General features: G+C 65.9%; 47 protein-coding genes and 1 tRNA gene (1 of these 48 running past the window's edge). 16 read left to right on the forward strand and 32 right to left on the reverse strand.

Going from position 1 to position 57,671, the window contains the following annotated elements:
• The 8 genes from KDJ86_RS06800 to KDJ86_RS06835 form a co-directional block, all read right to left on the reverse strand.
• Positions 1–789 (reverse strand): multicopper oxidase family protein (locus KDJ86_RS06800; protein WP_291744249.1); only part of this gene is annotated, 789 nt, incomplete at its 3' end.
• 84 nt (positions 790–873) lie between these two features.
• The gene (locus tag KDJ86_RS06805; RefSeq protein WP_521085263.1) at positions 874–1,980 is read right to left on the reverse strand and encodes an ABC transporter permease; all 1,107 of its coding nucleotides are present in this window, start codon (positions 1,978–1,980) and stop codon (positions 874–876) included.
• Positions 1,981–2,245: 265 nt separating this feature from the next.
• A complete protein-coding gene (locus tag KDJ86_RS06810; RefSeq protein ID WP_291744254.1) occupies positions 2,246–3,199 on the reverse strand; it encodes an ABC transporter ATP-binding protein in 954 nt (317 codons plus the stop codon).
• Positions 3,196–4,149 carry an HlyD family secretion protein gene (locus KDJ86_RS06815; RefSeq protein ID WP_291744256.1) on the reverse strand — a complete coding sequence of 318 codons (954 nt, stop codon included), beginning with the start codon at positions 4,147–4,149 and terminating at the stop codon, positions 3,196–3,198. The genes KDJ86_RS06810 and KDJ86_RS06815 overlap by 4 nt, the downstream gene beginning before the upstream one ends.
• Positions 4,146–4,892 carry a CerR family C-terminal domain-containing protein gene (locus KDJ86_RS06820; RefSeq protein WP_291744258.1) on the reverse strand — a complete coding sequence of 249 codons (747 nt, stop codon included), beginning with the start codon at positions 4,890–4,892 and terminating at the stop codon, positions 4,146–4,148. Before KDJ86_RS06820 ends, KDJ86_RS06815 begins: the two co-directional genes overlap by 4 nt.
• A gap of 174 nt (positions 4,893–5,066) precedes the next feature.
• Entirely contained in the window at positions 5,067–6,344 is a 1,278-nt protein-coding gene (locus KDJ86_RS06825) for an NAD(P)/FAD-dependent oxidoreductase (RefSeq protein ID WP_291744260.1), read from the reverse strand.
• Between the two features lie 27 nt (positions 6,345–6,371).
• A complete protein-coding gene (locus tag KDJ86_RS06830) occupies positions 6,372–6,845 on the reverse strand; it encodes a cupin domain-containing protein (protein WP_291744262.1) in 474 nt (157 codons plus the stop codon).
• A gap of 41 nt (positions 6,846–6,886) precedes the next feature.
• On the reverse strand, positions 6,887–8,284 hold the full coding sequence (locus tag KDJ86_RS06835) for a glutamine synthetase family protein (RefSeq protein ID WP_291744263.1): 1,398 nt from the start codon (positions 8,282–8,284) through the stop codon (positions 6,887–6,889).
• 209 nt (positions 8,285–8,493) lie between these two features.
• Between KDJ86_RS06835 and KDJ86_RS06840 the strand changes: the two genes are divergently transcribed.
• The 4 genes from KDJ86_RS06840 to KDJ86_RS06855 are packed head-to-tail and all read left to right on the forward strand — an operon-like array spanning position 8,494 to position 12,645.
• Complete coding sequence (locus tag KDJ86_RS06840; protein WP_291744265.1) at positions 8,494–9,591, forward strand: polyamine ABC transporter substrate-binding protein; 1,098 nt, start codon at positions 8,494–8,496, stop codon at positions 9,589–9,591.
• 55 nt (positions 9,592–9,646) lie between these two features.
• Positions 9,647–10,798: an ABC transporter ATP-binding protein gene (locus tag KDJ86_RS06845; RefSeq protein ID WP_291744267.1), complete on the forward strand. Its 1,152-nt coding sequence runs from the start codon at positions 9,647–9,649 to the stop codon at positions 10,796–10,798.
• A gap of 7 nt (positions 10,799–10,805) precedes the next feature.
• Positions 10,806–11,759, forward strand: a complete 954-nt coding sequence (locus KDJ86_RS06850; RefSeq protein WP_521085262.1) for an ABC transporter permease subunit — start codon at positions 10,806–10,808, stop codon at positions 11,757–11,759.
• Between the two features lie 52 nt (positions 11,760–11,811).
• The gene (locus KDJ86_RS06855; RefSeq protein ID WP_291744271.1) at positions 11,812–12,645 is read left to right on the forward strand and encodes an ABC transporter permease; all 834 of its coding nucleotides are present in this window, start codon (positions 11,812–11,814) and stop codon (positions 12,643–12,645) included.
• 7 nt (positions 12,646–12,652) lie between these two features.
• Here KDJ86_RS06855 and KDJ86_RS06860 read toward each other — a convergent pair whose 3' ends face one another.
• Entirely contained in the window at positions 12,653–14,536 is a 1,884-nt protein-coding gene (locus tag KDJ86_RS06860; RefSeq protein WP_291744273.1) for an AsmA family protein, read from the reverse strand.
• 144 nt (positions 14,537–14,680) lie between these two features.
• Here KDJ86_RS06860 and KDJ86_RS06865 point away from each other — a divergent pair, with 144 nt between their 5' ends.
• Together KDJ86_RS06865 and KDJ86_RS06870 are read left to right on the forward strand one after the other, a co-directional pair.
• Positions 14,681–16,639, forward strand: a complete 1,959-nt coding sequence (locus tag KDJ86_RS06865) for an acetoacetate--CoA ligase (protein WP_291744275.1) — start codon at positions 14,681–14,683, stop codon at positions 16,637–16,639.
• A gap of 198 nt (positions 16,640–16,837) precedes the next feature.
• Complete coding sequence (locus tag KDJ86_RS06870) at positions 16,838–18,448, forward strand: TadE/TadG family type IV pilus assembly protein (RefSeq protein ID WP_291744277.1); 1,611 nt, start codon at positions 16,838–16,840, stop codon at positions 18,446–18,448.
• Between the two features lie 182 nt (positions 18,449–18,630).
• Here KDJ86_RS06870 and KDJ86_RS06875 read toward each other — a convergent pair whose 3' ends face one another.
• Both KDJ86_RS06875 and KDJ86_RS06880 read right to left on the reverse strand, forming a co-directional pair.
• Positions 18,631–19,128 (reverse strand): hypothetical protein, encoded by a 498-nt coding sequence (locus tag KDJ86_RS06875; RefSeq protein ID WP_291744278.1) that lies wholly within the window; start codon positions 19,126–19,128, stop codon positions 18,631–18,633.
• 2 nt (positions 19,129–19,130) lie between these two features.
• A complete protein-coding gene (locus KDJ86_RS06880) occupies positions 19,131–22,331 on the reverse strand; it encodes a sensor histidine kinase (RefSeq protein WP_291744280.1) in 3,201 nt (1,066 codons plus the stop codon).
• A gap of 221 nt (positions 22,332–22,552) precedes the next feature.
• On the opposite strand from KDJ86_RS06880, the gene KDJ86_RS06885 reads away from it, so the two are divergent.
• The 5 genes from KDJ86_RS06885 (at position 22,553) to KDJ86_RS06905 (ending at position 27,398) form a co-directional block, all read left to right on the forward strand.
• On the forward strand, positions 22,553–22,930 hold the full coding sequence (locus KDJ86_RS06885; protein WP_291744282.1) for a phasin family protein: 378 nt from the start codon (positions 22,553–22,555) through the stop codon (positions 22,928–22,930).
• A 203-nt stretch (positions 22,931–23,133) separates the two neighbouring features.
• Positions 23,134–23,574, forward strand: coding sequence for a phasin (locus KDJ86_RS06890; protein WP_291744284.1), 441 nt, complete (start codon positions 23,134–23,136; stop codon positions 23,572–23,574).
• Positions 23,575–23,776: 202 nt separating this feature from the next.
• Positions 23,777–25,273 carry an acid phosphatase gene (gene acpA, locus KDJ86_RS06895; RefSeq protein WP_291744286.1) on the forward strand — a complete coding sequence of 499 codons (1,497 nt, stop codon included), beginning with the start codon at positions 23,777–23,779 and terminating at the stop codon, positions 25,271–25,273.
• A gap of 88 nt (positions 25,274–25,361) precedes the next feature.
• Positions 25,362–25,437, forward strand: a tRNA-His gene (locus KDJ86_RS06900).
• Positions 25,438–25,670: 233 nt separating this feature from the next.
• Positions 25,671–27,398, forward strand: a complete 1,728-nt coding sequence (locus KDJ86_RS06905; RefSeq protein ID WP_291744287.1) for an amidohydrolase — start codon at positions 25,671–25,673, stop codon at positions 27,396–27,398.
• A gap of 5 nt (positions 27,399–27,403) precedes the next feature.
• Here KDJ86_RS06905 and KDJ86_RS06910 read toward each other — a convergent pair whose 3' ends face one another.
• The 3 genes from KDJ86_RS06910 to KDJ86_RS06920 form a co-directional block, all read right to left on the reverse strand.
• Positions 27,404–30,523: an efflux RND transporter permease subunit gene (locus tag KDJ86_RS06910; protein WP_291744289.1), complete on the reverse strand. Its 3,120-nt coding sequence runs from the start codon at positions 30,521–30,523 to the stop codon at positions 27,404–27,406.
• Between the two features lie 24 nt (positions 30,524–30,547).
• Positions 30,548–31,621, reverse strand: a complete 1,074-nt coding sequence (locus tag KDJ86_RS06915) for an efflux RND transporter periplasmic adaptor subunit (RefSeq protein WP_291744291.1) — start codon at positions 31,619–31,621, stop codon at positions 30,548–30,550.
• 99 nt (positions 31,622–31,720) lie between these two features.
• Positions 31,721–32,329 (reverse strand): TetR/AcrR family transcriptional regulator, encoded by a 609-nt coding sequence (locus KDJ86_RS06920; protein ID WP_291744293.1) that lies wholly within the window; start codon positions 32,327–32,329, stop codon positions 31,721–31,723.
• A 171-nt stretch (positions 32,330–32,500) separates the two neighbouring features.
• On the opposite strand from KDJ86_RS06920, the gene KDJ86_RS06925 reads away from it, so the two are divergent.
• Entirely contained in the window at positions 32,501–33,601 is a 1,101-nt protein-coding gene (locus tag KDJ86_RS06925) for a DUF4432 family protein (RefSeq protein WP_291744295.1), read from the forward strand.
• A gap of 31 nt (positions 33,602–33,632) precedes the next feature.
• Here the strand turns inward: KDJ86_RS06925 and KDJ86_RS06930 are convergent, their stop codons facing one another.
• From KDJ86_RS06930 to nanR, 11 genes are all read right to left on the reverse strand, one after another.
• Positions 33,633–34,733, reverse strand: a complete 1,101-nt coding sequence (locus tag KDJ86_RS06930; protein WP_291744297.1) for an ABC transporter ATP-binding protein — start codon at positions 34,731–34,733, stop codon at positions 33,633–33,635.
• A 12-nt stretch (positions 34,734–34,745) separates the two neighbouring features.
• Complete coding sequence (locus KDJ86_RS06935) at positions 34,746–35,579, reverse strand: carbohydrate ABC transporter permease (RefSeq protein WP_291744299.1); 834 nt, start codon at positions 35,577–35,579, stop codon at positions 34,746–34,748.
• 2 nt (positions 35,580–35,581) lie between these two features.
• The gene (locus KDJ86_RS06940; protein WP_291744300.1) at positions 35,582–36,517 is read right to left on the reverse strand and encodes a carbohydrate ABC transporter permease; all 936 of its coding nucleotides are present in this window, start codon (positions 36,515–36,517) and stop codon (positions 35,582–35,584) included.
• Between the two features lie 115 nt (positions 36,518–36,632).
• Positions 36,633–38,291 (reverse strand): extracellular solute-binding protein, encoded by a 1,659-nt coding sequence (locus tag KDJ86_RS06945; protein WP_291744303.1) that lies wholly within the window; start codon positions 38,289–38,291, stop codon positions 36,633–36,635.
• Positions 38,292–38,521: 230 nt separating this feature from the next.
• A complete protein-coding gene (locus tag KDJ86_RS06950; protein WP_291744305.1) occupies positions 38,522–39,571 on the reverse strand; it encodes an NAD(P)-dependent oxidoreductase in 1,050 nt (349 codons plus the stop codon).
• Complete coding sequence (locus KDJ86_RS06955; protein WP_291744307.1) at positions 39,568–40,350, reverse strand: HpcH/HpaI aldolase family protein; 783 nt, start codon at positions 40,348–40,350, stop codon at positions 39,568–39,570. The genes KDJ86_RS06950 and KDJ86_RS06955 overlap by 4 nt, the downstream gene beginning before the upstream one ends.
• Positions 40,347–41,198 (reverse strand): phosphogluconate dehydrogenase C-terminal domain-containing protein, encoded by an 852-nt coding sequence (locus KDJ86_RS06960; RefSeq protein ID WP_291744309.1) that lies wholly within the window; start codon positions 41,196–41,198, stop codon positions 40,347–40,349. The genes KDJ86_RS06955 and KDJ86_RS06960 overlap by 4 nt, the downstream gene beginning before the upstream one ends.
• Entirely contained in the window at positions 41,195–42,571 is a 1,377-nt protein-coding gene (locus KDJ86_RS06965; RefSeq protein ID WP_291744310.1) for a four-carbon acid sugar kinase family protein, read from the reverse strand. The genes KDJ86_RS06960 and KDJ86_RS06965 overlap by 4 nt, the downstream gene beginning before the upstream one ends.
• On the reverse strand, positions 42,568–43,815 hold the full coding sequence (locus KDJ86_RS06970; RefSeq protein ID WP_291744312.1) for a ribulose-bisphosphate carboxylase large subunit family protein: 1,248 nt from the start codon (positions 43,813–43,815) through the stop codon (positions 42,568–42,570). The genes KDJ86_RS06965 and KDJ86_RS06970 overlap by 4 nt, the downstream gene beginning before the upstream one ends.
• 152 nt (positions 43,816–43,967) lie before the next feature.
• Entirely contained in the window at positions 43,968–44,270 is a 303-nt protein-coding gene (locus KDJ86_RS06975) for a putative quinol monooxygenase (RefSeq protein WP_291744314.1), read from the reverse strand.
• Positions 44,270–44,977, reverse strand: coding sequence for a transcriptional regulator NanR (gene nanR, locus KDJ86_RS06980; RefSeq protein WP_291744316.1), 708 nt, complete (start codon positions 44,975–44,977; stop codon positions 44,270–44,272). Before nanR ends, KDJ86_RS06975 begins: the two co-directional genes overlap by 1 nt.
• A 108-nt stretch (positions 44,978–45,085) precedes the next feature.
• Here nanR and KDJ86_RS06985 point away from each other — a divergent pair, with 108 nt between their 5' ends.
• The 4 genes from KDJ86_RS06985 to KDJ86_RS07000 are packed head-to-tail and all read left to right on the forward strand — an operon-like array spanning position 45,086 to position 50,794.
• Positions 45,086–45,550, forward strand: a complete 465-nt coding sequence (locus KDJ86_RS06985; protein ID WP_291744318.1) for a (2Fe-2S)-binding protein — start codon at positions 45,086–45,088, stop codon at positions 45,548–45,550.
• A 46-nt stretch (positions 45,551–45,596) separates the two neighbouring features.
• A complete protein-coding gene (locus tag KDJ86_RS06990) occupies positions 45,597–47,993 on the forward strand; it encodes a xanthine dehydrogenase family protein molybdopterin-binding subunit (RefSeq protein ID WP_291744320.1) in 2,397 nt (798 codons plus the stop codon).
• A 16-nt stretch (positions 47,994–48,009) separates the two neighbouring features.
• Entirely contained in the window at positions 48,010–48,810 is an 801-nt protein-coding gene (locus KDJ86_RS06995) for an FAD binding domain-containing protein (RefSeq protein ID WP_291744321.1), read from the forward strand.
• 25 nt (positions 48,811–48,835) lie between these two features.
• Positions 48,836–50,794: a D-apionate lactonase family protein gene (locus KDJ86_RS07000; protein ID WP_291744323.1), complete on the forward strand. Its 1,959-nt coding sequence runs from the start codon at positions 48,836–48,838 to the stop codon at positions 50,792–50,794.
• Between the two features lie 53 nt (positions 50,795–50,847).
• Here KDJ86_RS07000 and KDJ86_RS07005 read toward each other — a convergent pair whose 3' ends face one another.
• The 7 genes from KDJ86_RS07005 to KDJ86_RS07035 all read right to left on the reverse strand — a co-directional run.
• Positions 50,848–51,639 carry an ABC transporter permease gene (locus tag KDJ86_RS07005; RefSeq protein WP_291744326.1) on the reverse strand — a complete coding sequence of 264 codons (792 nt, stop codon included), beginning with the start codon at positions 51,637–51,639 and terminating at the stop codon, positions 50,848–50,850.
• Positions 51,636–52,520, reverse strand: coding sequence for an ABC transporter permease (locus tag KDJ86_RS07010; protein WP_291744328.1), 885 nt, complete (start codon positions 52,518–52,520; stop codon positions 51,636–51,638). The genes KDJ86_RS07005 and KDJ86_RS07010 overlap by 4 nt, the downstream gene beginning before the upstream one ends.
• Positions 52,517–53,602 (reverse strand): ABC transporter ATP-binding protein, encoded by a 1,086-nt coding sequence (locus KDJ86_RS07015; protein ID WP_291744330.1) that lies wholly within the window; start codon positions 53,600–53,602, stop codon positions 52,517–52,519. The genes KDJ86_RS07010 and KDJ86_RS07015 overlap by 4 nt, the downstream gene beginning before the upstream one ends.
• Positions 53,603–53,714: 112 nt before the next feature.
• Positions 53,715–54,743, reverse strand: coding sequence for an ABC transporter substrate-binding protein (locus KDJ86_RS07020; RefSeq protein WP_291744332.1), 1,029 nt, complete (start codon positions 54,741–54,743; stop codon positions 53,715–53,717).
• Positions 54,744–54,854: 111 nt separating this feature from the next.
• Entirely contained in the window at positions 54,855–55,625 is a 771-nt protein-coding gene (locus KDJ86_RS07025; protein WP_291744334.1) for an SDR family NAD(P)-dependent oxidoreductase, read from the reverse strand.
• Between the two features lie 14 nt (positions 55,626–55,639).
• Entirely contained in the window at positions 55,640–57,364 is a 1,725-nt protein-coding gene (locus KDJ86_RS07030) for an IlvD/Edd family dehydratase (protein ID WP_291744336.1), read from the reverse strand.
• Positions 57,361–57,671, reverse strand: partial view of a FadR/GntR family transcriptional regulator gene (locus tag KDJ86_RS07035; protein ID WP_291744338.1) — the final stretch only. The gene runs 508 nt beyond the window's last position; only the last 311 of its 819 coding nucleotides appear in the window; its start codon lies off the right edge, out of view; it ends in the stop codon at positions 57,361–57,363. Before KDJ86_RS07035 ends, KDJ86_RS07030 begins: the two co-directional genes overlap by 4 nt.

Genomic DNA, 57,671 nt, shown 5'->3' on the forward strand with positions numbered 1-57,671 from the left:
CCCGATACCGTCGATCGCGACGACCGCGGCGTCGGTTCCGTCGACCGCTATCTCGATGATACGGGTGCGATCGGTGTTGACGAGGCGCAGCCGGCAATCCGACGCGGCGGGCAGGCCGATCTCCGCCTCCGCCGCACCATTGGCGCTGCGGATGTCGCCATAGGTGCCGGCCTTGCTGGCGCCTCGCCTGGTATAGAAGCCGCGGAACGTCCCCTTCTCGAGATCGATCGGCCAATCGCGGAGCTGCACCACCACATCCGCCGCATAGGGCTCGGTGGTGTCGCCATCGACAATCAGGATGCCGACCAGACCGCGCCCGAGTTGCTCGGCCGTGTCGCAGTGGGTGTGAAACCAGAATGTCCCGGTGTCGGGGGGTGCGAAGCGGTAGCGGTAGCGCCCGCCCGGCTCGATCGGCGGCTGGACGAGATAGGGAACGCCATCCTGGTCATTCGGCAAACGGATGCCGTGCCAGTGGATCGATGTTTGCTCGTCGTCGCGCGGCAGGTCGTTCTCGACGACGACATCCAGCCGGTCGCCGAGCCTGATCCGGAGCACCGGCGGCCACTCGCCGTCCGAGAACGTCCACATCGGCATTGCGCGGCCATCGAAGCAGGGGAGATCCACCTGGCGTTCTGCAGCCACGAAGCGAGCCGATACCGTGCTGCCGGCGCCCGGCGGGAGCGGGGGCGGCAACGTCCGCGCCAATGCCGCGACGCGCGTCGCGCCGGCAACACCGGCACCCGCCACCAGGCAGGCCGTCCCGGCAATGAAGTGGCGACGCGTGAGCATGATCGAGGCGGGCTTCCGGACTCGAGAGCCCGGATACTGCTGCCCCCCTCCGCCAAAGACAATCTCCTCAAACGCGCATAGGGCTCAGTCCAGCGTCCGCCGGTAGCGGACCAGCGCAATCCCGGCGACGGCCGCCCAGAAGACCAGAAGCGGCCAAACGTTGTTGGCGACTTCCGGAACCCCGCCGCCTTTCAGCATGACGCCGCGCACGACCCGCAGGTAATGCGTCAGTGGAATAACCTGGCCGATCACCTGCGCCCAGTCCGGCATGCCACGGAAGGGAAACATGAAACCGGACAGAAGGATCGACGGCAGGAAGAAGAAGAAGGTCATCTGCATCGCCTGCATCTGGTTCCGGGCGATGGTCGAGAAGGTGTAGCCGAGCGTGACGTTGGCCGCGATGAAGAGCAGCGTAACCGTCAGCAGCAGCCACATCGGTCCCTTCATCGGCACCGCGAAGAGCACCGCGGCGGCGACCAGGATCACCGCCACCTGAACGAAGCCGAAGCCGATATAGGGGACGATCTTGCCGATCATGATCTCGTAGGGCCTCGCCGGCATCGCCATGAGATTCTCGATCGTGCCGCGCTCGACCTCGCGGGTGAGGGCGAGCGCCGTCATCAGGATCGTCGTCATGGTGAGGATGGTGCCGAGCAGGCCGGGGACGATGTTATAGGCGGTGATCCCTTCGGGATTGTAGAGACGGTGGACGATGACATCGACCGGCAAGCCGCCGGGGGAAAGCGACGCGAGCGGTCCGGTCGTCTCGTGCGAAATGGCGCTGCGAACGATCTCGTTCAGCGATCCGAGGGCATTGGCGGTTGCCGCCGGGTCCGTCGCATCCGCCTCGACGAGAAGCTGCGGGCGTTCGTGACGGACGAGCTTGCGTTCGAAGCCGACGGGAATCGTCACGATGTAGTTGAGATCGCCGCGCGCCAGCATCTGCCGGGCCGCCGCCTCGCCCATCGGTTCCGGCGCGACCGCGAAATAGTCGGAAACCTGCATGCCGGTGACGATGGCGCGGCCGACCGGCCCGTTGTCGGCGATGATGACGGCGGTGGGCAGGCGCTTCGGGTCGGTGTTGATGGCGAATCCGAACAGCACGAGCTGAAGGATCGGCACGCCGATGATCATCGCGAAGGTGAGCCGGTCGCGGCGCATCTGGATGGTCTCCTTGACCATCACCGCCATCACCCGCGACCAGGAGAAGGAACGCAGGCGAACCCTCCGCCGGCCGGCCAGGGGCGTCGCGGCGTTCGGTATCGCGTTCATCGCGGTGCCTCCTTCGAGGCTCGGGCTCCGCCCTCGCACCTCGGGATGGCCGGGCCGGCAGCGGTTCGAACATCGGGACGCCCTGGATGACCAAGCACCCATCGCCGTCCCGAGGTGTTCCGCGAAGCGGAGCCTCGAAGGACGCGAGACCTCTGACCGGCCGTCCGGAAACACCGCACCCCGGTCATGGCCGCGCCTCCGTGCCGCCGTTGCCATCGAAGTTGTCGGCCGTCTGGCCCATCAGCCGGATGAAGACATCCTCGAGGCTGGTCTCGTCCGGTTCGGCGCGGGCGCCGGTTCCGGCGATGACTTCCCTGACCGCCTGTTCCAGAAGCCGTTCGTCGGTGCCGACGACATGAAGGTCGTTGCCGAAGGAGGCGACCTGATCGACCCCCGGCCGTTCCCTCAGCCGGCGGGCGAGCGCCGCGCCGCTTTGTCCCTTGACGACGAAGGTATGGAGGCCCGAATCGGCGATGACCTCCGGCACGGTTCCCCGCGCAACCACCTGACCATAGGCGATGTAGACGATGCGGTGGCAGCGCTCGGCCTCGTCCATGTAGTGGGTGGAGACCAGGACGGTCAGGCCATTGCCGGCGAGCTCGTGAATCTCGTCCCAGAATTCGCGCCGCGCCTTGGGGTCGACGCCGGCGGTCGGCTCGTCGAGGAGAAGAAGCTGCGGCTTGTGCATGACGCAGGCGGCGAGTGCCAGGCGCTGCTTCCAGCCGCCGGAGAGCGTGCCGGCAAGCTGGTTGCGGCGGTTGGTGAGACCGAGCTGCCCGAGGGTGCTGTCGACATAGTCCCCGCGCGGGGTCAGGCCGTAGAGGCGGGCGACGAAATCCAGATTCTCGCGGATCGTCAGATCCTCGTAGAAAGAGAAGCGCTGGGTCATGTAGCCGACTTCCAGCTTGATGCGGTCGGCCTCGGTCCTGATGTCGTAGCCGAGGCAGGTGCCGTCGCCGGAATCCGGCTTCAGCAATCCGCAGATCATCCGGATGGTGGTGGTCTTTCCCGACCCGTTGGGACCGAGGAAGCCGACGATCTCGCCGCGGGAGACGGTCATGTCGACGTGGTCGACCACGGTCTTGCCGCTGAAGGCCTTGGTCAGCCCGCTGATCTCGATGATCGGCTCGCCATTCATGATCCGGCCCCGCCAAGAATCCGGACGTCGATCGGCTGGCCGACCTTGAGAGACCCGGCCGCGCCGAGGGGGCGGGCCTCGACGCGGAAGACAAGCTTCTCGCGGTTGTCCTTCGAATAGATGACCGGCGGGGTGAACTCGGATTCGGTGGCGATGAAGTCGATCTCCGCCACCATGTCCGGGTCGCAGTTGTCGCAGGAGATAGAGACCCTGTCGCCGAGAGCGATCTCCGCGAGCATCGGTTCCGGAAGGAAGAAGCGGACCTTCTTGTTGGCGCCCGGCAGGAGCGAGACGACCGGCTCGCCGGCCGCGACCCGCTCGCCGGGCTCGAAGAAGGTCTCCTCGATGAAGCCCGCCGAGGGCGCCTTCAGCGTCCGTCGCTCGAGGGCGATCCTGGTCCGGGCGAGGGCCGAGGCCTGCGCCGCGACGTAGCGCTCGGCCGCGTCGATCTCCTCCTCGCGGGCGGGAAGCTTCGCGACCTCGAGCTGGCGCTCGATCGCCTCCACCTTGGCCTTGGCGGCGTCGCGCTTGGCCTTGGCATTGTCGACGGCGGTCGCGGCGACGACGCCTTTCTCCCTGAGCTGGAGCTGGCGGGTATAGTCCTCGTCGGCGATCTTGAAGGTAGCGCGGGCCTCGCTGAGCTCGGCAACGATGACGCCGATCTCCTCCGGGCGCTTGCCGGAGAGCAGATTGGCGAGCTGGGCCCTGGCCTGGGCCAGCAGGGCCTCCGCCCTGGTGACCGCTTCCTTCTCGTCCGCGTCATCGAGGCGAACGACGACATCCCCTTCCCCGACCATCGCGCCGGCATCCACCGGCCGCGCGACGACCCGTCCGGCGGTCTCGGCCGAGACATAGACGTAGGTGCCCTCGATATAGCCCTGCAGCGCCGTGTCCGAGGTGCCGAAGCACCCGGCGAGAAGCAGCGCCGATGCGATCACCAGCGCTTTCATGGCCCTGCCTCCGCCTCCAGGATCGCCTCGACATGCAGCAGGATGACGCGCCGGATCGCGGCGCGCTCGTCCTCTCCGATCGACGGCCATTCCATGCGCCTGAGGACGAGGGCATGCGCGACCCTGAAGACCATGATCTGGCCGATCATCGCGAAGACCCGGATCCTGACCTCCTCGTCTTCCTCGCTTCGCCCGAGAATCCGCGCGACCAGCTTCGCTCCGAGCGCATGGGTGCCGCCCATGAAGCGATAGATGATGTCGAAGGCGCTGGTCGGCTGGAGCTGCTCGCGAATGATGAAACGGGCCCAGCGTTCGGCCTCGTCGGTACCGAGAATGACGTCGACATAGGTCTCGATCATCCGGAACAGCGTGGCGCGCGCCGCCTCGACGGATTCCGTCGCTTGCGGCGCGCTGGCCAGTGCGACGGCCGGACCGACCAGACCCGAGGTCCGCTCGACGATATATTCGGCGACGGCGCGATACAGCTCCTCCTTGCCGCCGAAGTGATAGACGATCGCAGCGAGGTTCGCGCCGGCCTCCCTCGCGATCTCGCGGGTGGTCGCGCCTTCGAATCCCTCCCGGCCGAAGACATCCAGCGCCGCCGCGATCAGCCGCGCGCGCGTGTCGGCGCCGCGGTCCCGCCGGGCGCGACGGTAGTGGCGGGAAACCGGCAATTCGCCATCGGCCCGTGCCGCGGCCGCATCCCCCGGGCCTGTCTTCCTCGACGTGGTGGCTCCTGCCATGCGGTATCTCCCGTATCCGAAATCTAAATCACACGTTTGAACGACATAGTCAATCGTTTGATTTATTTATGGAAGAAGCGACCGGGAGAAAGTGCGTGTGTCGCGAATAACACTGTTATTACAATGGCTTATTGTCGGATGCGGAGCCGAGGAAACCGCTCGCTTGCCGGCCGGCTAGAGCCGATCGCGCAGCGCGTACCAGGACATCCCGGCGACAAGCGCCGGATAGCGCAGCCACCGGCCGCCGGGGAAAGGCGGACAGGGAAGGCCCGCAAACACGTCGAACCGGGTGGTGTCGCCGCCGATCGCGTCGGCGATCAGCTTGCCGGCAAAGGGCGCCAGCGCCACACCCTGACCGGAATAGCCGGCGGCCGTGTAGACCCCCGGCCGCAGGCGGCGAATATAGGGCAGCCGCTGCATGGTGATCGCCAGCCGGCCGCCCCAGGCATAGTCCACCTTCGTGCCCTTCAGACGGGGATAGACATTGAGCAGGTGGCGGGTGACGAATTCGGCGACATCCGTACGCTCGGTCGGGGCGTAGGACTCGCCACCACCGAAGAGCAGCCGTCCGTCGGCGGTCGGGCGGAAATAGTAGACCACGAAGCGCGTGTCGGAGACCGCGGCTCCACTCGGGATGAGGCCACCCGGCCGGCCGGCGCCGATCGGCGCCGTCGCCAGGATGTAGTTGTCGATCGGCATGACATGGGCTTCGGTGTCGTCGTCGATGCCGTCGAGATAGCCGTTGCCGGCAAGCAGGACGATGTCGGCGGCGACGCTGCCCTTCCCGGTCGTCACGGTCCAGCGGCCGGATTTCGCCACGCGGGTCGCGCGCGAGCCTTCAAAAATCCTGGCGCCGGCACCGGCGGCGGCACGGGCAAGACCGCGGGCGAATTTCAGCGGGTCGAGATGGCCGGCGCCATTGTCGAGGCGCCCGCCGTGATAACAGTCGGTGCCGATCGCCGCCGCGACCGCCTCGCGGTCGAGCCACTCGACCGCCCCGTAGCCGTAGTCGTCGCGCAGCGTGTCGACATAGGCCCGCTCTTCGGCAACCAGGCGCGGCTTGTGGACCGCCTCGATCAGCCCGAGCCGCCAGTCGCAATCGATGCGATGCCGGGCGATCAGGCCGAGGGTCAGCGCCTTGGCTTCCTCGCCGAGACGCCAGAGGCGCAGCGCGTCGTCGCGACCGAAGCGGCTTTCGAGCCAGCCCTGGTCGCGGCGCTGGCCGGAATGGAGCTGCCCGCCGTTGCGGCCCGACGCCCCCCAGCCGACGCTGTTGGCCTCGACGACAACCGCGTCGACGCCCCGCTCGGCGAGATGCAAGGCCGCCGAAAGCCCCGTGAAGCCGCCGCCGATGATCGCGACATCGGCGGTGACCGGCTCGGTCAGCGTCGGATAGACGGGAACCGGGTCGGCCGATGCGGCATAGAGCGATGGAGCGTCAGCGAGCCGCATCGGTATTGCCCCTGCCCGAACGCCCGGTCACGTCTTCCGGCTCTCCGTGGGATAACGGGTGCCGTCGGTGTGCGCGTAGCCATCATCGTCGGCGACGAGATCGATACCGGGGTACCAGGCCTTGCCGCCTTCCGGCATCCGCGTCCCGACCTCGAGCAGGACGACGTCGGCGTTCGACCGGTTCTGGAAATGATGGCCATCCGGGTCGCCAGCCCTGAACCCGGCGCAGTCCCCGGCCCTGAGACTCTCCTCGCCGCTGTCGGTAACGAGCGTCGCCTCCCCTTCCAGAACATAGACGAACTCGTCCTCGTCGGTGTGCCAGTGGCGCTGGCTGGACCACGCGCCGGGCGGCAGGCGGCAGATATTGACCCCGAACTGGGTGAGGCCGGCCGCATCGCCGAGCTTCACCTTCCTGCGCTTGCGGCAGGGTCCGTCAAAAGGCGCCGGATAGACCGTGCCGTCGGAGCGCGGCGCCAGATCCCGATCAATCTTCTTCGACATGCCACACTCCTCGCTCCCCGCCGGGAGCCATTCCGAAACGCTCAGACATTCAACAGGAGATATTCGCGCTCCCACGGACTGATCACCTGCATGAAGGTCTCGTATTCGGCCTGCTTGATCGCCCGATAGGTCGCGACGAAGGCCCGGCCGAAGATATCGGCCAGTTCCTCGCAATCCTCGAACAGGGCCAGCGCCTCCAGCAGGCCGCGTGGAAGATCGATCTCGTCGACATTGGCGCCACCGCTGACCGGCTCCGAACACGGCACACCGCCGACGATACCGAGATAGCCGCATGCGAGCGAGGCGGCGATGGCGAGGTAGGGGTTGGCGTCCGAGGAGGGAATCCGGTTCTCGACGCGACGCGCCGCGGGCGACGAATTCGGCACCCGCAGACCGACGGTGCGGTTGTCGTAGCCCCATTCGGTGTTGACCGGCGCCGAGGCCGCCCGCTGCAGGCGGCGATAGGAATTGACATAGGGCGCCATGATCGAGGTCACGGAAGGCAGGAATTTCTGCGAGCCGCCAATGAAATTGAAGAAGGCCTGCGTCGGCTCGCCGGCCTCGTCGGAAAAGATGTTCTGGCCGGTTGCCGTATCCTCGATCGACTGATGGATATGCATGGCGGAACCCGGCTCGCCCGACATCGGCTTGGCCATGAAGGTCGCATACATGTCGTGGCGGAGCGCGGCCTCGCGGATCGTCCGCTTGAACTGGAAGACCTGGTCGGCAAGGCCGAGGGGGTTGCCGTGACGGAGGTTGATCTCCATCTGGGCCGCGCCTTCCTCGTGGATCAGCGTGTCGATCTCGAGGCCCTGCTGCTCCGAGAAATCGTAGATGTCGTCGAAGAGATCGTCGAATTCGTTGATCGCGGCAATCGAATAGGACTGACGCGCGGTCTCCGGCCGGCCCGAGCGGCCGGTCGGCGGCGCCAGCGGGTAGTCGGGATCCTTGTTGGGGCGGACGAGATAGAATTCGATCTCCGGCGCGACCACCGGCCGCCATCCGCGCTTGTCGTAGAGCTCGATGACCCGGCGCAGCACCTGGCGCGGCGCGATGTCCACGGCGCGCCCGTCCGCGTAGCGGGCATCGTGGATGAGCTGCGCGGTCGGGTCCTCCTCCCATGGGACGACGGCCAGGGTGCTGAGGTCCGGCTCAAGCAGGACGTCGCGGTCCGCCTCGTCGTTCTGGAACGTGTCGTCGTCGGCCGGCCAGTCCCCGGAAATCGTCTGGGTGAAGATCGACACCGGCATCGACATCACCGGCCCGGCGAGAAACTTGCTGACCGGCATCATCTTGCCACGGGCGACGCCGGCCTGATCGGGGACGATGCACTCGATATCCTCGATACGTCGGGCGGCCAGCCAGTCTCGCGCTTCCTCGAGGGAGGCGACGCCACTGGCGCGCCCGTCGATCGTGTTTGGGTCCTTCGCTTTTCGCAAAAATCACCTGTCTGGCCGGCGCTTCCCGCCCCGGCAGAGAAGCTTCATTGCCCGGGGCATGGGATCATGGGAACGATCGATTGATTTTGCTCGGAAAACCGGCGCCGGGCAACCGAGGCATCCCCGGCCCGAGTTGGTTGAGGCCAATCATATTTGAATCTAACGTGAGCCGGGGAGCCACGCGCCAACACTCGAGCATGGAGTTCAGGATGCCAGTCGCCATCAGCCGCTACCCGCTCGCTGCATCACTTCTCGTCGCCCTGACCGCAATCGCGCCGGCCGAGGACAAGGTCGTCAACGTCTATAACTGGTCGGACTATATCGACGAACAGGTCCTCGAGGACTTCACCAAGGAAACCGGCATCAAGGTCGTCTACGACGTCTACGACAACAACGAGATCGTCGAGACGAAGCTGCTTGCCGGCGGATCCGGCTACGATATCGTCGTTCCCTCGGCGTCGAACATGGCGCGGCTGCGGGAGGCCGGAACGCTCCAGAAACTCGACAAATCGAAAATCCCCAACCTGGTGCATGCCTGGCCCGAAATCACCAGCCGCCTCGAGGTCTACGATCCCGGCAACGAATACGCGGTCAACTACATGTGGGGCACCACGGGCATCGGCTACAACGTCGACAAGATCGCCGCGATCATGCCCGACGCGCCGGTCGACTCCTGGGATATGATCTTCAAGCCCGAGATCGTGTCGAAATTCGCCGATTGCGGCGTATACCTGCTCGACACGCCGGAAGAGATGATCCCGGCGGCGCTCAACTACCTCGGCCTCGATCCGGACTCCAAGGATACCGGCGACATCACCAAAGCGGCGGAGCTGCTGAAGTCGATCCGGCCCTATGTCCAGAAATTCGACTCGTCCGAATACATCAACGCCCTGGCCAATGGCGATATCTGCCTGGCCGTCGGCTATTCCGGCGACGTGCTGCAGGCGCGCGACCGCGCCGCGGAGGCGGATGCCGGCGTGACCGTCGAATACGTCATCCCCGAGGAAGGCGCGCTGATGTGGTTCGACTCCTTCATCATTCCGGTTGACGCGCCGCATCCGGATGCGGCCCATCAATTCATCAATTTCATGATGCGCCCCGAATCCGCCGCCGCGAACTCGAACTACGTGTACTACGCCAACGGCAACATCGACTCCCAGCCGATGCTCAACGAGGACGTCATCAGCGATGCCGCCATCTATCCCGGCCAGATGACGATCGACCGGCTGTATACGACGACCGCCTATTCGCCGCGTGTCCAACGTGTGGTAACGCGCGAATGGACCGCGGTGAAGAGCGGCAGCTGACGAGACAGGGCGCGGCGTCGCGAGGCGCCGCCTCCCAACCGGGATCGGAGATTCGATGGCGGCTAAGGCAATTGGTCCGGTCAGGCGGACATTTGCTCCCTGGGATGATCCGGCGGCGCCGCCGTTCATAGAATTCCGCAACGTCACCAAGCGCTTCGGCGATTTCGTCGCCGTCGATAACCTGTCGCTGACCATTTACGAGCGCGAGTTCTTCGCCCTGCTCGGGCCATCCGGCTGCGGGAAGACGACGCTGATGCGGATGGTCGCCGGCTTCGAGGAGCCGACCGAGGGCGAGGTGCTGCTCGACGGACAGGACCTTGCCGGCGTCCCGCCCTACCGGCGGCCGACGAACATGATGTTCCAGTCCTATGCGCTGTTCCCGCACATGACGATCGAGGCGAATATCGCCTTCGGGCTCAAGCAGGACCGGATGCCGAAGGCGGAGATCAACGCCCGGGTCGAGGAGATGCTGACCCTGGTCAAGCTGACGCCTTTCGCGAAGAGGAAGCCGCACCAGCTCTCCGGCGGCCAGAAGCAACGGGTGGCGCTGGCGCGTTCGCTGGCCCGCAAGCCCAAGGTGCTGCTGCTCGACGAACCGCTCGGCGCCCTCGACAAGAAGCTGCGCGAGGAGACGCAATTCGAGCTCGTCGACCTGCAGCAGGAGCTCGGGCTCACCTTCCTGATCGTCACCCACGACCAGGAAGAAGCGATGACGGTCGCCGACCGCGTGGCGATCATGGATCACGGCCGCATCATGCAGGTGGCGACGCCGGCCGAGGTCTATGAGCAACCGAATTCACGCTACGTCGCCGACTTCATCGGCGACATAAACCTCATCGAGGGGCGGATCGTCGACCGCGCCGGCGGCCGGGTCTGGCTCGATTGCGGCGAGGCCGGAGGCATGATCGAGGTCGAGCAGGCGATGGAGGCGGCCACCGGCGACGACGCATGGTTCGCGATAAGGCCGGAGAAGATATCGCTCTCGCTCGAGGCGCCCGCCGCGCCCTCGGTCAACTGTATCACCGGCGAGGTCTGGGACATCGGCTATCTGGGCGACGTATCGATCTACCACGTACGCCTGCCGGACGGCACGACGATGAAATCGACGGTCACCAACCGCACCCGCCTGGTCGAGCGACAGATCACATGGGACGACAGGGTCTGGCTGACCTGGCCGCGCGACGCCGGCGTCGTGCTGACGCGATAGGCGGGAGATGACGACGGTGGATTCCCCAGGCAGGCACGATACCGCAAACAGGCCGAACCCGGCGCGCTGGCTGGTCGTCGCCATTCCCTATGTCTGGCTGTTCCTGCTCTTCCTGATCCCCTTTCTCATCGTCCTCAAGATCTCCTTCTCGCTGACCGCGATCGCGCAGCCGCCCTATACGCCGGTGCTCGACCTCGGCGGCGGCATCTCCGGCGTGATCGAGGCGTTCAAGGAATTCACCGTCGAGAACTATCTCTGGCTCACCGAGGACGCCCTATACGCAAAAGCCTATCTGTCGAGCATCGAGATCGCGGTGGTGTCGACCGCGCTGGTGCTGCTGGTCGGCTATCCGATCGCCTACGGGATGGCGCGGGCGCCGAAAGCGATCCAGCCGATGCTGCTGATGCTGATCATCCTGCCCTTCTGGACGTCGTTCCTGATCCGGGTCTATTCGTGGATCGGCATCCTCAAGAAGGAGGGCCTGCTCAACCAGTTCCTGCTGTGGCTTGGCGTGATCAGCAAACCGCTGACGATCCTCAACACCGACACCGCCGTCTATATCGGCATCGTCTATTCCTACCTGCCCTTCATGATCCTGCCGCTCTATGCGGCGCTGGAGCGGCTCGATCCGACGCTGCTCGAGGCGGCCGCCGACCTCGGCTGCCGGCCAAGCCGCGCCTTCTGGCGCGTCACCTTCCCGCTGTCGCTTCCCGGCGTGATCGCCGGCTGCTTCCTGGTCTTCATCCCGGTCACCGGCGAATTCGTCATTCCCGATCTGCTCGGCGGCTCCAACACCCTGATGATCGGCAGGACATTGTGGAACGAGTTCTTCTCGAACCGGGACTGGCCGCTGGCCTCCGCCGTCGCGGTGGTGCTGCTGCTCATCCTGGTGGTGCCGATCGTCATCTTCCAGAACCGCGCCGAGCGCGGCGAAGGCGCGATCAACAAGGTGCCGATGTGATGCCCGCGCGTCCGCTCCGGGTCGTCGCAGCCGCCGCCGGGAGCCTCCGCCGATGAACCGCCGGGCATCCTGGTTCAACGTCACCTCGATCGCGTTCGGGCTGGCCTTCCTCTACCTGCCGATCCTGCTGCTGATCATTTATTCCTTCAACGAGTCGCGGCTGGTCACCGTGTGGGCGGGCTTCTCGACCAAGTGGTATGTCTCGCTATTCTCGAACCAGGGCCTGCTCGACGCGGCATGGGTGACGCTGCGGGTCGCGCTGCTGTCGGCGACCGCCGCGACGATCCTCGGAACGCTCGCCGCCATCGCGCTTGTCCGTTTCGGACGGTTCTACGGACGGACGCTGTTCTCCGGAATGATCTACGCCCCGCTGGTCATGCCGGACGTCATCATCGGGCTGTCGCTGCTGCTGCTGTTCGTCGCCGTCGACTTCGGGCGCGGCTTCTGGACGATCGTCCTCGCCCATATCACCTTCTCGCTGTGCTTCGTCGCCATCGTCGTCCAGTCGCGGCTGTCCACCTTCGACCGCAGCCTCGAGGAGGCGGCGCTCGACCTCGGCTGTCCGCCGGTCCGGACCTTCTTCCAGATCACCCTGCCGCTGATCGCCCCGGCGGTGATCGCCGGCTGGATGCTGGCCTTCACGCTTTCCCTGGACGACCTGGTCATCGCCAGCTTCACCACCGGACCCGGCGCCACGACCCTGCCGATGAAGATCTACAGCCAGGTCCGGCTCGGGGTGACGCCCGAAATCAACGCGGTCAGCACCATCCTGATCGGCATCGTGTCGATCGGGGTGATCGCCGCATCACTTGTCACCAAGCGCCGCGAGGTCGCCCGGATCCGGGCCGAACGACAGGCCGCGGCGGGCATCAGGAACGGAATCTAGCCAGACCTCAGCCGTCGCTGGGGCTGGCCGGCGGCGCGGGGGCAGGCTCGGGCGCGGCCTCGCCGCGATCGACGGGGGGGCCGAGATCGGGAAGCACCCGCCAATCGCTCCAGGTGCCCTCGACGAGGAAGGGGACGTTCATGTCGCCGCCGTCGTCGCCCGCGCCGGCCAACGTCAGCGTACCCCGCGCGTCGATCGTCGGATCGAACATGCCGGCGTGTCCCGTCACCTGCAAGGCGAAGGCGTCGCCGGCCGCCCGGAGATCCTCGACGGTGACGACGCCCTCGCCGAAGGCAAGGGACGCGTTGGCGGAACCGAAGGCCGTCGACCCGGCCCATGCGGCGCCCTCGGGATCCTTGATCGCCTCCGGCAGGCGCGCAAGATCAACGCCGTCGAGGGCTCCGTCGGCGATCGCGATGGCGCCCGTTCCCGCCAAGGTCTCGATCAGGTCGCCCCAGGTGGCGCCCTTCGCGGTCGCATCGATCGTCACATCGCCGATTCCCTCGAGGGCATCGATCCCGGCAAATTCACCGAGGAGCCCGGCGACCGACATATCCTGCAGCCGGAGCTGAGCGGCGACATTCAGCGCGTCGTTGTCCATCGCCAGCGAGACCCGGGCATCGGCGGTGCCCTCTTCGAGCTCCGCTTCGCCGACATTGACGACCAATTCCCCGTTCTTGAGGGTGACGGTGGCGCCGGTGCGGCCGACCTCCATGGCGCCGGCAACCAGCCGCGAGGTCGACAGCCGCAGGTCGATATCACCGTCGGCGAGCGGCAGCGACGCGGGCGCGGACTGCCACGGTCCGGTCGCGGTCAGCCCGGCATTGGCCGCCTCGAGATAAGGGGACAGATCGAGGGATTCGAAGGCGAGCGTGCCGGAGATCGCGAGCGGCCCGTCGCCGACAGTGGCGGTCAGCGCGCCTTCCGCGGCGTTGCCGTCGAGCTCGAAGGTGGCATCGGAAACCGCGACCGTCGAGCCGAGCCAATTGACCTTGCCGTCGATCGCCCCGGCACCGAAGGTCGCCCCGGCCTCGGCCGGACGGCCCATCCATTCGGCGACCCGTCGGACAGAAGGCGTCGTCAGCTTGACATCGCCCTCGAGCTGGGTGCCATCCAGTTGCAGGGCGTTGCCGACAAACGAGAGACGCAATGGCGCCGCCGAAAAGGCGAGGCGCAGCGTCGAACTGCCGCCGGCCAGCAGATCAAGCGGTGCATCGATGCTGCCGTTGAACTCGACAGGCTCGCCGCGCCAGACAAAAGAGCCGTCACCCGCCGCCATCTGCGACGTGGTCGTCCAATCGAAGCTCGCCGTAACGCCGGTCAGCTCCCCCTTCCGGCCGGTGCGCTCGTCGGTATAGGAAATGGTGCCGTCGCGAATGGCCAGCCGGCCGAGCTGTACGTCGGCCAGCGGCGACGGCGGCTCGATCTCGTCGGTCGTCCCCTCCTTGTCGCCTTTCGACATCTGGGCGCCGATCACCCCGTCGGCCATGATCCAGTTGCCGACCCCATCCGCACCGGTCCTGAGATTGATATGGGGGTTGGCGAGGCGGAAGCGGGCGAATTCGAGCCTGCCGAGAAACAGGGGCAGGATCTCGAGCTTGGCCGTCATCGTCTCGATTTCCATGAACGGTTCGTCGCCCATCCCCGGCGCGTTCGCCAACCTGGCGTCGTTCAACCTGACCGTCAGATAGGGGAAGAGGCTGAGGTGCGGCTCACCCCGGAAGGTGAACTTCCGGCCGGTCCAATAGGCGATCTGGTCGACGATGCGGCTCTTGATCACATCCGGCGAAACGACCAAAGGCACGGCCGCCGCGGCAGCGACCACGACGACGACGACGATCAGCGCGCCGATTGCGAACCGTCTCGTGAGACTGGGCCCAGCCTTCGCCATTCCGGTTTCCTCTTGACTAGCCCCGCACCGGATAGGCAGAAACCCCCGGGTCCGCAAGGAATTTCTTGACTTTTTCCAGTGGCTTCTGGTCGCCTTGCGCAAACCCGATGGCCGCGCAATCGTTATTTGAGGGAGCCGGATATCTTGGCCGCGACGGACGATCAACCACTCTGGACACCTGCCGGGATCGAGGCGCTGCCGATCACCCGTTTTGCCGCGGAGGCGGAACGCCGCGCCGGCCGCCGCCTGGCCGGCTACGATTCGCTGCACGGCTGGTCGGTCGAGGACCCGGCGGCTTTCTGGGACCTGTTGTGGGATTTCTGCGACGTGGTGGGCGACAAGGGCGAACGCCACTCGCTCGATCTCGACCGCATGCCCGGCGGCCGCTTCTTCCCCGATGCGCGGCTCAATTTCGCCGAGAACCTGCTGCGTCGCGACGACGATGCGGACGCCCTCGTCTTCCGCGGCGAGGACCGTGTCGCGACGCGGCTGAGCTGGCGCGAGCTGAATGAGCTGGTGTCGCGGCTGCAGCAGGCCCTGCGCGACCTCGGCGTCGAGCCCGGCGATCGCGTCGCGGCGCTGATGCCGAACATGCCGGAGACCATCGCCGCGATGCTGGCCGTGGCCTCGATCGGCGCCGTATGGTCGTCGGCATCGCCCGACTTCGGTTCACGGGGCGCCCTCGACCGTTTCGGCCAGATCGCGCCGAAGGTGCTGATCGCCTGCGACGGCTATTACTATGCCGGCAAGACGATCGACGTGTCGGAGAAGCTCGGCGAAATCGTCGCCGGCCTCCCCGGCGCCCCGGCGGTGATCGTCGTCCCCTATCTCGGGCGCGCGGAAGCCGTCGCCGCGGCCCTGCCAAACGCAAAAAGCCTGGCCGACACGATCGCCCCCTTCGCGGCCGCCGCGGTGGACTTCGTCAGGCTCCCGTTCTCGCACCCGCTCTACATCCTCTTTTCCTCGGGCACGACCGGCGTGCCGAAATGCATTGTCCATTCGGCAGGCGGAACGCTGCTCCAGCACCTGAAGGAACACCATCTGCAAAGCAGCGTCGTGCGGGACGAACGGGTCTTCTACTTCACCACCTGCGGCTGGATGATGTGGAACTGGCTGGTCTCCGGCCTCGGTCTCGGCGCGACGCTGCTGCTCTACGACGGCTCGCCGTTCCATCCCGGGCCGGACGTGCTGTTCGACTATGCCGTGGCGGAGCGGATGAACGTCTTCGGGACCTCCGCCAAATATATCGATGCGGTGAAGAAATCCGGCCTGAGGCCGATCGACCGTTTCGACCTGTCGCGCGTCCGGATGATGATGTCGACCGGATCGCCGCTGGCGCCCGAAAGCTTCGATTTCGTCTATCAGGCGATCAAGCCCGACATCCACCTGGCCTCCATCTCGGGCGGAACGGACATCGTCTCCTGTTTCGTCCTCGGCATCCCGAACAAGCCGGTCTGGCGCGGCGAGATCCAGGGGCCGGGGCTCGGCATGGCGATGGACGTCTACGACGAGGACGGCAAGCCGCTGCCTTCCGGCAAGGGCGAACTGGTCTGCACCCGGCCGTTCCCTTCGATGCCGATCGGTTTCTGGAACGACCCCGAGGGGGCCAGATACCGCGCAGCCTATTTCGAACGCTTCCCCGGAATCTGGTGTCATGGCGATTTCGCCGAATGGACCGCGCATGGCGGCATGATCATCCATGGCCGGTCGGACGCCACCCTCAACCCGGGCGGCGTGCGGATCGGCACGGCGGAGATCTATGCCCAGGTCGAGACAATCCCCGAAGTGACCGAAGCCCTGGCCATTGGCCAGGACTGGGATGGCGACGTCCGCATCGTGCTCTTCGTCCGGCTGAAGGAGGGTGTCGACCTCGACGAGGAGCTGATCGGCCGGATCAAGTCGGTGATCCGGCGCGGCGCGACGCCGCGTCACGTTCCCGCCCGGGTGGTGGCGGTCCGCGACATCCCGCGCACGAAGTCCGGCAAGATCGTCGAACTGGCGGTCCGCGAGGTGGTTCATGGCCGCCCGGTGAAGAATGTCGACGCCCTCGCCAATCCGGAAGCCCTGGCGTTTTTCAAGGACCGACAGGAGCTGTCCGAATAGGAACCGGCCTGGCCCGAGCCGCCGGCGGGGCGTTAAGTTTAATACAAGGTATCTTATTACAATGAAAACCGGGGTATCGAATCAATTCATTATTCAGGAAATAACAATTGTCTTCAGTGAAATAACTACCTGTTAACTGGATAAGCTCGACCTTCTGGCAGATTTACAGGCGGCATTCGCCAGCCGGGAGTACGAGCAATGGCCATCTTCAACCGTTTAGCCCGTGACGAGAGCGGCAACGTCGCGGTGGTTTTTGCCCTGGCGCTGATCCCCCTCTTCGGCGCCGTCGGCGCCCTCATCGACTATACGCGCGTCAGCAACCTCCGCGCCGAGGTCGCGGCGGCGATCGACGCCGGACTCCTGGCGGTCGGCAGCCAGCCGCCGATGTCTGACCAGCAGGCCTTTGACACGGTGAACAAGTGGCTGGAGACACATATCAAGCCGACCTATCAAGGCAACTGGAAGCTCGACTCCGTCGTCCAGCAAAAGGGCGGCAAGATCACCGCCACCGTCTCCGGCGCGATCGACACCACCATCGCCAAGGTGCTCGGAGTCCAGTCGATCCCGATCAGCGTCACCTCCGAAATCGTCAGCGCGGTGGGCAAGGTCGAGGTGGCGATGGTGCTCGACAACACCGGATCCATGGCGACCAAGAACAAGATCGGCAAACTCAAGGACGCGGCCGAGGCATTGGTCGATACCCTGGCGAAGGCGGTCCTCGACCCCAGCGACCTGAAGATCGGGCTGGTACCCTTCTCGCAGACCGTGAATGTCGGTCCCAACTACAAGGACGCCGCCTGGCTCGACAAGGACGGCAAGTCGGATTCGGCGAAGAGCCTGTTCCTCGGCCAGGAGGTCAACCGCCTCGACCTGTTCAAGGCGATGGGCACCACCTGGGGCGGCTGCGTGGAGACACGTTTCGGCTACGAGGCGAGCGAGACGCCGGCCGACAGCGCGAAGCCGAACACGCTCTATGTGCCGTTCTTCGCACCGGACGAACCGGGGATTGCGGGCGAGGGCGACAACGGCAAGAAGAACAACGGCACCAGCCCGCCCTACGACTACAACAACAGCTATCTCGACGACACGCCGCTCGGCACAATCAAGGCCGATCTCGCCACCAAGGGTCTCAACGACGCGCTGACACTGCCCGATTACCGGCTCCTCGAGGGCGACATCCTCAAATATGCCGGGTCACCGACGCCCTATGAGGGCACGACGGACAGCCTCAAATACGACTATGGTCCCAACTCGGGCTGCGAGATGGCGCCGATCATGCGGTTGACCACCAACACCGCGGAAGCCAAGACGGCGATCAACAAGATGATCGCCAACGGCAATACCGACATCCCGATCGGCGCAAGCTGGGGATGGAACGTCCTGTCGGACAAGGGGCCGTTCGGGGACGGCGTCGCCTATGGCACGGAAGACTGGACCAAGATCATGGTCCTGATGACCGACGGCAACAACGAGAACCAGACCGGCAACGAACTCAACGAATCCATCTATTCCGGACTTGGCTACGTGTGGCAGGAGAAGATGGGCGTCCCCGCCGACAACAAGAACAAATCGGCGCGGACAGCGGCGCGCGACGACAAGTTGTCCGAGATATGCACGGCGATGAAGGCGAAAGGGATCGTCATCTACACCGTCCGTGTCGAGACGAATAACGGCATGCCCAGCGATCCGGTGATGAAAGCCTGTGCCACCCAGCCCGACTATTACTACGAGGTCAACGACGTCTCGAAGATGGTCGCGGCCTTCGAGGACATCGGCAATTCGATCCAGAAACTGCGACTGGCGCGCTGATCGCTGATCCGGAAGGATTTCCGAAAGGGCCGCACGTTACGGCCCTTTCCGCCTTTTCGCCGATGGCGCCTGGCACCGATCCCTCCGAACTCGCCGAGTCGGTGGTCCCGCCCGGACTGCTGAAAGGGCGCTGCGGCGAAAGGGGACGGTGGGCAGCGCCGGCTAGCGCGAATGCTTCAGCCTCAATCCGGGCAGTCCTCGACCTGCCAGCCGGTCCCCGCCCGCAGGCTTCGCGACATGTGCGTGACCAGCGGGTCGTAGGCTTGCTTCCCGGCGGCGGGATATTCGATCGAAAGACCGTTCCAGACGGCGTCGCCGCAGGAGAGCAGCCAGCGGCGATAGAAGATGCGGTCACCCCTGGTGCCCGAGACGACCAGCCCGCGATCGTCGCGCCGACGATAGGTGATCGTCGCGCCGTCCTCCGGCGTCTCGTAGATGGCAATCGCCTCGTCGATGGTATCGAAGGTCTGGAGGCTGCCGAAGACGGCGACGGACGCGGTTCCGTCCGGCGAGGTGAATCGCAAGCCGTCGCCGTTGGCCGGCGGCTCGCCCGGCCGCCAATCGGCCGGCACGTCGGCGGTGGTGCCGAACCGTTCGTTGACGTAGGTCTGCCAGGTACCGGCAAAGGCGAAGCCGGTGGCGACCACCATCGCCATCAGCCCAAGGACGAGGCGGACCACTTCTACCCCGCCAGCACGCGCGTCGTCGGGAAGGTGATGCGGACCAGCGTACCCTGGGCCGGCACGCTGTCGATGGCGAATGAGGCGCGGTTCGCCTCGACCAGCGCCTTGGTCAGGGGCAGGCCGAGACCGGTCCCCTCGCCGGTCCGGCCCGACGTCGCAACCTGCCGGAACGGCTTCATCGCGGTCTCGATATCCTTCTCGTCCATGCCGATCCCGGTGTCGCGAATACGGATCACCACCTCGCCACTATCCTCCATCGCGGTCGCGACGATGACCTGGCCGCCGGCCTTGGTGAACTTGATCGCGTTGGACAGGAGGTTGAGCAGGATCTGGCGAAGCGAGCGCAGGTCGGCGACGACGTTCGGCAGGGTCGACGACAGGGACGTGCGGATAATGATCCGCTCGCGGTTGGCCTGCGGCTGCATCAGCGCGACGCATTCCTGGATGACGGCATTGACCGCGACCGACTCGAAGTTGAGATCGAGCTTGCCCGCCTCGACCTTCGACAGGTCGAGGAGGTCATTGATCAGGCTCATCAGGTGTTCGCCGGACAGATGGATATCCTTGAGATAGCTGCGATAGCGCTCGTTGCCGACCGGGCCGAACCGTTCGGCCATCATCACTTCGGAAAAGCCGATGATGGCGTTCAGCGGCGTGCGGATCTCATGGCTGATCCTGGCAAGGAACTCGGACTTCTGGACGTTGGCGGCTTCGGCGGCATGGCGCGCGGCCACCAGCTCCTCCTCGACATTCTTCCAGTGGGTGATGTCGCGAAGGACGGCGCAATATCTGCCGGAGTCGGTCAGCCTGCCGATCGTCATGAACATCGGGATGAGGCCGCCGCGCGGCACGCGGCCGATCACCTCGCGACCGTCGTTGAGAACGCTGGCGACGCCGTTGGAAGCGAGGCCATCGAGATAGTCCCGCGCCGGCTTGCGGCTCTCCTCGGCGAGGAGCTCGGTGAAGGGCTGGCCCGCCACCTCGCCGGCCTCGACACCGAACAACGCTTCGGCCGCGCGGTTCATGCGCTCGACCCGGCTTTCGGAATCGATCACCACGACTCCGTCCGTCGCGGTATCGAGCATCGCCTCGAGCTCGCGGATACGCGGCTCAACCTCGACCTGCGCCGGCGGCTCGGCGGGAGGCTTCGCCGCTACCTCGACGGGGGCCGGCTCCGGGGCCGCCTCGACCAGCGAGAGCATCAGCGCCGTCGATCCCGCCCATGTCACGGCGTGGAGCTTGGCGTCGACGGCGACGTCCGACCCGTCACCGCGAGCGGCCCGCAGCATCCCGCCGCTCAGCGTGCCGACGGACCAGTCCCGGCTGTCGGGGAAGATCGCCTCGGCGCCACCGGCGGCAAGAAATGCGTCGAGCGACGCGTAGCCGAGAAGGTCGAGCAAGGTGCGATTGGCAAAGAGGGTGCGAGCGTCACGGTAGATGGCGATGCCGACCGGCAGCTTGTTGAGGAGCGGCGTCTCGACGTCGGCCGCAGCGGGACGCGGCACCTTCCGGCGGTCATCGGCATCCGGCGCAGGCTCCGGCGCGGGCGCCTCCTCCTCGACGCCAAGCGCCTCGGCAATGCGTCGGAACGCATCCTGCTCCGATCCGGACAATCGCTTCGGCAGGATGCGGGTCGGGGTCTTGCCGAGATGAACGACGTTGGATTCCCGCGGCTCCTCGCGGCCCGCCTGCGGCGAAGCTTCCGCGGCCCTACCGGGCTCCGACGGCCTGGCCGCTTCGGCGGGAAGGTCAGGGGCCGGCTCGACGGGTTCGGGCCGATCCGTCTCCCCGCCCCCTTCGATCGATTGGCGCGCGAATTCGTCGAGGTCGCAATTCGGCGGCTGGCGGGTCGCGGCGGCGGGCGCCGGCGCTTCCTCGACCACATCGGCCGGCTGTCCAGGGACCGCGACCGGCTCACCGGCCGCTTCGTCCGAAGGCGCAGGCACCTCGGGGATCGACGGAGCTTCGACAGGACGACGATCATCGAGGCGGATCACGCCGAAGCCGCGATAGCCCTGGAAGACGCCATCGCGCGAGAAATCGGGAATGCCGGTCAGGTCGACGGCGACCGCCTCCGGCTCACCGGCAAGCGGCCAGCGAATGGTGACGCCAAACCGGGCGAGGCCGGCAAGCGCATCGGCGAGCGCGCCGTCGCCATCGAGGGGTAGCCGCGCGGCAAGGTCCCGCCATGTCTCGCCGATCGCCGGAGCATTCGACCCGCCGACATCCGCGGCAAGCGCGCCTGAAACGAAGAGGAAGGCACCATCGGCATCGCTTCGCCAGAGGAAGCGCCGAGTCGGAGACATCCGCGGCGGCGGCGCGGCCACCGGGGCCGCCTCGACCGGGGCCTCCGCGACGGGCGACACCGCCTCGGCGACCGGCCGGACCGTCGTGCCGTCGGCCGGCGCAAGCACCGCCTCCGGAACACCCTCCTGCTGCCCGTCGACGAAGGGCGGCGGCGCCGCGACGGGAGCCGGCGGCCTCGGGGACGAAGGATGCGCAGCCGCTTGGGCCGGCGCCGACACCGGAGGACGCACCTCTTCCGGCCCGACGATCAACAGGAAGATGTCGTCGCTGCCGACCGTGACGCGCGCGACGCCGGCCGGACGCGAACCACCGTCGACGACAAGCCGGGTCCGGACCACCGGATGCCGGCCCCGGCCGGCTTCGTCGACCAGCCGGTCGATCGCCTGTGACTCCGGGGCGAGCACATCGAATCCGCCGGACGCGCCAAGGACCCGCGCGCCGGCGTCGAGGACGGCCACCAGGCAATCATCCGCGGCAATCGCGTCGGCAAGACGCTCGGAGCGGGTCGAAAGCGACTCGCGGCTGGCGCCGATCGAGCCGACGGCGAGCACGCCGCGCGCGCCGTTGCCGAGGTCGAGCCGCTGGCAGGCCGATGGCAGCGCCACCTGGCGAACGCCGAAATTGAAGCGCAGGATCTCTATCCGCTGGTGATCGAGGGGAAGCGCCTTCGCCAGCCGGGCAAGGCTGCGGGCGGTCGGGCTGGAGGGCGCGAAGCGGCGCTCCAGCAAGCCGCCCATGCGGTCTTCGCCGAAAAAGGCGGCACCCGCGGCGTTTGCCCAAAGGATGCCGCTGCCATCGCCGCGAAAGACGAAGGCGGGCCGGGGATCGAGCAGGACCGCGCCAACCGCCGGAACGGCGGAAAGGTCCAGAAAAGCATGCGTCTTGCCGTTCATCCGGCGTTCCGCCCCATCGATAAGTCAGATGTCGCCCGCCGCGCCAACTGTCCTTCGTGCTTAATCAACCGTTAATACAGTGGGGATCGGGAGCGGTCCACGCAATCCGGCGCCTGATCACCGCTTTCCTCGGGTCCTGGTTAATGCCACCGTTTGGCGTCCGATAACGGAAGGCCTATCCTTCGGGGGCAGGCAGGAAACCGCAACAAGGAACAACGATCATGCAGCGCACACCCTTCGATATCCCCGACCAGATCCGGGAAATCACGGACAAGAGTGTCGCCGAGGCCAAGAAGGCCCTCGAACAATATCTCGACGCGACGCAGCAGGCGATCGCGAAGGCGGAGAGCTCGACCCGTACCGTGCAGGAAGGAGCCGCCGAAGTGAACCGCCAGGCATTCGCCTTCGTCGAGGAGAATGTCTCGGCTTCCTTCGAGCTCGCTCAGCGACTCGTCCAGGCCCGCACCGCCGAGGAGATCGCGGCCCTGCAGAAGGAGTATTTCACCAAACAAATGAAAGCCTTCGCGGATCAGGGCAAGAGTATCGGCGCGATGGTCGAACGCGCTGGCGCCGAAGCGGCGAAGAAGGCCCAACGCTAGCCGACCGGCGGTGGCGGCCAAAATATTTTGTGCGTTGCAATAATTTTGTTGCAACGCACAAAAGACTTCCCTATGTTGTGGCCATTCAAGGAGCGCGCCTGCGAACAGGTCGCATGCTGCCTCCCCGAACCGTTTCAGCCACTGGAGCAACACTCATGGCCACCGCCAGCAAGACCACGAAAACGAGCAAAGCAGCCCCGACCATGCCGAACCCCTTCGAAGCCTTCACCGTCAACGCGCCGTCTTTCGACGTGCCGGCGGCCGCCCGCGATTTCGCCGAGAAAGGCATCGCCCAGGCACGTGACGCCTACGCCAAGATGAAGAGCACGGCCGAGGAGACCACCGACCTCGTCGAGGATACCTACGAGACCGCCCGCGAAGGCGCCTTCACCCTCGGCACCAAGGCCCTTGACCTTGCCAAGGCGAACAGCGACGCGACCTTCGCCTTCGCCAAGGATCTGTTCGGCGCGAAGACCTTTGCCGAGGTCATCGAATTGCAGACCGCCTTCGCCCGCCAGCAGTTCGACGCGACGGCCGCCCAGTTCAAGGATTTCCAGGAAACCGCCCAGAAGCTCTTCACCGACACCACCAAGCCGGTGACCGAGCACGTCGAGAAGACTTTCAAGGAACTGAAGGTCGCCTGACCGACTCTTCCACGGAATACAAGAAACGGCCCGGATCCCATCGATCTGGGCCGTTTCTCTTTGAGGCCGCCTCAGAGCGTCTCGTCCATCATCGCCGTCGAATCGAGCCGGTCGCCAGCGAGCGGGCGGATATCGGAGGTTCCTCTTTTCCGCCGTAGCTGCTCTAGTGTCACGAGGCAGAGCGGAAGGAGGCGCGAGCGCGATGAAGCGGCTGATCGTGGCGGTGGCATGCGCGGGGGCCTGGCTGGGACCGGCCCATGCGGAGGATGGCCCCCTTCCCGAGGCTTTCGACGCGATCGAGACGATCGTCGTCATCTACTCCGAGAATCGCAGCTTCGTTCACCTGCTCCCCGACTATCCGGGCGCTTCGGGCATCGCGGAGGCGCCCGAGGCATCCGTGGTCCAGCGCGACCGCGACGGGTCGGTGCTGGCCGAGCTGCCGGCGGTGTGGAAGCCGGATTCCGGACGGCCGGACCGCGGCAAGCTCAACCCGCCGGTCGCCGACCCCGCCTATCCGCTGACGATGCCGAACGCGCCCTTCCGGATCGACGCGCCGCCCTACAACAAGCCGGCGGACATCCTGACCGAGGTGCCGGTCCACCGCTATTACCAGAACCGGATGCAGATCAACGGCGGCAAGAACGACATGTTCGTCGCCTGGACCGATGTCGGATCGCTGGCGATGGGGAATTACGGTGGACCAGGCACGCATCTCTACCAGCTCGCGCGGGACTATACCCTCGCCGACCAGTTCTTCATGGGCGCCTTCGGCGGCTCGAACTTCAACCACTTCTACCTCGCCTGCGCCTGCTCGCCGCTGTTTCCCGACGCGCCGGAGAGCATGCGGGCGGTGGTCGACGCCGAGGGCAACCTGAAGCTCGCGCCGGACTCGCCGAAATCCGCGCTGGACGGGCCGCCTATCTGGGTGCAGGACGGCTCGGTGACGCCGGACGGCCACGTCATCAACACCGTCCAGCCGTCCTACCAGCCAAGCGGCATCCCGCCGGCCAAGGGCGGCGACCCGGCGCTCGCCGACCCGGCCGGGCATCCTCTCCCCCCGCAGACCGAGCCGACGATCGGCGACCAGCTGTCGGACAAGGGCATCGACTGGGCGTGGTACGCGCAGGGCTGGGACATCGCACTGGCCTATCGCGGCGTCATCTACAACACCGCCGGCGCGGTCGACTTCCAGCCCCACCACCAGCCCTACAACTATTTCGCCAAATACGCGCCGGGCACCGAGGCCCGCGACAAGCACCTGAAGGACATGGAGGAATTCTGGGACGAGGCAGCGGCGGGGACGCTGCCGGCGGTGGTCTTCCTCAAGCCGGACGGCAAGCATAACAAGCATCCGGGCGAGAGCACCATGTCGGCGGGCGACCTGATCGCCGGGACAATCATCAACACCCTGCAACGCAGCCCGCAATGGGACCACATGGCGATCATCCTGACCCATGACGAGAATGGCGGATTCTGGGACCCGGCACCGCCGCCGGCGGGCGATCGCTGGGGACCGGGCTCGCGCATCCCGACGGTGATCGTCTCGCCCTTCGCCAAGAAGGGCTTCGTCGACCACACGACCTACGACACCACCTCGATCCTCGCCTTCATCTCCAAGCGGTTCGGGCTGGAGCTGCTGCCCGGAATCCGGACCCAGTTCGGCGACCTGAGGAACGCTTTCGCCTTCGGATCGGAGTGAGCCGGGCCGGCCAGGGGACCGCGCCCGCCGGCCGCGCGATTGCCCTTGAACCGGCGCGGCTTTGCTTCTAGGTTCCGGCCACAAACGTGCAGCCGTAGCTCAGTTGGTAGAGCGCCGGATTGTGGATCCGTAGGTCGCTGGTTCGAGCCCAGCCGGCTGTACCATTCACATCGATCGCCAGGATCGATCCCGGGCGCCTGCCTCAAGGCGGCGCCCACTGATTTCCCACCCTCACAGGCACGCGACGCTCGCTGCGGAATCGGCGGGGCCGGATTTTGTCGCCGAGTCTGCACATGCAATCGTTAGTATCGAGCCTGATACAGGCACCCATTCGCCAGGGAGGATCGCCATGTGCATGGCCTGTGAAATGGGAAGTGCGATATTCGGAAGCATTGGTATGAGCCGGCGCACGCTCCTGAAAGGCGCCGGCGCGGCTGCCTTGTCGGCGGGCGTCGCATCGAGCGACTTCTTCTGCTCGGAGGCCCGGGCACAAGGCACCGGCGACAAGATCTTCACCGGTGGTCCGATCATCACCGTCGATGACGCCCTTCCAAGCGCCGAGGCCGTTCTGGTACGCGACGGGCGCATTCTTGCGGTCGGCACACGCGACGAGATCGAATCGAAAAAGCAGGGGGCGGCCGAACTGATCGATCTCGACGGCCGCACCATGCTTCCCGGCTTCTTCGATCCCCACAGCCACGTGATGCTGGTCGGCCTGCAGGCGAACTCCGCCAATCTGCTGCCGCCACCCGACGGGGACGGCACCGACATCGCCGCCCTGCAGCGAATCCTCCGCGACTGGTGGGCCAGGAACAAACAGACGGTCGATCGCTATCAACTGATCATGGGTTTCGGCTACGACGATTCCCAGTTGACGGAGCAGCGCCATCCGACCCGTGACGATCTCGACGCGGTCTCCACCGAGCTGCCGATCTATCTCATCCACCAGTCCTCGCATCTCGGCTGCTGCAATTCGAAAGCGCTCGAATTCGCGGGGATAACCGCGGATACCGCAGACCCGATCGGCGGCGTATTCCGGCGGAGGCCGGGCAGCAACGAGCCCAATGGCGTGCTGGAGGAGAGCGCCCATGTCGCGGTGCTCCTCAAGTTGCTCGCCAAGCTCGACAGGGACGCCGTCATGACGATGATCAAGGACGGTGCCGCCTTCGAGGCCAGGTTCGGCTACACCACCGCCCAGGAAGCCGCGGTGTTCAGCCCGCTCCTGCTGGAAGTCGCGGAGCAAGGCGGATTTGCCATCGACGTCCTGAACTATCCCGAGTTCTTCCAGTTCAAGGACGTCATCCAATCTCCATGGCTCTCGCGCGACTACCGGAACCATTACCGGATGGGCGGCACCAAGCTGGTCGCCGACGGGTCGCCGCAGGGAAAGACGGCGTGGCTCTCCCGCCCCTATTTCGTTCCGCCGCAAGGCAAGGGACCCGACTATGTCGGCTATCCGGCGATGCCGAATGAAGCGCTCATGGATGCGGTCGACACTGCCGTGGCGAACGGCTGGCAGGTGCTTTGCCACTGCAACGGCGACGCGGCGGCGGATGTCTATATCGCGGCCCTGCGGGAGGCCGCGAGGAAACATGGGGCGCTGAACGGGCGCAGGAATGTCCTCATCCACGGCCAGACGCTCCGCACCGATCAGCTCGACGCCATGAAGGCGCTCGGCATCATTCCGGCGCTGTTCCCGATGCACACCTTCTACTGGGGCGACTGGCATCGCGACTCGGTGCTCGGCCCCGAACGCGCGGAGAATATCTCGCCGACCGGCTGGTGCATGCAGCGCGACATGATCTTCACGACGCATCACGACGCGCCGGTCGCCAATCCCGATGCGATGCGCGTCCTGTCGGCGACGGTGACGCGACGCACGCGTTCGGGCGACATCCTCGGTTCGCACCATTGCGTACCGGTGCCGATCGCGTTGAAGGCGATGACCTTGTGGCCCGCCTACCAGCATTTCGAGGAAGACACCAAAGGCTCGATCGAAGTCGGCAAACTCGCCGATTTCGTCCTGCTCGACGATAATCCGCTGACCGCCGATCGCGACAAGCTCGCCGAGATCACGCTCGAGGAGACGATCAAGGAAGGCGAGACGGTCTACCGGCGGAACTGAATTCCCTATTCCGCCGCGGCGGGCAGGATTTCGGGGACCACGGGTTCGCTCATCAATGCCGGCTTGTCGCGCTCTTTGCGAACCCGGAACCACAGGGCATAGAGCGCCGGGACGACCAGCAGGGTGAGGACGGTCGCGACGAAGAGCCCGCCCATGATGGCAACCGCCATCGGCCCCCAGAAGATGCTGGAGGAGAGCGGCACCATGCCGAGGATCGCCGCCGCGGCGGTGAGCAGAACCGGGCGGGCCCGGCGGACCGTCGCGTCTAGGATCGCATCATAGCGGCTGCTGCCGGCCTCGATGTCCCGGTCGATCTGGTCGACAAGGATAACGGTGTTGCGCATGATCATGCCGGCAAGCGCGATCAGGCCGAGCAGCGCGACGAAGCCGAAGGGCCGATTGGAGATGAGAAGCGCTGCGGTCGCGCCGATGACGCCAAGCGGCGCGGTGACGAAGACCAGCGCCAGCCGCGAGAAGCTCTGGAGCTGGATCATCAGCAGCGACAGCATGGCGATCGCCATGATCGGGAAGACGGCGACCAGCGCCTTGTTGGCCTTGGCGCTCTCCTCGATCGAACCGCCCGCCTCGATGCGATAGCCGGCGGGAAGCGATGCCATGATCGGCTGCAGCCTGGGCAGGATTTCCGCGCTGACATCGGGTGCCTGGACGCCATCGATGATGTCGGCGCGCGCGGTCAGCACGAGGTCGCGGTCGCGGCGCCAGAGGATCGGCTCCTCGTAGCCATAGGCGAGATGCGCGATCTGGGAGAGCGGCACGGCGACGCCATTCCGGCTGGTGATCGTCAGGGCGGGCAGACCGTCGAGACTGAGGCGCTCCTCGGGAACCGCGCGGGCGACCACGTCGATCTGCTCCGTGCCCTCGCGGAGCCGGGTGACGGTGTAGCCGGAGAGCAGCGTCTGCAGCGACCGGGCGACATCCTGCGGCGTGAGCCCCAGGGCGCGGGCGCGATCCTGATCCACTTCCAGGCGAATCGACTTGACCTGCTCGCTCCAGTCGAGATGCGGATCGATCAGCTTCGGGTTCTCGGCCATCACCATCCGCACCTTCTCGGCAATGCCACGGATGGTGTGGGGATCGGGGCCGACGACCCGGAACTGGACGGGAAAGCCGACCGGCGGACCGAAGACGAAGCGGTCGACACGGGACCTTGACGCCGGTACGGCGCCTTCGGCAAGCGCCGCCTCGAGGCGCGCCTTCACCCGTTCGCGGGCTTCGAGGTCCCTGGTGACGATGACGATCTCGGCGAAATTGGCGTTGGGCAGGACCGGGTTGAGGCCGAGCCAGAAACGCGGCGAACCCTGGCCGACATAGGTCGTGTAGGTGTCGATGTCGGGATCGCCGGCCAGAAGCGCCTCCGCCTCCTTCGCCGCCGCATCGGTGGCGCCGATCGCCGAGCCCTCCGGCAGGCGAAGCTGGAAGAAGAGCTCGGTGCGGGTCGAGGTCGGGAAGAACTGCTGCTGGACGAGACCGAAGGCGCCGAGCGACGTGACGAACATCAGGACGGCCAGCGCCACCACCGTCTTCCGCCACGAAACGCAGAAGGCGATGACCCGGCGGAGCGCGCGATAGATGCGCGTGTCGTAGATCGCCTCCGGATCCGCGTGGCTGCCCCTCGCCTTGAAGTCCGGCAGGAGCTTCAGGCCGAGATAGGGCGTGAAGACGACGGCGACGATCCACGAGGCGATCAGCGACAGGCCGACCACCCAGAAGATGCCGCCGGCATATTCGCCCGAGCTCGAGCGGGCGAAGCCGACCGGAACGAAACCCGCCGCGGTGACCAGCGTGCCGGTCAGCATCGGAAAGGCGGTCGAGGTCCAGGCGAAGGTCGCGGCGCGGCCGCGGTCCCAGCCCTGCTCCATCTTCACCACCATCATCTCGATGGCGATGATCGCGTCGTCGACGAGGAGGCCGAGTGCGATGATCAGCGAGCCGAGCGTGATCCGGTGCAGGTCGAGCCCGGCGATGTACATGACGATGAAGACGATGGCGAGGACCAGTGGCACCGACAGGGCGACGACCAGTCCGGTGCGCCAGCCGAGCGACAGGAAGCTGACCACCAGGACGATGACCAGCGCCTCGACGAAGACCTGGAAGAACTCGGAAACGGATTCGTCGACGATATGCGGCTGGTCGGCGATCTGGACAACGTCGATGCCGATCGGCAGGTCGGCCATGATCGCCGACATCGCCGCGTCGAGATGCTCGCCGAGGGTGATGATGTTGGCGCCCTCCTGCATCGACACGCCGATGCCGATCGCCGGCCGGCCGCCTTCGCGGATGATGAAGTCCGACGGGTCCTGGTAGCCGCGCCTGACGGTCGCGATATCGCCGAGGCGGAAGGTCCGGCCATTGGCGGCGACCGGCACGGCGGCGATCGCCTCGGTCCCGGTGAAGGCGCCGGTGACCCGGAGCGCGATGCGGTCGGCGGCGGTATCCACCGATCCCCCCGGCACCACCGCGTTCTGGCCGGCGACGCTGGCGAATATCTGATCCGGGGTGATGCCGAGCGTGGCAAGCCGGGCGTGGCTGAATTCGACATAGATGCGCTCCGGCTGGGCGCCGATGACGTCGACCTTGTTGACGTCGGCCACCCTGAGCAGACGCTGGCGCATGTCCTCGGCGACATCCTTGAGATCGGCCGGCGACATGCCGTCGGCGGACAGCATGTAGAGCGCGGAATAGACGTCGCCGAATTCGTCGTTGAAGCCCGGTCCGACGATGCCGGCGGGAAGGCTGCCGCGGATGTCGCCGACCTTCTTGCGGACCTCGTACCAGAGGTCCTTGACCTCGCCCGGCGGCGTCGCGTCGCCGAGGTTGACGCGAATGAAGGTGATGCCGGGCCGGGAATAGCTTTCGATCCGGTCGAGATAGGGAAGCTCCTGGAGCTTCTTCTCGATCGGGTCCGCGACCTGGCTCTCCATCTCCCCGGCGGTGGCGCCCGGCCAGGCGACGTTGACCACCATCGTCTTGATGGTGAAGGACGGGTCCTCGGCGCGGCCGAGATTGAGGTAGGAATAAAGCCCGGCGCCGGCCAGCACGATGATCATGAACAGCACGAGGGTCTGGTGGCCGATCGCCCAGGCCGACAGGTTGAAACGCTGCATCCCCGTCACTCCATCATCCAATGGTCAGCGCAACGCGGTGGTCCGCACGACCTCGCCGGGCTCGAGCTTCTGGACACCGAGGGTGACGACCCGGTCGCCCTCCCTCACACCCGCCGTCACCAGCGCCGAGTCTTCCGTGAAGGCCGCGACACGCACCGGCTTGAGGGCCAGCGTATCGGTATCGTTGACGACGAAGACCGAAGGGCCGTCGCCCCGGTTGAGGATCGCGGCGAGCGGCAGGGGCGCGACCGGCGCGCCGCCCTCGCGGGTCAGGGTGACCGTCGCGGTCATGCCGAAGGCGACACTCTCGTCCGCGCCTTCGATCGTGAAGCGGGCGGCATAGGTTCGTGTCGCGGCATCGGCCTGGGGCGACAGCTCGCGAAGCGTCGCCGGAAGCTGCCTGTCGCGATCCGACCACAGGGAAACCATCGCCTTCGCGTCGCGGACTTCGGCGAGCCAGTCCTCCGGCACGGCGATGACCACCTCGCTGGCGCCGAGGCGGGCGAGGGTCGCGACCGGCTGGCCGACGGCCACCACCTGCCCCGGCTCGGCGGCCGTCGCGGTTATCACGCCGGCGGCATCGGTCCTGAGCTCGGCATAGCCGGCCTGGCGCCGGGCAAGATCGAGCGCCCGCCCGGCGCGCTCGAGCCGGGCATCCGCTTCATCGCGGACCAGCGACTGGCGATCGAACTCGGCCGCCGTCGCGTGTCCCCTCGCCTTCAGCTTCCCGACGCGATCGAGATCGACCGTCGCCTGGGCGAGGTTCGATTTCGCGGCGGTGAATTCCGCTTCGGCGCTGCGCAGCTGAAGATCGAGGTCTTGCGCGTCGAGCCGGGCGATCACCGCGCCGGCCTCCACCCGATCGCCGACATCGACCAGACGGGTCGTCATCTTGCCGGCGACCCGGAAGGCGAGATCCGACTCGGTCCGCGGCGCCACGACCCCGACAAAGTCGCGATGGGTCGAGGCATCCTCGAAGGCGACGGCCTGGGTCCGGACCGGCCGCGGCGGCACCTCGACCGGGCTGGTGGCCGCTTCACAGCCGGCGAGGAAGAGCAGTCCGACAAGCAGCGGCAAGGACCTGGAGATCGCGGTCATGACCTGTCTTCCTCATCCGGGCTGAAACATGATTCGTGACGATTTTTGATAATCATCACATTCTGGACGCGCGACTGCACGGGACGACCGGTCATCGGATCAGGTCCTCTTGATGATGCCCTGCAGAATGAGCTGCAACGTCGCCGAGGATTCGGCCATGAGGTCGATATCTTCGGCCATCCCCTTCGCCACCAGGACCGGATGGCAGAAACCGACCATCGCCCGCATGAGAAGGCGGGAGGTTTCCTTGGGATCGACCGCTTCGAACTCGCCGTTGTCGATCCCGTCCCGCAGGATCAGCTCGACGGTCGTCCTCACCGTCTCCTTGTGGGCCATGATCGCATCCCAGTCCTCGTCGATGGCGATCAGGACGATGTCATGGACCCGCTTTTCCTCGACGAAGTTGTCCCGATGGTAGCGCAGCACCCCATGGAAGAGCCGGTCCAGCCTGTTGGCGGCCGAGCCGCGCGAGCGGGCAACCGCCCAGACCGTCTCGTCGAGCTCGCCCAGGCAGCGGACGCAGATCGCCTCGACAATCGCGTGCTTGGACGGGAAGAAGCGATAGACATTCGCAGGCGACATGCCGAGCTCGCCGGCAATATCGGCAACCGCCGTCTTGGCGAATCCGAGCCGCCGGAAGAGCGCCTCGGCCGTTTCGATGATCCTGGCGCGGGTTTCTTCCGCGGTTGTCCTGGCAGGCGCGTTCATGAGTCCAGCAAGCGATCATGTGACTTGTGACGATTTCTATAATTCATCACATCCAGCCCGTCAAGAAGCGGTGACGCTGGCACCGATCCGGCGAATGGGCGACACTGCGGGACTCGATCCAGAATCGCGGCTGGACACGCGAAGTCGCAAGAACAGGAAACAGGTGAGAAGATGCCCTCCGATCCCGTCGTCGTCACACTCCGGCCCAACCAGTTCACCGAGAAGGAGCGCGTCCTCGCCCGGTTCGGAGGGCTGACCGCCTCGACATTCCTCTATGACAGCGGTGTGGCCGGCCTCCGCATCGCCAACGCGGTCGGGCATATCGACCTCCTCCCCTTCCATGGCCAGCAGATCTGGGACGCGGTGTTTCGCGGACGGACGCTGACCATGCGCTCGATGTTCAGCGAACCGATCCCGACGCGCGACTACCTGATGAACTACGGCGGCTTCTTCCTCCATTGCGGCGCGACCGCGATGGGCAATCCGGGGCCGGAAGACACCCATCCGCTCCACGGCGAATTGCCCAACGCGCCTTACCGTGACGCGGCGCTGGTGGTCGGCGAGGACGAGGATGGCCCGTTCATGGAGTTGACCGGCCGCTATCAGCATACGGTCGCCTTCGCGCATAACTATGTCGCCCAGCCGACGATGCGCCTCGGGGCGGAGAGCAGCCGGATCACCCTCGACCTCTCGATCCGCAACCTCAAGCACACGCCGATGGAGCTGATGTATCTCGCCCACATCAATTTTCGACCGGTCGATGGCGCGGTGCTGATCGACGCGGTGCCGGACGACACCGACCACATCGGTTTCCGCACGACCCTGCCGTCCAACTTCGCCCCGTCCGACGCGTTTCTCGGCCTGATCGATGACGTCCAGCGCGACCCGGCAACGCACCGGACGATGGCCGCCGGCCGCGCGATCGACCCGGAGCTGGTGATGACGCTGGCATTTCCCTCCGACGCAGCCGGCTGGGCACACAGCATGCAGCTCCATCCGGACGGATCGGCGGATTTCGTCAGCCACCGGCCGGGCGAGCTCGGCAAGGGCGTCCGCTGGATGACCCGGACGGGGGACCAGGATGCGGTCGGCATCTTCCTGCCGGCGACGGCCGGCGCCAACGGCTACGTCGCCGAAAAGGCCAAGGGCAACGTGCTGATGCTGGACCCGCAGGGCGAGTTCCGCTGCCGCCTCGCCTTCGGCGCGCTCGAAGCGCCGGAAGCGGAGGCCCTGCGCAAGGATATCGAGACCGTTCGAGCCGCCCCGGCCTGATCGCCGCCGTCGCGAAGGACGGGGCCGCCGCTCAGATCGCCCTTTCGGTCGCGGCGTCGAACAGCGCGGCGCGATTGAGGTTGAGATCGACCTCGATCGCCTCGCCCGGACGGCTGACGTCATGGGCTTCCAGCTCCGCCACGATCGGCGTGCCGGCGATGCGGAAGGTGGCGTAGCTGCGCGACCCGGTCGGCTGCAGGAGATCGATGGTCGCCTGCATGCGGACATGTCCGGGCATCGCGGCGTCCTCACGCGCCCGCATGACGTGCTCCGGGCGGACGCCGAGAACCACCGGCGCGCCGTCGCCGATACCGTCGAGGGCGCGATCGGCCGGCAGCGGCACGGTGGTGCTACCCTCGCCGAGAACGATCGCGGCACCATCTCCGCCACGCGCCAGCCTGCCCGGCAGGAAGGTCATCTTGGGCGATCCGAGGAAGCCGGCGACGAACATCGTCGCCGGCCGTTCGAACAGGTCGAGCGGCGCGCCCTCCTGCTCGATCACGCCGTCGCGCATCAGGACGATGCGGTCGGCGAGCGTCATCGCCTCGATCTGATCGTGGGTTACGTAGATCATCGTCGTCGAGATTTCCTGATGCAGGCGCTTGATCTCGCCGCGCATCTCGTCGCGAAGCTGGGCGTCGAGATTCGAGAGCGGCTCGTCGAACAGGAAAAGCCGCGGATTGCGGACGATGGCGCGGCCGATGGCGACACGCTGGCGCTGGCCACCCGAGATCTGGCGCGGATAGCGGTCCATCAGGCTGGTGATACCGAGCATCTGGGCGGCGCCGGAGACGCGCGACGCGATCTCCGCCGGCGGCATCTTCCGCGCCTTCAGCCCGAAGCCGATATTCTTGCCGACCGTCATATGCGGATAGAGAGCGTAGTCCTGGAAGACCATCGCCACATCACGGTCACGCGGGCGCATGTCGTTGACGACGTCGCCGCCGATCTGAATCTCGCCGCCGCTGATCTGCTCGAGGCCGGCGATGGTCCGCAGCAGCGTACTCTTGCCGCAGCCCGACGGGCCGACCAGGACGGTGAATTCGCCGTCGGGTATGTCGAGATCGATTCCGCGAACGGCCTCGAAATTACCGTAGCGCTTGTGGAGCCGCTTGATTTTGACTTCCGCCATTATCCAATTCCCCTAGCCGCGGATGGCGCCGAGCGTCAGTCCGCGAACGAGATGTTTCTGGACCAGGACACCGAGAATGATCGACGGGACCAGCGAGACGATGGCGAGCGCGCTGGCCTCCCCGTACTGCGCCCCCTGGAAGCTCAGGAACGAGCGAAAGACGGTGGGCAAGGTGAAGGCATTGCGGCTGGTCAGCACCAGAGCAAAGAAGAACTCCGTCCAGCACGCGATGAAGATGAAGACCGCGGCCGCGACGATGCCGGGCGCGGCGAGCGGAATGCCGACGCTCCACATCGCCCCCCAGCGCGTACAGCCGTCGACCAGCGCGGCCTCCTCCAGCGAGCGCGGCATCTGCCGGAAATAGGCGTACATCATCCAGACGCCGACCGGCAGCGTGAACACCGTATAGGCGAGGATCATGCCGATATGGGTGTCCTGCAATCCGATCAGCCGGTAGTTCAGGAAGAGCGGCAGGATGATGGCGATCGGCGGCAGGAAGCGCTGCGACAGGACCCAGAAGGACAGGTGCTGGCCGCCGGTGTTGAAGCGGGCGAGGCTGTAGGCCATCAGCGTGCCGACGAGACACGACAGGGCCGTCGCCGAGATCGAAATGATGAGGCTGTTCACCAGCCCCTGCAGCCCGCGATAGTCGAAGAGCGCCGCGGTGAAATGCACCATCGTCGGATGGTCCGGGAACCACACCGGCGGCACGGCGAGGTAATCGTCGCTCGGCTTGATCGAGGTGACGAACACCCAGTAAAGCGGCGCCAGCACGAAGATCAGGAAAAGGGTCAGGACGACGATGCGGCTGACCGGGATCCTTCGGCGTCTGGTCCAGGCAGCCATCGTCAATTCGCCTCCGGTTTCAGCAGACGCCGGACAAGGAAGATGATCACCAGCAGCGTCAGGATCAGGAAGATCCAGGAACCGGCCGTCGCCCGCGACAGATGGAACTGCGCAAAGCCGATCGTGTAGAGATAGAAGGACGCGGTATAGGTCTGCGTGCCGGGCCCGCCGCCGGTCATGATGAAGATCGTGTCGAAGAGACGGATCGCGTCGAGCAGCCGGAAGGTGACCGCCAGCAGGATCATCGGCGAGATGTAGGGGATGGTGATGTGCCAGAAGGTCTGCCACGCCCCGACACCGTCGAGCTCCGCCGCCTCGTAGACATGGGGCGGGATCGCCGTCAGGCCGGCCAGCAGGATGACGAACATGAAGGGCGTCCACTGCCAGACATCAGCGAGCACGAGCGCGATGAAGTTGTAGGGGAACTGGGTCAGCCAGCCGATCGTCACCTCCTGCCCGAGCAACTGGCCAAGCAGGTAATTGGTCGGTCCGAAGGGCCGCTGGAGGAGCAGCGCCCAGGCCTGTCCGACGACAACCGGGCTGATGAAGAGCGGCACGATGAGGATCGAGATGATCAATCCCCGGCCTCTGAAGGAGCGGGCCATCACCATGGCCACCGCCAGGCCGAGCAGCAGCTCGATCAATACGTTGGAGACCGTCAGGACGACGGTGACGAGCAGCGAATAGCGGGCGACCGGATCCGAGACCACCTGCTCGAAATTCTTCAGGCCGACAAAGGCGTGTCCCGGAATCTGGAAGTCGTAATTAACGAAGAGAACCCAGATCGAGAAGATCAGCGGGTAGATCGAGATCGCCAGGATGAGCAGCGCCGCCGGCGCGACGAGCAGCCATTTGAAGCGCCTGTCGCTGCGGCTCGCGGAGGGAAGGTTCCTGCGCGGAATGCTCGGGGGAGTCTCGCCAAGGGCGACGTCAGCCATGTCGCGGGTGGCCTTTCGTGACTTGCCTATCCGGGGTCGCCGCCGGGGCCGACGCTCCGGCGGCGGAGAAATGCGGAAGGGCCGCCGCTCTCGGCGGCGGCCCGGCCGGCGCCAACTAGAGCTTCACCGCCATGCCCAGGGCCTCGACCGTGTTTCCGACGGTCGAACCCGGCAGCTTGAGGAACTCCTCGTAGAACGCCTTCTGCTTGTCCGCACCGAGGTTCTCGGTGGTGGCATCCCACTCCGCCGCGGCGGTCTTCAGCGCCTCCATCGGGTCGGTGCCGGCCCATACGGACGTGCACATGCGGTCGAGCGTCAGCTGATAGTCCTGCGCTCCAGGCATGATCGGATCGAGCAGACCGACATTGGCCGAGGCATTGAGGTTGGCCAGGTATTCCGGCGCGCTCGGGAAGAGTTCGCCGTAGAGCTCCGACTTGAAGTGCGAGATCCGATAGGGATCACGCAGCGCGTAGGGGAGCATGCACCGGGCCAGCGATACCGGCGGCGAGCAGGCCCACTGGATGAACAGATAGGCCGCCTCCAGGTTGGCCGAATCCGCGGCGATCGCCTTGTTGAACCCGAAGGCGTGCTCCGGATGCCCGCCGGGAACGATCGCATAACCCACCTTCCCCGCGATCGAGGACTGCGGGATGAAGCTGATCGCCTTGTCGCTCTGCGAGTAACCGGCGCTCATGCGACCGGTCGGCGGCCACGAATAGATCATCGCGACCTTGCCCTGCAGCCAGGCGACCCACAACGACACCGCGTCAAGCTCGTCGTTGCCCGGAATCGACGCCGCATTCGCAGCCTTCATGTTCTCCAGCGTCTTGACGCCGGCATCCGAGGCCAGCGCCGCCTTCATATTCTCGTCGAAGAAGACGCCGCCATTCGACCGGTATTGCTGCATGAAGTCGAACTGGTTGCCGGGCGATGCCGCCTTGCGGAAGTGTCCCGCACCATAGACATTCGGCGCCATCTGGTCGGTGATGAACTGGGCGACCTGGACGTAATCCTCCCAGCTCTTCGGCACTTCGAGCGGCTTGTCGAACTTGGCCTGGTAAGCCTCCCTCAGCTTCGGATCATCGAAGATGTCCTTGCGGTAGTAGAGGGCGAACATGTCGCCGTCATCGAAGAAGCCCCAGATCTTGCCCTTGTAGGTGGGCAGGGCCTTGTAGAGCGGATGATAGTCGTCGAGATCCGCCATGTTCATGTACTTGGCGATGAAGTCGTCGAGCGGGGCAATCACGCCACCGTCGGCGAGCGCCGGAGTCCACTGCGGCTGCAGGTCGAGGACGTCATAGGCGCCGGAGCCGGCGATATGCTCGGCGATCGGCTTCGAGTACATGTCCGGCGGCGGCAGCTCGACCACCGTCGACTTGATGCCGGTCAGCTCGTCCCAGAGCGGACCGGAGAAGTTGCGCGGATCGAGCGCCTGCAGGCCCGCCTCGTAGGTCATGTTGAGGTTCGCGCCGGCGAATTGCTTGGCGGCTTCGACAGCCCGATAGGCCGAGCCATCCATCGGCCCTTCGGTGGAGGCCTTGTAGGCGGCCAACTGGGCCTTGCCGAGCGGCGTGTCCGGGTTCTCGAGCTCCATCTTGGCTTGCGCGAGAGCGGAGTTCACGAACGGCGAAAGCGCCGATCCGGATATGGCGAGCATGCCGGTCGCCTGACCGAAACGCTTGATGAAGTCGCGGCGGGTCGGTTCTCCCCGCAGCCAGGCATCGACCTCTTCGCTAAGGCCCGCCTCGAAATCACGTCTTTCCCTGTCATCCATCGTCGCTGTTCCTCCCTTTAGCGACCGGTCCTTGCGCGGACCATGGTCGTTCCTCGAAATAGGACCTGTGTGGTCCCTCCCTGCGTCGCTTGGCCCGATCTAACGGGCCGAGCCTCCCATCTGTCAAATGCAACCCAAACCCAAGCCATACGCATCCCGCGTCTGCGAGCCTCCGCCGGTTGCCGAACCATCCTTCCGATCTTCCGCCGGCCGGAAGTCACCGATTCTCCTCAACTTCCGAAACGGCTGCCATAGTCGGCGAGCCGCCTCTTCCAACCCTCGGTCGCGAGGATGTCGCGATTGACGACGCCCCGCGGTTCGCGACCATGCATCACGTCGAGCACTGCCCTGACATCGGCGGCGCCGTTGCCGGCAAAGCACTGGTCCGTCCAGCAAAGCGCGTGCGGCGCGAGCAGGACGTTGTCGAGCTTCAGGATCGGATCGTCGGCATCCGGCGGCTCGGTTTCGAGCACGTCGAGGCCGGCGCCCGCGATCCGTCCTTCCTGGAGGACCCTGGTCAGCGCCTTCTGGTCGACGATCGGACCGCGCGCGGTGTTGATCAGATAGGCGGTGGGCTTCATCAGCGCGAGATGCTTGGCATTGACGATGTGCCGCGTCGCCTCGCTCAGCGGACAGCTCACCGAAAGGACGTCCGCGCGACGGAAGAGCTCCTCCAGGCCGACGAGCTCGATGCCGAGCTCGGCGGCGACCGCCTTGTCGGCATAGGGATCATGGGCGATGTATTTCATGTCGAAGGGCATCGCCAGGCGATAGAGCTCGGCGCCGATATTGCCGATGCCGAGCGACCCGAGCGTGCGGCCGACGAGGCCGACGCCCATGTGATCCGAGCGCTTCGCAAATCCTGCCGCCGCCTGGCGGGTCAGCTGATCCTTGACCTTGAGCTTGCCGGTCAGGGCGAGCATGAAGGTCATGATCGACACGGCGACCGGCCGGCGCACGCCGTCCGGCGTGATGACCAGCGCGATGCCGGCATCGGTGCAGGCATCGACATCGACCGTATCGTAGCCGACGCCGAACCGGGCAACGACCGTCAGCCGCCCGCTCTCCGGCACGCTTTGCCGGGCGAAGCGATGGGCGAGGAGGATGAGCGCGTCGAAATCCTCGAGCTGCCGGCCACTCAGCGTGTCCTCCGATTCCAGGAACCGCAGCTCGACATTCGGTTCGTCCCGCAACGGATCGAGGTCGAAGTCGGGAAAGGTCGGCGCCCCGTCGGCCTTGTTGAAATCGCCCGAGAGCGCGACGCGGAAGACGTCCGTCATGTCCCGCCTCCAACGCCGGACCGGATGCCGTCCAGCCCCTGGCGCAGCGCGACCTGCAGCAGCCAGACGTCGCCGTGATAGACGATCAGGTCCCATCCCTCCCCGGCGAGCGCGACGCCGGAGGCGATGTCGGTGACCATCCGCCCCAGCCCCTTCCCGTGCCGCTTGCCGGCTTCGAGGACCTTGTTGAGGGCGGCCTTGTAGTCGGGATGATCGAATTGTCCCGGAATCCCCATGCTGGCGGTGAGGTCCATGTGCCCGACCCAGAGGGCGTCGACCCCCTCGAGCGCGGCAATGCCGTCGACATTCTCGACGCCCTCGGCGGTCTCGATCAGGGCGATCAGCCGGTTGCGCTCGTTGGCGGCGGCAAGGCCCTCCACCACCGGCCCCATGTGGTAGCGATCGTTGCCGAGCGCCGGAGCCAGGCCCCGCTTGCCGATCGGGGTATATTTCATCTTTTCGATGACCGACCTCGCCTGCTCCACCGAACCGAGCATCGGGATGATGATGGCCTGGGCGCCGATGTCGAGGGCGCGGGCGATGTGATCGTAGGAGTCGGAGGGAACCCGCACGAGAACCGGGACGTCGGCTGCCTCGAAGTAGCGGAGCGCGCGGTTCAGGCTCTCGAAGGAATTGCCGCTGTGCTCCATGTCGAAGAAGACATATTCGGCGCCGGCTTCCTTCAGGATGTATCCGATGCCGGGGGTGACGAACTCGCCGACATAGTGCCCGAGCCGGAGCCCCGGGCGATCCAGGACGGCACCAACTCGGGCCCTCATGACGCCTTTCCTCCCGGATTGCAGATTTCCCTGACGCTGGCCATCACCTCGTCCGGCTCAAGCACCTTGAGCCAGTCATCCCTGAGAAGCTTCGGCTTCGCCTTCTCGATGGCGTAGAGCGCGCCATCGGAGAACCGGCCCGGGAAATCCTCGAAGATGATCCCCATCTCGATGCCGATATGTCCGAGCATGAAATCCCTGGCCGCCTCGGCCGGCACGCCCCTGGCGACGACCGCGTCCGTCGCCTCGCGAAGCGCGGTGATCAAGGTGGCGGCGATCGTCTCCGACATCGCCGGTTCGAGAATGGCCATGTCTTCCACCGTCACCCGATGGGACCGGCTGACCGGCTTGTAGATCGCCTTCGCGATCGCTTCGCACCGAGCATAGTCGGCATCGGGGCCCTGCATCAGGGCGCAAACAATCGCCTGCATGGCAAGGACGCCGCCGAAATAATCCTTCTGCGCCTCGCGCGTCGGCTCGTAGCGGAAGATCGAGGGATGGCAGGGATGCGTCACGAAATAGGTGACGTCGTCGCGCTTCGGCAACTCGCCGGCATGGGGCGCGGCGGCATCCAGCATGATGATGCCGGTACCGGGCCGGACCTGATCGATGAAGCCGTGGGCGATCTTGCCGATCAGGGCGTCCGGCACGGCCATCAGGACGACGTCCGCGCTGCCCAATGCCTGTCCCATCTCGACGCATTCGACGCCGGTGGCTTCCTTGAGGCGCTGCCGGCCGGCCTCGCTGACCTCGACATGAAGGACGTCATAGGGTTCGCCTTCAAGGTTGGTGGCGAGCCGGACGCCCATCTTTCCGCCCGCGCCGAGCAGGGCGATCGTTTGCGTCACTGACGTCCTCCCATATGCAGTGGCCGACCGTTTTCGACCATTCCGAAGAAGTCGACGGGCCCCATCTGCCCGCCCTTCAATGCGATCTCTATTCCGTCGAGCGCCGGTTCGCCGGAGCGCCCCCGGCTTATGGCGCAGGCCGGCGCAAGCTCGACCTCCGCTTCCAGCGCGTCGACGCCCATTCCCGCCAATGCGTGGCCCGATGTGTCGCCGCCGGCAATCGCGATGCGCCGGACATCTCCGCTGGTGACGACGGCCTTCAATATGGTGCCAAGGCCGTGTCCGATGCGGGCGTTGATGTCCTCCTCGGTCTCGCCCGAGCGGAGAACTGCCTGCTTGAGCGCGGGGATGGCCGCGTCGTCGGCGCCCCTTGCGGTGAAGACGAGCGGTGCCGCTCCCTTGTGGAGCACGGTCAGCGCCTGCTCGACCGCCCGGTCGATGGCGGCGCGCCAGCGGGTTTCGTCGACCGCCGCCTCGGCCTCGAGACGTATTCCGGCGAAGCCGTTGATCTCCGCCCATTCGATCTGGCGACCGGTGACCGGCGAACACGAACCCGAGACGGCGGCGATGCGCTCCGCGCCGGCGCTCCGCGGCGGCGGTGCCTCACCGATCAGGCCGGCCTTTCGCCAATGGGCGATCAATGCATATTCGACCCCCTGGCTGCCGATCGCCAACAGCCTTTCGCCGCGGTTCTCCCAGATCAACCGACCGGCCTCGGCGAGGCTGTCCTCGTCGAGGACGTCGATGGCGACGATCTCCGCTCCGCCCGAGACCTCCCGCCTGAGGGCATCATCGCTGTCGCCGCTCGCAAGCGACAGGAAATCGACGAGCCCGATGCTGCGGTCGGTCTGCCTGGCGAGGTGCAGGCGGACGTCGGCTTCGTCCATCGGCGTCGTCGGATGCCGGGATACCGCCGGATGACGGTCGAGCCGGTAGCCGACACCCTCGACCGTGGCGAAGAGATTGCCGAAGGCCTGGTAGCGATGGATGGGCGGCGCAGCGACCAGCAGCGGGTGCCAGGCACCGCCGAGGATCGGCGCCGCAAGATCGATCGCCTTGCCGATCGAGCCGACATGCGGCGCGGAATCGAAGGTCGAGCACACCTTGTAGTGGGTGATCGGGGCACCGATCGGCTCAAGCGTCCCGAAGATCGCCGGGAGGTGTTCCTCCATCCACGAGGGACTGCGCGAACGCGCCAGGCCCGCGACGCCGATGCCGCGATATCCCGCGAACCGGCCGATGTCCTCGCCGGTCGGAGGGCCGAGGAACAGGACGGTGGGCAGCCCGGCGAAGGTCAAGACCTCCATGACGGCCGCGGAGCCGGTGAAGTCGTCGCCGTAGAAGGCGACGAGGTGATCGGCCGGCAGGCTCATCGGGCGAGTGCCTCCAGCGCGACGCGGAATTCCGGATGGGTCTTCGCATAGGCCTCGGCATCGATTCCCGAAGCGGCCGCTTCCCAGGCCTGCCGAAGCCCCCGCACGCCGGCCGCAATTCCGTCCGGATGGGCCATGATGCCGCCACCGGCGGCATAGATCAGGTCGGTGCCGCCGAGCGCCCGCCAAGTGTCGGCGGCCTGCGCGGCGGTCTGCCCCGAACTGAAGACCGGCATGGCGACACAGGGCTTGTCGGGGAACATCGGCGCCAGCAGGCTCTTCGCCGAACGAACGACGCTGGCGTCTTCCTCGCAGAACTTGTTGCGGATGCCGTTGACATGCATGTGGTCGGCGCCTGCAAGCCGCCACAGCTTGGACCAGGCGGGGTAATCCCAGCCGAGCATCGGGGCGCGCGACAGGTAGCCCCAGCCGTTGCGATGGGCGTGGATCGGCAGCGCGGCGTGACGGCGAAGCTCGATCATTCCCACCAGTCCCACCGAGTTGAGGCTGGCCATGACGCATGTGCCGCCGAGCGACAGGACCAGGTCGTGACGGCGGCGCATCTCGTCGAGGTCACCGGTCACATTGAAGGCGAACATCACCTTCTTGCCGGTCCGGTCGGCATGGCGGTCGATCACCGCCATCACCATCCGGGCGCGCGCCTCGAAAGGACAGGCCGGCCCGTCGGACTGGAGCTCGTCATCCTTGATGAAGTCGATTCCGGCACCGGCGAGCGTATCGACCAGATCGGCCGTCGCCTCCGGCGTCAGCCCCACGCTCGGCTTGACGATGGTGCCGATCAGAGGACCGTCGGCGACGCCGGACAGGCGCCGCGTGCCTTCGATGCCGAATTGCGGTCCTTCGTAGCGCGTGGCGAAGGCCCGCGGCAGGTCGATGTCGACAATCCGCAGACCCGAGAACTGCTTGAGCTCGAAGAGATTGCCGGCCACGGTCGCCACCAGATTGGGCAGCGACGGGCCGAGATTTTCGAGCGGCCAGGACAGTTCGACCGCGCAGCGATGGTAGATCCTGCCGGCTCGCGCGCCGGGCAGGCTGGGCGCGTCGACATCCTCGACCACGGTCAGGCTTTCGATCCGCGCTCCGGACCGCTCGCGGATGTCGGCGGTCTCGCCCGGCACGGCGACGAACGTCCCGGACGACTGCTCTCCGGCCATCACCTCGACGGCACGGCGCGGCTCGTCGGCCGTCTCGACAATGTAACGCGCGTGGATACGCTCGCTCATCGGATCACGCCCGCAGCCGTGATGGAAGCGACGGCACGATCAGACGACTCCCGACACCATCACACCGGCTGTCGCCTCGCGGCTCCGGCTTGCCATCAATCCATCTCCCCCCTTCTTCCCCGCCCCGGCTCTCCGGCCGCAGGCGATCGAACCTATGCGGCCTCCACCACGAGGCTGCACTCGACAAAGGACTTCTTCAGAACCAGATCCGCGCTTGCCCGATCGAAGTGACGGAAGTGCCCGGTCTCGATATGCGCCTCGAAAGCGGCGCGATCGGTGTAGATTTCGTAGAGCAGGATCCGGTCGGCCTCGCCCGAGGGCTCCAGCACGTCGAACCGCCGGCAGCCCTCTTCATTGGTGAAGGAGGCACGCGCGTTGCTGTCGATCATCGTCCGGAATTCAGCGCGCTTGCCCGGCTTCAGCACGAAATCGACGATGACCACATAACCGGACATCAGCGTGCCTCGCTGACGTCGGCGTAGCGCAGCGCGACGAATTCGAGATGCTCGCGCATCGCCTGATCGGCGCGATCGGCATCGCGGGCCGCCACCGCCTCGAAGATCGCGCGATGAGCCTTGTAGGAAATGACGTCGACGCCGGGCGCCAGCGTCGTCTGGCGCTGCTCGAGCAGCCATTCGGCAAAGGCGGCGTGGATCGCCGTGAAGATCGGGTTCCGCGGGATCTCCGCGAGGACGTAGTGGAACGCCACGTCGGTGCGCTCGAAACGGCCGAAATCGCCGATCGACTCGCGATTGTCCTCAAGCGCAGCCTCGAAATCCGCAAGATCCTGCTCGGTGGCATGGAGAGCCGCATGTCGCGCCAGCCCCGTCTCGAAGAAGACCCGGACGCCCTGGAAATTCCGGATGCCGTCCGGCGCGGCGAGCATGTGCCGCGCGGTGATCGAAAGCCCGTCGACGACGGACCTGGGCGTCGGCCGCGTGACCCGGGCGCGGGTTCCGGACCGCAATTCGACGAGGCCGAGATTTTGCAGATGGAAGAGCGCCTCGCGGATCGCCGGGCGGCCGACGCCATAGGCTTCCATCAGTTCGCGCTCGGAGGGAAGCGGGTCGCTTGGTGCGAAATCGCCGTCGGCAATGCGCTGCTCCAGTCGCTTCGCGACTTCTTCGTAGAGCTTGCGCTGGCGAACCACCGTTCCGGACATTGGTATACCTGTAATGCCAGATTATGGTATCTTGACTGATGTCGACGGTCAATCGACCTTTGGCCAAACTCGGGATAGCCTGAGAAGAATCGACAACGGGAGGTTTCAATGACAACGGTGGGAATGACGGTGAACGGGGATCCCGTCTCGGTCGAGACGGAGGACCGCACACTGCTCGTGGAGGTGCTTCGCGACCAGCTCGCTCTGACCGGCACCCATGTCGCCTGCGACACGTCGCAGTGCGGTGCCTGTCTCGTCCTGATCGACGGGGTCGCGACGAAGTCGTGCACGACCCTCGCGGTGCAGGCGGATGGCTCGGAGATCCAGACGATAGAAGGGCTGGCGAAGGACGGCGACCTTCATCCGATGCAGGCCGCGTTCAACGAAAACCACGGTCTCCAGTGCGGCTTTTGCACGCCCGGCATGATCATGGCCGGTGTCGACATGGTTCGCCGGCTTGGCAAGGACCTCGACGACGAGACGATCCGAAGCGAGCTGGAGGGCAACATCTGCCGTTGCACAGGCTACGTAAACATCGTGAAGGCCATCAAGGCCGGCGCGGCGCGGATGTAATCAGGATTACGGGCTCCGGCCGACGGACGCCCAGGGGAGGAATATCATGGCAAACGACGGAATCGGCGCGAGCGTTCCGCGCAAGGAAGATCGACGCTTCACGACAGGACAGGGCACCTATACCGGGGACGTCAACCTCGCCGGTCAGCTTCATGCGGTCTTCGTGCGCTCGCCGCACGCCCACGCGCATATCAAATCGGTCGATCTGTCAGAGGCGAGCAAGATGCCCGGCGTCGTCGCCATCCATACGGGAGAGGAGCTCGAGGCCGGTGGCATCAACCATCTGATCTGCGGCTGGGCGATCACCTCCAAGAACGGCTCGGGCATGCGGATGGGCCCCTACCCGCCGCTGGCGATCGGCAAGGTGCGCTTTGTCGGCCAGCCGATCGTCGCCGTCGTGGCGCGCAGCCGCGACCAGGCCGAGGATGCCGCCGAAGCCGTCCAGATCGATTACGAAACCCTCCCCGCGGTTACGAATCCCGTCGACGCGCTGAAGCCCGACGCACCGGCTATCCACGAATTCGAGGCGGATTCCTCGGTCTGGGAGCACGGCCGGGCACCCAGCAACCTCATCTTCGACTGGGAGCTCGGCGACGCGGCCGCCACCGACAACGCGATCAAGTCCGCCAAGCACGTCGTCAAGATCGACCTGGTCAACAACCGTGTCGTGCCGAGCGCCATGGAGGCACGGGCGGTGGTCGCCGACTACCGGTCGTCGGACGGGCATTTCACATTGTGGAACACGACCCAGAACCCGCATCTCCTGCGGGTGGTGCTCTCCGCCTTCATCAACGTCGCCCCCGAACACAAGCTCAGGATCATCGCGCCCGACGTCGGTGGCGGCTTCGGCTCGAAGATCTTCACCTATTCGGAGGAGGTGGTCTGCCTGTGGGCGGCCAAGCAAGCCGGCAAGCCGGTGAAATGGGTATCGGGCCGGAACGAGGCATTCCTGACCGATGCCCATGGCCGCGACCATGTGACGACGGCCGAGATCGCATTTGACGACGACTACAGGATGCTCGGACTGAAGGTCGACACGATCGCCAATCTCGGGGGCTACATGTCGCTCTTCGCGTCGCTGATCCCGACCTACCTCTATGCGCCGCTGCTGTCGGGCCAATACGTCATCCCGAACATCCATGTGAACGTCCGCGCCGTCTACACCAATACCGTCCCTGTCGACGCGGTTCGCGGGGCGGGGCGGCCGGAGGCGACCTATGTGCTGGAGCGGCTGATCGAGAAGGCGGCGCGCGAGCTGGGGGTCGACCGGGCGGAGCTGCGGCGAAAGAACTTCGTTCGCGAGTTCCCCTACCAGACGCCGGTGCTGTGGAAATACGATTCCGGCAATTATGACGGCCTGCTCACCAAGGCTCTGGCCGCGTCCAAGTGGGATGATTTCGAGGCCCGCAAGGCGGAAGCGGCCAAGCGCGGCAAGCTGCGCGGCATCGGCCTTTCCTGCTATATCGAGGCCTGTGGCGTGGCGCCGTCCTCGGCCGAGGGCGGAGCGCTTGGCGCCGGCGTCGGCGTCTGGGAGATGGCGGAGATCAAGGTCAATCCCGTCGGCACGGTGGAAGTGCTGGTCGGAACGCTGGGTCACGGCCAGGGCCACGAGACCACCTATGCCCAGATCGCGGCCGACCGCTTCGGTATCCCGATCGACTCCGTCTCGGTGATCGAGGGCGATACCGACAAGGTCCAGCAGGGGATGGGCACTTACGGCTCGCGAACCGCTGGCAATGGCACGTCGGCGGTCTACCGCGCGCTCGACAAGATCGAGGCCAAGGCCAAGAAGATCGCCGCCCACCTGCTAGAAGCGTCCGAGGAGGATATCACGATCGCCAACGGCGAGTTTTCCGTCTCGGGGACCGATCGCAAGGTGACGCTGACCGACGTCTCGCTGGCGGCCTACACCTTCCACAAGCTGCCGAAGGACATCGAGCCCGGCCTCGACGAAAAGGCCTATTTCGACCCGACCGACCTCACCTACCCCGCCGGCGCCTTTGTCTGCGAGGTGGAGATCGATCCGGCGACCGGCACGACGGAAGTGGTGCAGTTCACCGCCGTCGACGACTTCGGCAACGTGATCAATCCGATGATCGTCGAGGGGCAGGTGCATGGCGGTGTCATGCACGGGCTCGGGCAGGCGCTGCTGGAAGAGGCGAAATACGATCCCGGCAGCGGCCAGCTGATCGCCGGCTCCTACATGGATTACTGCATGCCGCGGGCCCACGACCTGCCGAAGTCATTCGACCATGCGTTCCAGAAGACGCCGACCCCCAACAACCCGCTCGGCCTCAAGGGCTGCGGCGAGGCCGGGGCGATCGGTTCGCCGCCGGCGATCATCAACGCGATCACCGATGCCCTCGGAACCGAGGACATCTCGATGCCGGCGACGCCGGAGAAGATTTGGCGGGCGCTGCAATCCGCCGGACAGAACGCCTAAGGGAGGGAGGACGATCATGTACCAGACCCGCTATCACCGTCCCGGCAGCGTCGCCGAGGCCGCCGAACTTCTCTCCAAGGCGGAGGACGGTCGCTACGTCGCCGGCGGCCACACGCTGATCCCGACCATGAAGCACCGGCTTGCCGGGCCTTCCGACCTCGTCGACCTGTCCAGGTTGTCGGAGCTGAAAGGCATCTCCGAGAAGGGCGGCACCGTGACGATCGGCGCTGCCACCACCCACTATGAGGTGGCGTCGTCGGACGCCGTGAGGAAGGCGATCCCGGCCCTGGCGGCGCTCGCCGGGATGATCGGCGATCCCGCGGTCCGCAATCGCGGCACCATCGGCGGTTCGCTGGCCAACAACGACCCCGGCGCCGACTATCCGGCGGCGGTGCTCGGGCTCGGCGCGACCATCCATACCGACAAGCGGAAGATCGAAGCCGACGACTTCTTCACCGGCTTGTTCACGACGGCGCTGGAAGAGGGCGAAATCATCGTCAAGGTGTCGTTCCCGGTTCCGAAAAAGGCGGCCTACGAGAAGTTCCACAGCGCCGCCTCGCGCTACGCCCTGACCGGCGTCTTCGTCGCGTCGGCGAAGGACGGCGCCGTTCGCGTGGCTGTCACCGGCGCCGGTGCCAACGGCGTCTTCCGGGCGGCCGACATCGAGAAGGCGTTGTCGGGAAAGGCGTCGTCCGATGCGATCGATGCGGTCAGCATTGATCCCTCCGGCCTCCTCTCGGATATCCACGGGTCGGCGGAATATCGCGCCAACCTGGTCAAGGTGATGGCCAAACGGGCCGTTGACGCGATCGGCTGACGAAACGGCATACGAGGCGGCGGGCATGAACGAACGGGCGATCAAGCTTTTCGGCACCGAGGAACCGGCGCCGGAGCAACGAGTACTGACCGCCGGTCCCCTGTCCGCCACTCTCGAGGACGGCCAGCTTCGCTGGATAAGGATCGGCGAGGCGGAGGCGATCCGTGCGATCGCCTTCCTCATCCGGGACCGGAACTGGAGCACCGCCAATCCCGAGATCAGCGACCTCGACATCCGGGAAGGCAAGAACGGCTTCAAGGTCACCTTCACCGCCCGCTGCCCGACCGTCGATGGCGATTTCACCTGGCGGGGCGAGTTCACCGGGAGCCCCGACGGGACGCTCCGCTGCGTCAGCGTCGGCGCACCCGACCGGGACTTCCTGACCTCGCGGACCGGCTTCGTCATCCTGCATCCGCTGAAGGGGCTGGTCGGCAAGACCATCACCGTGGAGCACGCCGACGGAAGGAAGAAGAGGCGCCGGGTGCCGGCGGAAATCGTTCCGGACCAGCCCTTCCTCCTCGTCCGCGGGATGACGCACGAACCCTCGCGCGGCGTCACCGCGGAGATCCGGATGGAAGGCGATACCTGGGAGACCGAGGACCATCGCAACTGGACGGATGCTTCACTGAAGACCTATAGCCGCCCGCTTTCGCTGCCTTATCCATACGAAGTCGCGAAGGGCGAGGAAATCCGCCACACGGTGACGCTGAAATTCTCCGGCAAGCTGCCCAGGGAACCGGGAGCGCCGTCGGGCCCGGTCGTCGTCAAGCTGGGCGATCCGGCCGGCAAGATGCCGAAGGTCGGCCTCAGCGTGCTGCCGGAGGATGCGCGGGCGGCGCTGCGTGTCGCGCCACTGGTCAAGGCGGCGGGCGTCCGGCATCTCAACTGCCGCATCGACCTGCGGGTCCGGGGCTGGCGGAAGCCGCTTGCCGACTACGCCAGGCTCGCGAAGGAGACCGGCGCCGGCATCGTCCTCGAGATCATCATTCCGGGCATCGACACGCCGGCCAGGGAACTCGGCGAGGCCGCCAAGGCGGTGCGGGCCGCGAAGCTCAAGCCGCAGGCCGTCGTCGTGACGCCGGCCGCCGACCTCAAGTCCTATCCCCCCGGCACGCCCTTCCCGGAAGGCGTCCCGAGCTTCGAGGCGGTCGCCGCGGCGGCGCGAAAGGCATTCCGGAACGTCCGGATCGGCGGCGGCATGTTGTCGAACTTCACCGAGCTCAATCGCAAGCGGCCGCCAGCCAAGACCTTCGACTTCATCACCCATGCCACCTCGGCAATGATCCACGCGGCCGACGACCAGTCGGTGATGGAGACGCTGGAATCGGTCGAGCACATCATCCATTCGGCCAAGGCGATCATCGGCAAGACGCCGTACCGGATCGGCCCCTCCCATATCGGCAACAGCTTCAATCCCTACGGGGCGACGGTGACCGCCAATCCCGATGGCGGGCGGGTGACCATGGCGCGCGTCGAGCCGCGCCATCGCGGCCTGTTCGGCGCGGCCTGGCATCTCGGCTATCTCAGCCAGGTCGCGGGCGGCGGGATCGAGGCCGTGACGATGGCTTCGCCGGTCGGCGAATTCGGCATCGTCTACCGGAAGCAGAAATACCCGCAGCCCTTCTACGACACCACGCGCGGCGCGAAGGTCTATCCGGTCTATCACGTGATCCGCGGCATCGCCGAAGCCGCCGGGGCGAAGCAAATCGATGCCCGGTCGAGCGACACCGGCCGGGTACGCACGCTTGCCTGGAAGAAGGGACGAACCACCCATGTCTGGCTCGCCAACCTGCGCGACGAGACGATCGAGGTGCAGCTTCGCGGTCTCGCCAGGAAGGGCAAGGCGACCCTGATGATGCTTGACGAGGACGGCTTCGGGCAGGCGGTGCGCGATCCCGACTTCGCCGACAGGGCGGAGCCCTTTGCCGGCACGACGGTCACGCTTCCGCCCTTCGCGGTGGCACGCCTCGACGTTGCCGGTTAGACGAGCGGCCGCCTGGCGCCTGCGCCTGGCCGGGGACTGTCGCACCCCGCCCGTCAGCTCTGGTCCGGCAGCTTGACGAAACGGATCGCCACCAGCGAGAGGACGGTCGTAGCGACCAGGATGACGGTGACGAGGGCGTTGATGTCCGGGGTGAAGCCCAGCCGCATCATCGCCCAGAGCCGCATCGGCAAGGTGCTTTCGGTTCCGGTAACCAGCAGCGTGATCAGCGTCTCGTCGAAGGACAGCGCGAAAGCGAGGATCGCGGCGGAGCCGATCGCCGACATGAGGCTCGGCGCCAGCACGTAGCGGAAGGTCTGCCAGCGGCTCGCGCCGAGGTCGAGCGACGCCTCGACGAGGCTGGTGCGAAGCGTCTGCAGCCGGGCGAGGATGATCCGGTAGGCCAGCGCCAGGACGAAGACGGTGTGACCGATGATCACCGTGACCAGCGACCGCGGGAAATCCACCTCCCGGAAGAAGACCAGAAGCGACAGGCCGGTGATGATCGGCGGCATCAGGAACGGCAGGAAGATGACCAGCTGGAGGACTTCGCGGAAACGCGAGCGGCTGCCGTTATAGTAGAAGGCGAGCGTCGTCCCGAGGACCAGCGCGAGGACGATCGCGACGCCGCCGACCAGCAGTGAATTCAGCACCGAATCGATGATGCTCTCGTCGTGGATCAGCGACCAGTAGGCGTCGAGGGAGAAGCTGTCCCATTGCACGGCGTTGTTCTCGAAGCTGAAGAAGGAGAAGAAGACGGCGACGAAGAGCGGCCCGTAGAGGACCAGCAGCACGAAGCCGGCGACGAGAAAGAGAACAGCGGTCGCGGCGGCCGGGAGGCGGATCATAGCTGGTGCCTCGCCCGCGTGATCAGGCCGGTGCCGACAATGGCGACGAGCACGACGACCAGGAGGATCACCGACAGGGCCGCGCCGAAGGGCCAGTTGAACGCGAATCCGAACTGGCTGTAGATGATGCGGCCAAAGGTGAAGCCGCTCATCCCGCCGACCATCTGGGGCGTGATGAAGTCCCCGAGTGCCAGCACGAAGACGAAGGTCGCGCCGACGATGGTGCCCTGGACGCTGAGCGGCCAGACGATGTCGCGGAAGCTCTGGAAAGCGGAGGCGCCGAGATCGGCCGAGGCATCGACCACCGAACGCGGTATGCGCTCGAGCGCGATGAAGATCGGCAGGACCGCGAAAGGCAGGAGAATGATCGACAGGGTGACGAGCACCGCCTTGAGGTTGAAGATCAGGAAGGTCAGCGGCTCGTCGACCACGCCGAGATAGAGCAGGATGCGGTTGAGAAAGCCGTTGCCGCCGAGGATGGCGCGGATCGCGTAGATCTTGATGATGTAGCTCATCATCAGCGGCACCACGAAGACCACCATCATCACGTATTTGCGGCGGCCGCGGAGGCTCGCGAGCAGGTAGGCGATCGGATAACCGAACAGGACGGTGATCGCCGCGACGCCGAGGCAGAGCAGGATGGTGTTGAAGAAGACCGGCACGAAGCCGCGACCGGCGAAGAAGCGTTCGTAATTCCGCAGCGTCAATTGGTGGACGATGTTGCCGTCCTCGACGTAGTAGAAGCTCTGGATCAGGAAGAGGATAAGCGGCAGCAGGATGAAGACGAACGGGACGGCATAGGCGAGCACCGTCAGGATGAAGCGGTAGGCCGCGAGTCCTTCCTCGCCCGCCGCCCGCTCCGTTTCGGTGGCAGCGCTCATGCGGTCACCACGTGGCATTCTCGGTCGCTCCAGCCGATCTCGGTTTCGTCGCCGACGGCGAGCGGAATGCCTCCGGCCCGGCTCGGCAGCTTGACCATGATCCTGAGTTCGGGCTTCGCCGCCGCGCTGACGGTGACCTGCGAAACCGGCCCGACGAAGCCGGTCTCCTCGACCCGCACCTTCATCCGGTTGCGCATGCCGTTCGCCGCTTCACCGATGACGACCGCCTCGGGCCTGACGAGCAGCTTGCCGGGCGAGTCCCTTGTCGCAGCGCCAACCGCGGAACGGCCCTCAAGCCTGCAGCGGAAGCTTCCCACGTCCGAAACCAGCTCCCGGTCCTCCTCCCCGGCTTCGCCGAGGGCGACGTCGATGAGATTATTGTCGCCAAAGAAGCGCGCGACATACTCGTTGACCGGCCGGTAATAGACCTCTTCCGGTGAGCCGATCTGCTCGATCCGGCCGTGGTTCATCACGCAGATCCTGTCGGCCATGGTGACCGCTTCCTCCTGATCATGGGTGACGAAGAGAAAGGTCGTCCTGATCTCGCGCTGAAGGTTCTTCAGGAAGCGCTGCATCTGCCGTCGCAACTCGGCATCCAGCGCGCCGAGCGGCTCGTCGAGGAGAATGAGGCGCGGCTCGCAGATGATCGCGCGGGCGAGCGCAACCCGTTGCTGCTGGCCGCCGCTGAGCTGCGACGGGTAGCGCCCGGCGAATTCCTCCAGGGCCACCAGCCGCAGCGTCTCGATCACCCGGTCGCGAATTCTCGCCCGGGACTCGCCGCGCACCTTCAGGCCATAGCCGACATTGGCCTCGACGGTCATGTGCGGAAACAGGGCATAATCCTGGAAGACGGTGTTGAACGGCCGGCGGTTGATCGGCATCGCCGAAATGTCTCTGCCGTCGAGCAGGACCTTGCCTCGGGTCGGCTGAACGAGGCCACCGATCAGCCTGAGGACGGTCGTCTTGCCCGAGCCGCTCGGCCCGAGGACCGTCATGAACTCGCCATCGCGGAGGGCGAGATCGATGGCGTGCAGAACCTCGACGCCGCCATAGACCTTAGCGACTCCGCTGAGTTCGACCAACGTTTTCGGTTGCTCGGTCATTCCGGGCCGGATGCATTCGAGGAAGGGATGTTATCGCAAAACGACCGCCGGACGATCCTGTGCCCGGCGGTCGCGCATGTCGGAACCAGGATCACGGAGAAGCCTTGACCTCGTTCCACAGGTCGGCCCGCTTGGTCGGGTCCTCGACATCCTCGAGCCAGACGATCTTGTCATCCGGATTGGCGCTCGAGAAGGGAGCCGAGGTGTTGCCGAAGCCGGTCCGCTCCGACAACTGCTCGCCGATCTTCTTCTGCAGGACGAAGTTGACCCACGCCTCGGCGAGGTCCTTGTCCTGGACGCCGGTGGTCATCGCCCAGGTGTCGAGCCAGGCGGGAGCGCCCTCCTTGGGGTTCACATAGGCGATCGGCGCGCCGGCATCCTGCATCGCCTTGACCTGCTGCTGGCCGTAGTTGGCGAAGATGATCGCCACGTCATTGTGCTGATAGAGCTGCAGCGCCTCGTCGGCCGTGGTGTAGAAGCTGAGCAGGTTATGCTTCAGGTCGATCAGCTTGTCCTCGGCCTTGGAGAGCTGCTCGTCGGTCAAGTGGTAGGGATTCGCGATCCCCATATCCAGCGCGGCGATGGTGAAGTTATGCTCGCCATTGTCGTAGCCGAGCACCTTGCCGGCATATTCCGGATCCCACATCACGTCCCAGGAATCCGGCGGCGTCTTCACCTTCTCGGTGTCATAGATGAGACCGATCGAATCGAAGGCGAAGGGGATCGCATAGACCTTGCCGTCGCGCATCACGCCGGTGACCTTGGTGAGGTCCTGGAAGCGCGGCAGGGTTTGCTTCTGGTTCGGCACCTTGTCGAGGTCATAGGGCTCGACGAGGCCGAGATCGAGATAGCGCTGGAGCTGGGCGGTGTTGACGGCGAAGAGGTCGAAATCCTTGCCCTCGCTGCCCTTGATCTTCGCCCAGATCTCGTCATCGGTACCGATGAACACCACGTTCACGTCGGCACCTGTCTCCTTCTCGAACTCGGCGACCCAGTCGGGATCCGCATACCCTTCCCAAGCCAGGATCCGGAGTTCCTTGGCGTGGCTGAGTGTCGGCACCGCAGCCAGGGCGGAAAGCCCGATGGCCGCGGAAAACAGGCTCTTAGCAATCAGCTTCATGGTCCTACTCCCTGTTCTTCAGGTTGATACCCATAGTCCCTCCCCGTCGTTCGGGGGCGCGCCCCACCCGACCGGCTGTTCTCGTTGCGGGAATTTCCGGTTCCCATCGGCCTATACCCAGCCGCCGTCGACGATGTAGTTCTGCGAGGTGCACATCCGGCTATCGTCGGAAGCCAGGAAGAGCACCATGCGGGCGATGTCCGGCGGGAACAGACGCCCCGGCAGACACTGTCGGTCATCGATCTGGCGCTCGCCCTCGGGCGTGACCCAGAGCTCGACCTGACGCCTGGTCATGATCCAGCCGGGCATCACGCAGTTGACGCGGATGAGCTCGGGTCCGAGTTCGCGCGCCAGACCGCGGGTCATCCCGTTGATGGCGGATTTGGCGGTCACATAGGCGATGCAGTCGCCGTCACCGACCATCCAGGTGATCGACCCGAGATTGACGATCGAGCCGCCACCGGAATCGCGCATCTGGGGCCGCACGGCCTGCACCGCGAAGACCTGATGACGGAGATTCACCGCCATCCGCTCGTCCCAGTAGTCGGCCGTCAGGTCGCCGAGCGCGTGGCGATCGTCGTTGCCGGCGTTGTTGACCAGCACCTTGATCGGACCGTCCTCCCGGCCGGTCATGGCGATCGCCTCCTGCAGGGCGGTGACGTCCCGCAGGTCGACATCGAGGAAGCGCGGCCTGGAATGGCCGCGCCCGGATATCCTTTCCACCAGCGCCTCGGATTCCTTCTTCGCGATGTCGATGAAGGTGACCTTGGCGCCCTGCGCGCAGAAATGCTCGACAACGCTTTCGCCTATGCCCGAACCGCCGCCGGTGACGAAGACGACGCGATCTTCGAGGGAAGGATATCTGGCGTCGGTTTCCTGCATGGCTCTTTGCGTATCTAGTGCGAGTGGCGCGGCACCGCGGCTCCGCGGGTACCGGGGAGGAAATCGAGGTCGCAACCGCGATCCGCCTGGAGAACGTGGTCGAAATAGAGCTTCTGATAACCACCGGTCATCGGCGGCGGCGGCGGCTCCCACCCCTTCAGGCGTTCCGCGAGCTGCTCGTCGGTCAACTCGATCGAGAGGCTCCGGTTGGCGGCGTCGAGCGAGATCATGTCGCCGTCCCGGACGACCGCCAGCGGGCCGCCGAGCGCCGCCTCCGGCACGGCATGGAGCACCACCGTCCCATAGGCCGTCCCGCTCATCCGCGCATCGGAGATGCGCACCATGTCGGTAATGCCCTTCTTCAGGACCTTCGGCGGCAGCCCCATGTTGCCGACCTCGGCCATTCCCGGATAACCGCGCGGACCGCAATTCTTCAGCACCATGACGCAGGTCTCGTCGATGTCGAGAGCCGGGTCGTTGATCCGTTCGTGGTAATGCTCGATGGTCTCGAAGACGACCGCCCGGCCACGATGCCGCATCAGGGCCGGGGTCGCGGCGGACGGCTTGATCACCGCTCCGCCCGGCACCAGGTTGCCCCTCAGGATCATGACGCCGCCGTCCCTGGTCAGCGCCTTGTCGAACGGGCGGATGACCTCCTCGTTGAAGTTCTCGGCGTCGGCGTTGTTCTCGCCGATGGTGCGGCCGTTGACGGTCAGCGCATCCTTGTTGAGGAGCCCGGCTTCCGAGAGCATCCGAAGCACCACCGGCAGACCGCCGGCGTAATAGAACTCCTCCATCAGGAAGCGGCCGGACGGCATCAGGTCGACGATGGTCGGAACGTCGCGGCCGAACTTGTCCCAGTCGTCCAGGGTCAGGTCGACGCCGACCCGCCCGGCGATGGCCAACAAGTGGATGACGGCATTGGTCGAGCCGCCGATCGCGGCATTTGCGCGAATGGCGTTTTCAAAAGCCTGACGCGTCAGGACCTTCGACATGACGAGGTTCTCGTGAACCATCTCGACGATGCGCCGGCCGGCGAGCTGGGCGAGCACCGCACGCCGCGAATCCACCGCGGGGATCGCCGCATTGCCGGGCATACCCATGCCGAGGCTCTCGACCATCGATGCCATCGTCGAGGCGGTGCCCATGGTCATGCAATGACCCGGCGACCGCGCCATGCCGGCTTCGGCCTCCATGAAGTCCGCGACCGACATCTTGCCGACCTTCACGTCCTCGCTGAAACGCCAGACGTGGGTGCCCGATCCGAGCTGCTCGCCGCGGAAGCGGCCGTTCAGCATCGGGCCGCCGGAAACCGCGATGGTCGGCAGGTCGCAGCTCGCCGCGCCCATCATCAGGGCAGGCGTTGTCTTGTCGCAGCCGACCAGCAGGACGACGCCGTCGATCGGATTGCCGCGAATCGATTCCTCGACATCCATGCTGGCCAGATTGCGGAACAGCATCGCGGTCGGGCGGAGATTGGATTCACCGAGCGACATGACGGGGAATTCGAGCGGCAGCCCGCCGGCTTCCAGCACACCACGCCGCACCTTTTCCGCGATCTGGCGGAAATGGGCATTGCAGGGGGTGAGCTCCGAAAATGTGTTGCAGATACCGATTACCGGACGCCCGTCGAAGGAATCCGGCGGCAGCCCCTCGTTCTTCATCCAGCTGCGATGCATCGTGGCATGCGTGCCGGTACCGCCAAACCAGCCCTGCGAGCGTAGCTTCGGTTTTGTCATTGTCCTGATTTCCTCGTTGCGGCCCGCTTCCCCTGCTTCCGCACATCGAGGGCCTTGCGAGCGTCGCTCTCGGCATCATCGATAAGGCGGATCATCGCGGCCCGTGCGGCCTCCGGGTCGCGATCGCGGAGAGCATCATACACCGCCCGATGCAATGGCACCGAGTGGCGCTGTCCGCGCGGGTTGCCGAGCGAGAGGAACATGGTGGTGGTCAGCGCGGTTTCGATGACCGCGCTCAGCGAGCGCATCATGGCGTTGTCGACGGCGTTGAGGATAGCGATGTGAAACCGCGTGTCGGGGTCGATGA

The organism is Bauldia sp., from assembly GCF_020442045.1.
Lineage (GTDB): Bacteria > Pseudomonadota > Alphaproteobacteria > Rhizobiales > Kaistiaceae > Bauldia.

Coding starts and splice junctions, on each gene's coding strand:
- KDJ86_RS06925 (WP_291744295.1), top strand. CDS start 32,501: ATGCCCTCCGATCCCGTCGTCGTCACACTCCGGCCCAACCAGTTCACC.
- KDJ86_RS06995 (WP_291744321.1), top strand. CDS start 48,010: ATGTACCAGACCCGCTATCACCGTCCCGGCAGCGTCGCCGAGGCCGCC.
- KDJ86_RS06905 (WP_291744287.1), top strand. CDS start 25,671: ATGAGCCGGCGCACGCTCCTGAAAGGCGCCGGCGCGGCTGCCTTGTCG.
- KDJ86_RS06940 (WP_291744300.1), bottom strand. CDS start 36,517: ATGGCTGACGTCGCCCTTGGCGAGACTCCCCCGAGCATTCCGCGCAGG.
- KDJ86_RS06820 (WP_291744258.1), bottom strand. CDS start 4,892: ATGGCAGGAGCCACCACGTCGAGGAAGACAGGCCCGGGGGATGCGGCC.
- KDJ86_RS06985 (WP_291744318.1), top strand. CDS start 45,086: ATGACAACGGTGGGAATGACGGTGAACGGGGATCCCGTCTCGGTCGAG.
- KDJ86_RS06825 (WP_291744260.1), bottom strand. CDS start 6,344: ATGCGGCTCGCTGACGCTCCATCGCTCTATGCCGCATCGGCCGACCCG.
- KDJ86_RS07005 (WP_291744326.1), bottom strand. CDS start 51,639: ATGATCCGCCTCCCGGCCGCCGCGACCGCTGTTCTCTTTCTCGTCGCC.
- KDJ86_RS06850 (WP_521085262.1), top strand. CDS start 10,806: ATGACGACGGTGGATTCCCCAGGCAGGCACGATACCGCAAACAGGCCG.
- nanR (WP_291744316.1), bottom strand. CDS start 44,977: ATGTCCGGAACGGTGGTTCGCCAGCGCAAGCTCTACGAAGAAGTCGCG.
- KDJ86_RS06805 (WP_521085263.1), bottom strand. CDS start 1,980: ATGGCGGTGATGGTCAAGGAGACCATCCAGATGCGCCGCGACCGGCTC.
- KDJ86_RS06855 (WP_291744271.1), top strand. CDS start 11,812: ATGAACCGCCGGGCATCCTGGTTCAACGTCACCTCGATCGCGTTCGGG.
- KDJ86_RS06890 (WP_291744284.1), top strand. CDS start 23,134: ATGCCGAACCCCTTCGAAGCCTTCACCGTCAACGCGCCGTCTTTCGAC.
- KDJ86_RS07000 (WP_291744323.1), top strand. CDS start 48,836: ATGAACGAACGGGCGATCAAGCTTTTCGGCACCGAGGAACCGGCGCCG.
- KDJ86_RS06870 (WP_291744277.1), top strand. CDS start 16,838: ATGGCCATCTTCAACCGTTTAGCCCGTGACGAGAGCGGCAACGTCGCG.
- KDJ86_RS06975 (WP_291744314.1), bottom strand. CDS start 44,270: ATGTCCGGTTATGTGGTCATCGTCGATTTCGTGCTGAAGCCGGGCAAG.
- acpA (WP_291744286.1), top strand. CDS start 23,777: ATGAAGCGGCTGATCGTGGCGGTGGCATGCGCGGGGGCCTGGCTGGGA.
- KDJ86_RS06915 (WP_291744291.1), bottom strand. CDS start 31,621: ATGACCGCGATCTCCAGGTCCTTGCCGCTGCTTGTCGGACTGCTCTTC.
- KDJ86_RS07010 (WP_291744328.1), bottom strand. CDS start 52,520: ATGAGCGCTGCCACCGAAACGGAGCGGGCGGCGGGCGAGGAAGGACTC.
- KDJ86_RS06955 (WP_291744307.1), bottom strand. CDS start 40,350: ATGAGGGCCCGAGTTGGTGCCGTCCTGGATCGCCCGGGGCTCCGGCTC.
- KDJ86_RS06880 (WP_291744280.1), bottom strand. CDS start 22,331: ATGAACGGCAAGACGCATGCTTTTCTGGACCTTTCCGCCGTTCCGGCG.
- KDJ86_RS06845 (WP_291744267.1), top strand. CDS start 9,647: ATGGCGGCTAAGGCAATTGGTCCGGTCAGGCGGACATTTGCTCCCTGG.
- KDJ86_RS06860 (WP_291744273.1), bottom strand. CDS start 14,536: ATGGCGAAGGCTGGGCCCAGTCTCACGAGACGGTTCGCAATCGGCGCG.
- KDJ86_RS06830 (WP_291744262.1), bottom strand. CDS start 6,845: ATGTCGAAGAAGATTGATCGGGATCTGGCGCCGCGCTCCGACGGCACG.
- KDJ86_RS06990 (WP_291744320.1), top strand. CDS start 45,597: ATGGCAAACGACGGAATCGGCGCGAGCGTTCCGCGCAAGGAAGATCGA.
- KDJ86_RS06810 (WP_291744254.1), bottom strand. CDS start 3,199: ATGAATGGCGAGCCGATCATCGAGATCAGCGGGCTGACCAAGGCCTTC.
- KDJ86_RS06930 (WP_291744297.1), bottom strand. CDS start 34,733: ATGGCGGAAGTCAAAATCAAGCGGCTCCACAAGCGCTACGGTAATTTC.
- KDJ86_RS07030 (WP_291744336.1), bottom strand. CDS start 57,364: ATGACAAAACCGAAGCTACGCTCGCAGGGCTGGTTTGGCGGTACCGGC.
- KDJ86_RS06965 (WP_291744310.1), bottom strand. CDS start 42,571: ATGAGCCTGCCGGCCGATCACCTCGTCGCCTTCTACGGCGACGACTTC.
- KDJ86_RS06970 (WP_291744312.1), bottom strand. CDS start 43,815: ATGAGCGAGCGTATCCACGCGCGTTACATTGTCGAGACGGCCGACGAG.
- KDJ86_RS06815 (WP_291744256.1), bottom strand. CDS start 4,149: ATGAAAGCGCTGGTGATCGCATCGGCGCTGCTTCTCGCCGGGTGCTTC.
- KDJ86_RS07025 (WP_291744334.1), bottom strand. CDS start 55,625: ATGCAGGAAACCGACGCCAGATATCCTTCCCTCGAAGATCGCGTCGTC.
- KDJ86_RS06885 (WP_291744282.1), top strand. CDS start 22,553: ATGCAGCGCACACCCTTCGATATCCCCGACCAGATCCGGGAAATCACG.
- KDJ86_RS06935 (WP_291744299.1), bottom strand. CDS start 35,579: ATGGCTGCCTGGACCAGACGCCGAAGGATCCCGGTCAGCCGCATCGTC.
- KDJ86_RS06910 (WP_291744289.1), bottom strand. CDS start 30,523: ATGCAGCGTTTCAACCTGTCGGCCTGGGCGATCGGCCACCAGACCCTC.
- KDJ86_RS07020 (WP_291744332.1), bottom strand. CDS start 54,743: ATGAAGCTGATTGCTAAGAGCCTGTTTTCCGCGGCCATCGGGCTTTCC.
- KDJ86_RS06945 (WP_291744303.1), bottom strand. CDS start 38,291: ATGGATGACAGGGAAAGACGTGATTTCGAGGCGGGCCTTAGCGAAGAG.
- KDJ86_RS06950 (WP_291744305.1), bottom strand. CDS start 39,571: ATGACGGACGTCTTCCGCGTCGCGCTCTCGGGCGATTTCAACAAGGCC.
- KDJ86_RS06920 (WP_291744293.1), bottom strand. CDS start 32,329: ATGAACGCGCCTGCCAGGACAACCGCGGAAGAAACCCGCGCCAGGATC.
- KDJ86_RS06840 (WP_291744265.1), top strand. CDS start 8,494: ATGCCAGTCGCCATCAGCCGCTACCCGCTCGCTGCATCACTTCTCGTC.